This is a genomic window from Microbispora sp. NBRC 16548 (assembly GCF_030268985.1).
GTDB classification, from domain to species: Bacteria; Actinomycetota; Actinomycetes; order Streptosporangiales; family Streptosporangiaceae; genus Microbispora; species Microbispora catharanthi.
The window spans coordinates 397,212-453,869 of the sequence record NZ_BSSF01000002.1 but is presented as its reverse complement, the minus strand read 5'-3'; the positions used below and the strand labels follow the sequence as shown (position 1 = coordinate 453,869).

At 71.6% G+C, this 56,658-nt stretch carries 56 protein-coding genes (2 of these 56 running past the window's edge); 21 read left to right on the top strand and 35 right to left on the bottom strand.

Annotated features, from left to right (window positions below; translation table 11 throughout):
* A protein-coding gene (locus QSK36_RS06535) for a hypothetical protein (protein ID WP_285781666.1) crosses the window boundary here: on the top strand, positions 1-103 show its 3' portion. 317 nt of this gene lie to the left of the window's left edge; 103 of the gene's 420 nt are visible here — the last part of the coding sequence; the start codon falls outside the window, past its left edge; the stop codon is at positions 101-103.
* 4 nt (positions 104-107) lie between these two features.
* Here QSK36_RS06535 and QSK36_RS06530 read toward each other — a convergent pair whose 3' ends face one another.
* The 4 genes from QSK36_RS06530 to QSK36_RS06515 are packed head-to-tail and all read right to left on the bottom strand — an operon-like array spanning position 108 to position 2,839.
* The gene (locus QSK36_RS06530; protein WP_182898772.1) at positions 108-740 is read right to left on the bottom strand and encodes an HAD family hydrolase; all 633 of its coding nucleotides are present in this window, start codon (positions 738-740) and stop codon (positions 108-110) included.
* A 50-nt stretch (positions 741-790) separates the two neighbouring features.
* Positions 791-1,297 (bottom strand): DUF6912 family protein, encoded by a 507-nt coding sequence (locus QSK36_RS06525; RefSeq protein ID WP_183534756.1) that lies wholly within the window; start codon positions 1,295-1,297, stop codon positions 791-793.
* 29 nt (positions 1,298-1,326) lie between these two features.
* Positions 1,327-2,001, bottom strand: coding sequence for an HAD family hydrolase (locus QSK36_RS06520; protein ID WP_285781665.1), 675 nt, complete (start codon positions 1,999-2,001; stop codon positions 1,327-1,329).
* A 40-nt stretch (positions 2,002-2,041) separates the two neighbouring features.
* Positions 2,042-2,839, bottom strand: a complete 798-nt coding sequence (locus tag QSK36_RS06515) for a YbaB/EbfC family nucleoid-associated protein (protein WP_285781664.1) — start codon at positions 2,837-2,839, stop codon at positions 2,042-2,044.
* A gap of 83 nt (positions 2,840-2,922) precedes the next feature.
* On the opposite strand from QSK36_RS06515, the gene QSK36_RS06510 reads away from it, so the two are divergent.
* Genes QSK36_RS06510 through QSK36_RS06500 form a run of 3 tightly spaced genes read left to right on the top strand, consistent with a single transcriptional unit; the run spans position 2,923 to position 4,454 of the window.
* Entirely contained in the window at positions 2,923-3,255 is a 333-nt protein-coding gene (locus tag QSK36_RS06510; RefSeq protein WP_285781663.1) for a hypothetical protein, read from the top strand.
* Positions 3,255-4,178, top strand: coding sequence for a hypothetical protein (locus tag QSK36_RS06505; RefSeq protein ID WP_285781662.1), 924 nt, complete (start codon positions 3,255-3,257; stop codon positions 4,176-4,178). Before QSK36_RS06510 ends, QSK36_RS06505 begins: the two co-directional genes overlap by 1 nt.
* 9 nt (positions 4,179-4,187) lie before the next feature.
* Positions 4,188-4,454, top strand: coding sequence for a hypothetical protein (locus tag QSK36_RS06500; protein WP_183534748.1), 267 nt, complete (start codon positions 4,188-4,190; stop codon positions 4,452-4,454).
* On the opposite strand, the gene QSK36_RS06495 is transcribed toward QSK36_RS06500, so the two are convergent.
* From QSK36_RS06495 to QSK36_RS06465, 7 genes are all read right to left on the bottom strand, one after another.
* Positions 4,447-5,748 carry a glycoside hydrolase family 3 protein gene (locus QSK36_RS06495; RefSeq protein WP_285781661.1) on the bottom strand — a complete coding sequence of 434 codons (1,302 nt, stop codon included), beginning with the start codon at positions 5,746-5,748 and terminating at the stop codon, positions 4,447-4,449. The two genes, QSK36_RS06500 and QSK36_RS06495, sit on opposite strands and share 8 nt — an antisense overlap.
* A 57-nt stretch (positions 5,749-5,805) precedes the next feature.
* Positions 5,806-7,482: a phosphoenolpyruvate--protein phosphotransferase gene (gene ptsP / locus QSK36_RS06490; RefSeq protein WP_285781851.1), complete on the bottom strand. Its 1,677-nt coding sequence runs from the start codon at positions 7,480-7,482 to the stop codon at positions 5,806-5,808.
* Between the two features lie 89 nt (positions 7,483-7,571).
* Positions 7,572-7,829 carry an HPr family phosphocarrier protein gene (locus QSK36_RS06485; RefSeq protein ID WP_285781660.1) on the bottom strand — a complete coding sequence of 86 codons (258 nt, stop codon included), beginning with the start codon at positions 7,827-7,829 and terminating at the stop codon, positions 7,572-7,574.
* Between the two features lie 24 nt (positions 7,830-7,853).
* The gene (locus tag QSK36_RS06480; protein WP_183534746.1) at positions 7,854-8,489 is read right to left on the bottom strand and encodes an HAD family hydrolase; all 636 of its coding nucleotides are present in this window, start codon (positions 8,487-8,489) and stop codon (positions 7,854-7,856) included.
* Positions 8,490-8,499: 10 nt separating this feature from the next.
* Positions 8,500-8,946 (bottom strand): PTS sugar transporter subunit IIA, encoded by a 447-nt coding sequence (locus tag QSK36_RS06475; RefSeq protein ID WP_183534745.1) that lies wholly within the window; start codon positions 8,944-8,946, stop codon positions 8,500-8,502.
* An 81-nt stretch (positions 8,947-9,027) separates the two neighbouring features.
* Complete coding sequence (locus QSK36_RS06470; RefSeq protein ID WP_030509331.1) at positions 9,028-9,264, bottom strand: PTS sugar transporter subunit IIB; 237 nt, start codon at positions 9,262-9,264, stop codon at positions 9,028-9,030.
* A gap of 32 nt (positions 9,265-9,296) precedes the next feature.
* Complete coding sequence (locus QSK36_RS06465; RefSeq protein ID WP_285781659.1) at positions 9,297-10,331, bottom strand: SIS domain-containing protein; 1,035 nt, start codon at positions 10,329-10,331, stop codon at positions 9,297-9,299.
* Positions 10,332-10,484: 153 nt separating this feature from the next.
* On the opposite strand from QSK36_RS06465, the gene QSK36_RS06460 reads away from it, so the two are divergent.
* The 3 genes from QSK36_RS06460 to QSK36_RS06450 all read left to right on the top strand — a co-directional run bounded on the left by QSK36_RS06460 (position 10,485) and on the right by QSK36_RS06450 (position 13,307).
* Positions 10,485-11,225 carry a GntR family transcriptional regulator gene (locus QSK36_RS06460; RefSeq protein WP_142562894.1) on the top strand — a complete coding sequence of 247 codons (741 nt, stop codon included), beginning with the start codon at positions 10,485-10,487 and terminating at the stop codon, positions 11,223-11,225.
* A 28-nt stretch (positions 11,226-11,253) separates the two neighbouring features.
* Positions 11,254-12,588 carry a PTS transporter subunit EIIC gene (locus tag QSK36_RS06455; protein WP_285781658.1) on the top strand — a complete coding sequence of 445 codons (1,335 nt, stop codon included), beginning with the start codon at positions 11,254-11,256 and terminating at the stop codon, positions 12,586-12,588.
* A 266-nt stretch (positions 12,589-12,854) separates the two neighbouring features.
* Entirely contained in the window at positions 12,855-13,307 is a 453-nt protein-coding gene (locus QSK36_RS06450; protein WP_183534741.1) for an Rv3235 family protein, read from the top strand.
* Between the two features lie 65 nt (positions 13,308-13,372).
* Here the strand turns inward: QSK36_RS06450 and secA are convergent, their stop codons facing one another.
* Positions 13,373-16,174, bottom strand: coding sequence for a preprotein translocase subunit SecA (secA, locus tag QSK36_RS06445; protein WP_183534739.1), 2,802 nt, complete (start codon positions 16,172-16,174; stop codon positions 13,373-13,375).
* Positions 16,175-16,392: 218 nt separating this feature from the next.
* Between secA and QSK36_RS06440 the strand changes: the two genes are divergently transcribed.
* Together QSK36_RS06440 and QSK36_RS06435 are read left to right on the top strand one after the other, a co-directional pair.
* Positions 16,393-16,665: an HGxxPAAW family protein gene (locus QSK36_RS06440; protein ID WP_139573342.1), complete on the top strand. Its 273-nt coding sequence runs from the start codon at positions 16,393-16,395 to the stop codon at positions 16,663-16,665.
* 68 nt (positions 16,666-16,733) lie between these two features.
* The gene (locus QSK36_RS06435; RefSeq protein ID WP_285781657.1) at positions 16,734-17,954 is read left to right on the top strand and encodes a winged helix-turn-helix domain-containing protein; all 1,221 of its coding nucleotides are present in this window, start codon (positions 16,734-16,736) and stop codon (positions 17,952-17,954) included.
* On the opposite strand, the gene QSK36_RS06430 is transcribed toward QSK36_RS06435, so the two are convergent.
* From QSK36_RS06430 to mtrA, 6 genes are all read right to left on the bottom strand, one after another.
* A complete protein-coding gene (locus tag QSK36_RS06430; protein ID WP_229689545.1) occupies positions 17,947-18,651 on the bottom strand; it encodes a response regulator in 705 nt (234 codons plus the stop codon). The two genes, QSK36_RS06435 and QSK36_RS06430, sit on opposite strands and share 8 nt — an antisense overlap.
* Positions 18,652-18,812: 161 nt before the next feature.
* A complete protein-coding gene (gene hpf / locus QSK36_RS06425) occupies positions 18,813-19,478 on the bottom strand; it encodes a ribosome hibernation-promoting factor, HPF/YfiA family (protein WP_285781656.1) in 666 nt (221 codons plus the stop codon).
* Positions 19,479-20,004: 526 nt separating this feature from the next.
* Positions 20,005-20,727 (bottom strand): ComF family protein, encoded by a 723-nt coding sequence (locus tag QSK36_RS06420; RefSeq protein WP_183534735.1) that lies wholly within the window; start codon positions 20,725-20,727, stop codon positions 20,005-20,007.
* A 74-nt stretch (positions 20,728-20,801) separates the two neighbouring features.
* Positions 20,802-22,568 carry an LpqB family beta-propeller domain-containing protein gene (locus tag QSK36_RS06415; RefSeq protein WP_183534733.1) on the bottom strand — a complete coding sequence of 589 codons (1,767 nt, stop codon included), beginning with the start codon at positions 22,566-22,568 and terminating at the stop codon, positions 20,802-20,804.
* Entirely contained in the window at positions 22,558-24,297 is a 1,740-nt protein-coding gene (gene mtrB / locus QSK36_RS06410) for an MtrAB system histidine kinase MtrB (RefSeq protein WP_139573346.1), read from the bottom strand. Before mtrB ends, QSK36_RS06415 begins: the two co-directional genes overlap by 11 nt.
* 16 nt (positions 24,298-24,313) lie before the next feature.
* Complete coding sequence (gene mtrA / locus QSK36_RS06405) at positions 24,314-24,991, bottom strand: MtrAB system response regulator MtrA (RefSeq protein WP_030509347.1); 678 nt, start codon at positions 24,989-24,991, stop codon at positions 24,314-24,316.
* A gap of 282 nt (positions 24,992-25,273) precedes the next feature.
* Between mtrA and QSK36_RS06400 the strand changes: the two genes are divergently transcribed.
* The 5 genes from QSK36_RS06400 to QSK36_RS06380 are packed head-to-tail and all read left to right on the top strand — an operon-like array spanning position 25,274 to position 30,713.
* Complete coding sequence (locus QSK36_RS06400; RefSeq protein WP_285781655.1) at positions 25,274-26,623, top strand: DUF7847 domain-containing protein; 1,350 nt, start codon at positions 25,274-25,276, stop codon at positions 26,621-26,623.
* Positions 26,620-27,258 carry a DUF4129 domain-containing protein gene (locus QSK36_RS06395; protein ID WP_285781654.1) on the top strand — a complete coding sequence of 213 codons (639 nt, stop codon included), beginning with the start codon at positions 26,620-26,622 and terminating at the stop codon, positions 27,256-27,258. Before QSK36_RS06400 ends, QSK36_RS06395 begins: the two co-directional genes overlap by 4 nt.
* A complete protein-coding gene (locus QSK36_RS06390) occupies positions 27,255-28,403 on the top strand; it encodes a DUF4350 domain-containing protein (RefSeq protein WP_285781653.1) in 1,149 nt (382 codons plus the stop codon). The genes QSK36_RS06395 and QSK36_RS06390 overlap by 4 nt, the downstream gene beginning before the upstream one ends.
* Positions 28,400-29,365, top strand: a complete 966-nt coding sequence (locus tag QSK36_RS06385; RefSeq protein WP_285781652.1) for an AAA family ATPase — start codon at positions 28,400-28,402, stop codon at positions 29,363-29,365. The genes QSK36_RS06390 and QSK36_RS06385 overlap by 4 nt, the downstream gene beginning before the upstream one ends.
* Before the next feature lie 7 nt (positions 29,366-29,372).
* The gene (locus QSK36_RS06380; protein ID WP_285781651.1) at positions 29,373-30,713 is read left to right on the top strand and encodes a DUF58 domain-containing protein; all 1,341 of its coding nucleotides are present in this window, start codon (positions 29,373-29,375) and stop codon (positions 30,711-30,713) included.
* Here QSK36_RS06380 and QSK36_RS06375 read toward each other — a convergent pair whose 3' ends face one another.
* Entirely contained in the window at positions 30,714-31,706 is a 993-nt protein-coding gene (locus QSK36_RS06375; protein ID WP_183534724.1) for a stage II sporulation protein M, read from the bottom strand.
* A 189-nt stretch (positions 31,707-31,895) separates the two neighbouring features.
* Between QSK36_RS06375 and QSK36_RS06370 the strand changes: the two genes are divergently transcribed.
* The gene (locus QSK36_RS06370; RefSeq protein ID WP_285781650.1) at positions 31,896-32,807 is read left to right on the top strand and encodes an RDD family protein; all 912 of its coding nucleotides are present in this window, start codon (positions 31,896-31,898) and stop codon (positions 32,805-32,807) included.
* Positions 32,808-32,942: 135 nt separating this feature from the next.
* Here QSK36_RS06370 and QSK36_RS06365 read toward each other — a convergent pair whose 3' ends face one another.
* Entirely contained in the window at positions 32,943-34,343 is a 1,401-nt protein-coding gene (locus QSK36_RS06365) for an LVIVD repeat-containing protein (RefSeq protein ID WP_285781649.1), read from the bottom strand.
* A gap of 170 nt (positions 34,344-34,513) precedes the next feature.
* On the opposite strand from QSK36_RS06365, the gene QSK36_RS06360 reads away from it, so the two are divergent.
* Both QSK36_RS06360 and QSK36_RS06355 read left to right on the top strand, forming a co-directional pair.
* Positions 34,514-35,164 (top strand): DUF305 domain-containing protein, encoded by a 651-nt coding sequence (locus tag QSK36_RS06360; protein WP_285781648.1) that lies wholly within the window; start codon positions 34,514-34,516, stop codon positions 35,162-35,164.
* Positions 35,165-35,262: 98 nt separating this feature from the next.
* Positions 35,263-35,679, top strand: coding sequence for a nuclear transport factor 2 family protein (locus tag QSK36_RS06355; protein ID WP_285781647.1), 417 nt, complete (start codon positions 35,263-35,265; stop codon positions 35,677-35,679).
* A 32-nt stretch (positions 35,680-35,711) separates the two neighbouring features.
* On the opposite strand, the gene QSK36_RS06350 is transcribed toward QSK36_RS06355, so the two are convergent.
* A complete protein-coding gene (locus tag QSK36_RS06350; protein ID WP_285781646.1) occupies positions 35,712-36,368 on the bottom strand; it encodes a response regulator transcription factor in 657 nt (218 codons plus the stop codon).
* A complete protein-coding gene (locus QSK36_RS06345; protein ID WP_285781645.1) occupies positions 36,365-37,528 on the bottom strand; it encodes a sensor histidine kinase in 1,164 nt (387 codons plus the stop codon). Before QSK36_RS06345 ends, QSK36_RS06350 begins: the two co-directional genes overlap by 4 nt.
* A gap of 85 nt (positions 37,529-37,613) precedes the next feature.
* Between QSK36_RS06345 and QSK36_RS06340 the strand changes: the two genes are divergently transcribed.
* A complete protein-coding gene (locus tag QSK36_RS06340; RefSeq protein WP_285781644.1) occupies positions 37,614-39,092 on the top strand; it encodes a DUF1349 domain-containing protein in 1,479 nt (492 codons plus the stop codon).
* 14 nt (positions 39,093-39,106) lie between these two features.
* On the opposite strand, the gene QSK36_RS06335 is transcribed toward QSK36_RS06340, so the two are convergent.
* Together QSK36_RS06335 and ahcY are read right to left on the bottom strand one after the other, a co-directional pair.
* Positions 39,107-40,336: an adenosylhomocysteinase gene (locus QSK36_RS06335; RefSeq protein WP_285781850.1), complete on the bottom strand. Its 1,230-nt coding sequence runs from the start codon at positions 40,334-40,336 to the stop codon at positions 39,107-39,109.
* 91 nt (positions 40,337-40,427) lie between these two features.
* Entirely contained in the window at positions 40,428-41,855 is a 1,428-nt protein-coding gene (gene ahcY, locus QSK36_RS06330; RefSeq protein WP_183534713.1) for an adenosylhomocysteinase, read from the bottom strand.
* A 168-nt stretch (positions 41,856-42,023) separates the two neighbouring features.
* Here ahcY and QSK36_RS06325 point away from each other — a divergent pair, with 168 nt between their 5' ends.
* Complete coding sequence (locus tag QSK36_RS06325; RefSeq protein ID WP_142569503.1) at positions 42,024-42,356, top strand: MerR family transcriptional regulator; 333 nt, start codon at positions 42,024-42,026, stop codon at positions 42,354-42,356.
* A 61-nt stretch (positions 42,357-42,417) separates the two neighbouring features.
* Here the strand turns inward: QSK36_RS06325 and QSK36_RS06320 are convergent, their stop codons facing one another.
* From QSK36_RS06320 to QSK36_RS06290, 7 genes are all read right to left on the bottom strand, one after another.
* A complete protein-coding gene (locus QSK36_RS06320) occupies positions 42,418-43,797 on the bottom strand; it encodes a DUF6114 domain-containing protein (RefSeq protein WP_285781643.1) in 1,380 nt (459 codons plus the stop codon).
* Between the two features lie 11 nt (positions 43,798-43,808).
* Complete coding sequence (locus tag QSK36_RS06315) at positions 43,809-44,402, bottom strand: DUF6230 family protein (protein ID WP_183534711.1); 594 nt, start codon at positions 44,400-44,402, stop codon at positions 43,809-43,811.
* A gap of 131 nt (positions 44,403-44,533) precedes the next feature.
* Positions 44,534-45,475 (bottom strand): cation diffusion facilitator family transporter, encoded by a 942-nt coding sequence (locus tag QSK36_RS06310; protein WP_183534710.1) that lies wholly within the window; start codon positions 45,473-45,475, stop codon positions 44,534-44,536.
* 34 nt (positions 45,476-45,509) lie between these two features.
* Complete coding sequence (locus QSK36_RS06305; protein ID WP_285781642.1) at positions 45,510-46,664, bottom strand: SIS domain-containing protein; 1,155 nt, start codon at positions 46,662-46,664, stop codon at positions 45,510-45,512.
* A complete protein-coding gene (locus QSK36_RS06300) occupies positions 46,661-46,834 on the bottom strand; it encodes a Trm112 family protein (protein ID WP_076432865.1) in 174 nt (57 codons plus the stop codon). The genes QSK36_RS06305 and QSK36_RS06300 overlap by 4 nt, the downstream gene beginning before the upstream one ends.
* A gap of 4 nt (positions 46,835-46,838) precedes the next feature.
* Positions 46,839-48,209: a phosphomannomutase/phosphoglucomutase gene (locus QSK36_RS06295; RefSeq protein ID WP_285781641.1), complete on the bottom strand. Its 1,371-nt coding sequence runs from the start codon at positions 48,207-48,209 to the stop codon at positions 46,839-46,841.
* Between the two features lie 118 nt (positions 48,210-48,327).
* Complete coding sequence (locus QSK36_RS06290; RefSeq protein ID WP_139573364.1) at positions 48,328-48,693, bottom strand: DUF3499 domain-containing protein; 366 nt, start codon at positions 48,691-48,693, stop codon at positions 48,328-48,330.
* Positions 48,694-48,859: 166 nt separating this feature from the next.
* Here QSK36_RS06290 and QSK36_RS06285 point away from each other — a divergent pair, with 166 nt between their 5' ends.
* On the top strand, positions 48,860-49,327 hold the full coding sequence (locus QSK36_RS06285; protein ID WP_139573365.1) for a metallopeptidase family protein: 468 nt from the start codon (positions 48,860-48,862) through the stop codon (positions 49,325-49,327).
* Positions 49,328-49,331: 4 nt separating this feature from the next.
* Here QSK36_RS06285 and QSK36_RS06280 read toward each other — a convergent pair whose 3' ends face one another.
* From QSK36_RS06280 to QSK36_RS06265, 4 genes are all read right to left on the bottom strand, one after another.
* On the bottom strand, positions 49,332-50,801 hold the full coding sequence (locus tag QSK36_RS06280) for a DUF5719 family protein (RefSeq protein WP_285781640.1): 1,470 nt from the start codon (positions 50,799-50,801) through the stop codon (positions 49,332-49,334).
* Positions 50,798-53,662: a glycosyltransferase family 2 protein gene (locus tag QSK36_RS06275; protein WP_285781639.1), complete on the bottom strand. Its 2,865-nt coding sequence runs from the start codon at positions 53,660-53,662 to the stop codon at positions 50,798-50,800. The genes QSK36_RS06280 and QSK36_RS06275 overlap by 4 nt, the downstream gene beginning before the upstream one ends.
* A 154-nt stretch (positions 53,663-53,816) precedes the next feature.
* Positions 53,817-54,074, bottom strand: a complete 258-nt coding sequence (locus tag QSK36_RS06270; RefSeq protein ID WP_079313297.1) for a WhiB family transcriptional regulator — start codon at positions 54,072-54,074, stop codon at positions 53,817-53,819.
* A 192-nt stretch (positions 54,075-54,266) separates the two neighbouring features.
* Positions 54,267-56,234 carry a DUF4383 domain-containing protein gene (locus tag QSK36_RS06265; protein WP_285781638.1) on the bottom strand — a complete coding sequence of 656 codons (1,968 nt, stop codon included), beginning with the start codon at positions 56,232-56,234 and terminating at the stop codon, positions 54,267-54,269.
* Between the two features lie 172 nt (positions 56,235-56,406).
* On the opposite strand from QSK36_RS06265, the gene cofD reads away from it, so the two are divergent.
* Positions 56,407-56,658, top strand: the 5' portion of a protein-coding gene (cofD, locus tag QSK36_RS06260; RefSeq protein ID WP_183534701.1) for a 2-phospho-L-lactate transferase. Its footprint extends 687 nt past the window's final position; 252 of the gene's 939 nt are visible here — the first part of the coding sequence; the start codon lies at positions 56,407-56,409; its stop codon lies off the right edge, out of view.

Genomic DNA, 56,658 nt, shown 5'->3' with positions numbered 1-56,658 from the left:
GTCGTTCGTCGCCGGAGGCGTGGCGGTCAAGCGGCTCTACCGGCCGCCACGCAGGGCCAAGCCCCGGTGGCTGCTGGAGGAGGAGGAACGCCAGGCCCGCTGACGCGTCAGACGAGGTCGAGGGCGTCGGCCAGCGAGTCCACCACCGGGACCCCGACGCCCTCCAGCTCCGACCGCCTGGTCATGCCGCCGGTGTAGAGGATGGCGCGGGCGCCGACGTGCTGGGCCGCGTGGGCGTCGTCCACGCTGTCGCCGATGACGACGACCTTCGCCGAGTCGAGCCCGAGCGCGCGCATGTGCTCCACCATGTGCTCGGCCTTGTGGCCGCCGGTCGCCGAGCGTGAGCCGTCGATGCGGGTGAAGTGGCCGTCGATGCCGAACTCGCCGGTCTTACGGACCAGCCGTTCGTGGCCCCACATGGACAGCAGCGACTGCGTGCGGCCCGACCCCTCCCAGGCGCGCAGGCTCGACAGCGCCCCCTCGGCGAGGCTGCACGCCTCCATCAGCCGGTGGTAGTGCTCGTGGAAGCCCGCGTCGAGCAGTTCCCACTCGCCCTCCCCGAGCGGCCGGCCGAGCATCCGCTCGTACGCCACCCAGATGGGGCGGGTGTACACCTCGCGGAAGCCCTCCGCGTCGTACGGCCCCAGGCCGTACGGCTGGAAGAGCTCGTTGGTCGCGCCGACGACGGCGTCGATGTCGTGGAAGAGCGTCCCGTTCCAGTCCCAAACAATGTGTGTCATCTCGCCTCCAGCTTAGACGCCGGGCGTGACAACTCCATGAACTACGCGGGTCAGGTGAGCAGATCCTGGATCTCCTGGGTGGCGTACCACAGCAGTTCGTGGTCCTCCGCGCCGTCCACGACGAACCGCGCGTCGTCGTCCCCGACGTCGGCCGCGGGCAGCGCCGCGATGGCCGCCTCCACGTCCGGCGCGGCGTCGGCGTCGTCCACGTGGACCGAGGCGACCAGCCGCATCGGGATCGGCTCCAGGACCCGCACGCGGGCGCGCTCCTCCAGGTCGGCGCCGGCCTTCACGGTCTCGTCGGGCACCTCGGCCGCGATCACCACCCGACGTGCGGCCACCTCGACGCCGTCCTCGCGGTCGGCGGCCAGCATGCGCAGGGAGGTCCGGGCGGCCTCGGTCAGCGCGACGTACTCCAGCTCCTCGGTGTCGCCCGAGGCGTACCACTCGATCAACGCGGGGGTGACCGCGAAGCCGGTCAGCGGGGCCGGGCCCAGCTCCCCTGCGGCGACGACGCGCGCCAGCGCGGGAATGGTGGACGGCAGATAGACGCGCATGCGTTCCTCGACTCGGTCTCTGATTGAAGCTACAGGCGGGCACCGGTGCCGGGCTCGCGGAAAGGCAGGCCGAACAGGCGCTCCATCTCGGCGATGGTCTCCGAGGGATCGCTGTGGTGGACCCCGACCAGGCCGATCGCGCGGGCCGCCACGATGTTCGCCTCGATGTCGTCGACGAACACGCACTGTCCCGGCTCGAGTCCCAGCAGGCCGAGCGCATGCCGGAAGATCCGCTCCTCGGGCTTGCGCATGCCGACCTCTCCGGAGATGACGACCGCGTCGAAGAGGACCTCCCAGCCCTCACGCGAGTAGTGGTCGCCCCAGGAGTTGGACACCAGGCAGGTGCCGAGCCCGGCCGTCCGGGCCTGGCGGAGCATCTCGTTCATCTCCTCGACCGGCCGGAACCCGGCGAACATCCGGGTCAGCAGGCCGTCGGCCTCCGGCGGGCCGCCGTCGAGGGTCACCAGCCGGGCCGCCAGGGCGCGCTCGAACTCCAGGACCGGAATCTCGCCCCGTTCGAGCGCGTGGATCGGGTTCTCGCCGTCCGGCTCGACGCCGGCCCGGTACGCCTGCGTGACCAGCGCGCGCATGACCTCCCGGTAGTGCCGGGGGTCGATCCGGTCCGCCTCGATCCACTCCGCGACGGACTCGGCCAGGCTCGTGGTCAGAACCCCGCCCCAGTCGATCAGCACACCCTTGAGCACCGCGCCTCCCACCCCACGTGCCTACAAATATAGGGAGTGGTCAGTCGGGCCGCTCGAACGGCTTGAGCACGCCGCCGAACCACTCGTCGACGGCGTCCGGGCCGAACGACTCGCCGGGCGCCAGCTCCCGCAGCGCGTCACTCACCATCTGACGGCTCTGCCGTTCCGCGTCCTGCTGCGCCCGGCCCAGGGCCAGCAGGAGTTCCTCGGCCAGCGTCCGGCTGGGCAGGCGCATGGCACGAGGCTCGATGACGACCTCCCGCACCTGGCCGTACACCGTCGTGACGACCTCGATCCGGCCGTCCGCCGCCCGGCCGTGGCCGGTGACGGCCTCGATCTCGCGCTGCCCCTCCTCCAGCCATGCCTCGATCTGTGCGGCCCGCTCCGCGTCCTGCTCCAGGTCGTCGGCCCGGTCCGCGGAGTGCGGGCCGAAGGCGTCCGCTCCCGCGTCCAGCTCCTGGGCGAGCTGGTCGAACCGATAACGCACGAACGTCTCGTCGAGCGGGGCGGCCAGCCCGGTCACCCTGCTCTGGGCGGCGGCGACGAGCTCGTCGGTCCTCTCCTTCGCGGCGTCCTGGGCGGCCCTGATCGCCCGCGTCACCTCCGCGCTCAGGACGGCCGCGTCGAGCCGCATGACCCGCGGATCCAATGTGATGGCGGTGACCTGTCCCCGGCCGTCGGCCCTGGCCCGCACCAGGCCGTCGCCGCCCTCCCCTTCGCCGGTGACCTGCCGGATCTCGGCCTGGACGTCCGCGAGGCCGCGCATGACGTCCTCGGCCTGGCGAATCATCTGCTCCAGCAGCTCCAGGTCGCTGCCACCCGGAAACGACAGGGACAAGTATTCCTCCACAAAAAGGACAAAAGGCTTTTACTGTGCAATTCACCCGTCCGTAATTCGCGGGTCATGCTAACGTGCCGCGCATGCACGGGGAACTCGGCATCGAACACAGCGAAGTGGACAGGGCCTCCTCTCGCCTGACGGAGCACGGCGATGAATTCGTGACCGCCCTCCAGTATCTGCGCGAGCGGGCGGGCGCCTCCTCGTGGGGCGACGACGGCCTGTTCGGCGCCTTCGTGGCCGCGTACAACCGCTCCGCTCTGACGGCCGTCGAGGCGTACGCGCAGCTCGGAGGGACGGTGGGCGGCACGGGAGAGGCGCTCGCGGTCGCGCGCCGGCGGGTGTCGGACGCCGAGGGCGACGCGGGGCGCCAGATCGCGGGGGCGCACGACGCACAGGGCTTGACATGGGCTTGATGCCGCCGGACTGGGCACAGCCGATCGCGAGCCTGGTCAACTTCCCGAAGATCGACGAGGCCGACATCCGCACGGAGATCCGCCCGTGGCAGGTCGTGCAGGCCGGCGCCGCCTCCGGGGGGAGCGGCGCGGAGGGCGAGGTCAGGCGGCTGCCGGGCGTGTACCAGGGCGTGTCCGCCGACGCGATGCGCACCAACTGGACCAAGACCGGCACCACAGAACACCTCCGTACGGCCGTCGGGGCCGCCGCGTACGCGCCGGCGGTGCTCGAAGGCACCGCCACCGCGGTGACCGCCACGAAGGTCGCCATCATCACGCAGGCCATGGCGGGCGCGACCAAGTTGGCCTCGACGCTCGTCGCGGGCGGCCCGTTCGCCGCGGCCTCGGCCACGGCGGGGCTCCTCGCCACCCGGTACGCCATGCGGAAGATCCTCAGGGAGGCCGAGGAGGGCGGCGCCCGGGTTCTGGCTCCGGCCGTCACGCGGCACATCACCGAACCGCTCGAACGCATCCTGAAGAACACCCGCGGCCCCTTCGGAGGCGGCCCGGCCCTGGCGGGAGCGGGCGGCCCCCATGTTCCCCTGAGGGGCGCGCCCCTGCGGACGGCAGGTGAGACGGGGCCCCGCGGCGGCGTCAAGCTCGACATGGCCAGGAGCCGCAAGCCCTATTCGCGACAGACCGGCCCACAGCTGTCCTCCGCGGAGCAGCAGGCGCTGGACGCGAAGAAGGCCGGTCAGCCGTACGACAGGAAGGCCGCCAAAGCGGCCGAGCAGAAGGTGAAGACCGGCGAGAAGCTCGACGGCGACCGCAACGCCCAGAAGCGCGGCACCCAGTCCAACCAATCCGGCCAGGGCAACGCGAACCAGCAGCAGGGCCAGCAGAATCAGAACACCCAGGGCAAGAAGAAAAGGCGTTTCCTGTAGGGACGTGTCATGACCAAACCGATCACCAATCACATGCATCACTTCACCCAGAACAATCCCGAAGGGATTGGCCAGGACAGCGTGCCTGCGCTGCTCCGCCGGGTCGCGACCACGATCGAGGAACTGGGCCAGGTCGAGGTGTACGACCTGATCATGCACAACGAGATCACCGACGACGGGACCGACTGGCCGTCGATCACGGTGTACTTCGACTACAGCCAGGCCGACGAGCCAGAGGAGGACGAGCCCGAAGGAGACGCGCCCGCCGTCACCTGACGACGGCGAAGACGCGCTCCGCGACCTTGCGGTGCGCGGCGGACTTCAGTGCGCCGGGGTCGGTGCGGATCGGGCCGAAGACGCCGCGCTTCTCCTTGAGCCGCAGAATCCGCAGCACCGACTCGTCGATCCTGCGTTCGGAGATCCGGCCCGACTTCACCGCGTCGAGGACGGCGTCGTACGCCTTGGGCAGGTTCGGCGGCATGAGGAGCACGTCGGCCCCGGCGAGCACGGCCCGCACGGCGACCTCGGCGTCGCCGTACTTCTTCCGCACCCCGGCCATGTCGAGCGCGTCGGTGCTGATCACGCCGTCGAAGCCGAGTTCCTCGCGGAGCAGGCCGGTGAGGATGCGGTGGGACAGCGTCGCGGGGTCGCCCGAGGGGTCGAGCTTCGGCATCACCACGTGCGCGGACATGATCGCGTCCACTTCGTGCGCGATCGCCGCGCGGAACGGCGGCGCGTCCAGCTTCCGCCACTGCGTCTTCGAGTGCGTGATGACCGGCAGGCCCGTGTGGCTGTCGACCGAGGTGTCCCCGTGGCCGGGGAAGTGCTTGGCGACGGAGGCCACGCCCGCCGCGTGGAAGCCGTCGACAGCCGCCCCGACCATCGCGGCCACCTTTCCCGGGTCGGAGCCGTACGCGCGGGGGCCGATCACGGGATTGCGGGGGTTGATGTTGACGTCGGCCACCGGCGCGAAGTCGAGCGAGATGCCCAGGTCGCGCAGTTCCTCACCGGTCGCCCTGGCGACGTCGCGCGCGTTCGCCGTCTTGCCGGTCTCGCCGATCTCCGACGCGCCGGGGAACGTGGTGACGAGAGACTTGAGCCGGGAGACGAGGCCGTTCTCCTGGTCCACGCCGATCATGAGCGGTGCCTCGCCGGACCTGGCCGCCGCCTCGCGCAGGCCGGTGGTGAGCGCGGCCACCTGGCTCGCGCCGGAGACGTTGCCCGCCCAGTCGAACAGGATCACTCCGCCGGGGTGGAACTTCTCCACCACCTGCGCCGGCGTCCCCACGCCGTACCGCGCCTCGTTCTCCTTGCTCGCCGCCCCGGCCTTCTGGCCCCACACCACGATGGTGAAGAGCTGGGCCACCTTGTCCCGCAGGCTCATCGCCGCGAGCGTCCGCTCGGCCAGGCTTCCCGAGGGGCGGGCCGACGGCGAGGGGGGCGGTGGGGACACGGACACCGGCGCTGACGTGCGCGGCGAGGGCGCCGGGCTCGCCGCGCCGACGCCGGACGAGCATCCGGTCGCGAGGAGGGCGGCGAGCATGACGACACCGTGTCTGATTCGTGGCACGTTCTTTACGGTAGCCGCGCCCGGCCGTGACCGGGCCAGGAACCCGGTCACGGACGGTCAGAGCGCGAGTGCCTCCAGGCCCGGCAGTTCGGCGCGTGCGGCGGCCTTGGCGGCCTGCGCCGAGGTGGCCGAGCGCGCCGCGGCGGCGGCGTCGCGGCACTGCGCGAGCGTGTGCCGCGACAGGGCGGCGCGCACCCAGGGCAGCGCGGGGGCGCCCATGGACAGCGACGTGACGCCCATGCCGACGAGCACGCAGGCGAGCACCGGATCGGCCGCGGCCTCGCCGCAGACCCCGCAGCCTTTGCCCGCCGCTGCGGCGGCCGAGGCCGCCATCGCGATCAGGTCGAGCACGGCCGGATGCCACGGATCCTGCAGTCCTGCCACGGCGCTGACCTGGCGGTCGGCCGCGAGCGCGTACTGCGTGAGGTCGTTGGTCCCGATCGAGAAGAAGTCGACGGCCCGGATGAGGTCCACCGCCCGGAGCGCCGCCGACGGCACCTCGATCATGATGCCCGTGCCGTCGAGCCCCGCCGTACGGCAGGCGTCGGCGAACCACTCGGCCTCCTCGACGGTGGCCACCATCGGCGCCATGACCTGGACCTTGGCCGAGACGCCCGCGGCGGCCCGCGCCAGCGCGCCGAGCTGAGCGGTCATGATCTCCGGATACCTGCGGAACATGCGCAGGCCGCGTTCCCCGAGCGCCGGGTTCGGCTCCTCCTCCGGCGGCGGCAGGAACGCCAGCGGCTTGTCGGCGCCGGAGTCGAGCGTGCGCACCACCACGCGCCCCTCCGGGAACGCCTCGAACACCGCCCGGTAGGCCTCCTCCTGCTCGCTCCCCGACGGCGCGGTCTCACGGTCGAGGAAGAGGAACTCGGTGCGGTAGAGGCCGACGCCCTCGGCGCCGTTGGCCAGCGCGCTCTCCAGGTCGCGGGGGCCGCCGATGTTGGCGAGCAGGGGAACGGGGTGCCCGTCGGCGGTCGCGCCGGGACCTGTGGCCGCCGACAGCACCGCCCGCCGCGCCTCCTCGGCGGCGCGCGCCTCGGCCACGCGGGCCGGGTCCGGCGCGAGCAGCACCTGTCCGGACGCGCCGTCGACCAGCACGGGGGTGCCGGGGGCGATCGCCGTCGCGCCGGCGCAGCCGACGACGGCGGGCACGCCCATCGAGCGGGCGAGGATCGCCGTGTGGCTGGTCGGCCCGCCCTGCTCGGTAACGAACGCGGCGACCACGTCCTTCGACAGCAGCGCCGTGTCGGCCGGGGCGAGGTCCTTGGCGACCAGCACGAACGGCTCGGCGGCGCTGGCCGGCACGCCGGGCATGGGCAGGCCGGTCAGCACGGCGATCACCCGGTCGCGGATGTCGTCGAGGTCCGCCACGCGCTCGGCCAGGTAGCCGCCGGCCGCCGCGAGCAGGTCCCGATACTTGCCGAAGGCGTCGAAGACGGCGCGCGGGGCGGCAACGCCTCGCTCGATGAGCTCGCCGACCTCCACGGCCAGGCTCGGGTCGCGGGCCATCAACGCCTGCGCACCGAGCACCTCCTGGGCCTCGCCGCCCGCCCTGGCGCCCCGCGCCTCCAGGTCGGCGGCCACCTCCTCGACCGCCCGCTCGGCGCGGGCCCGCTCGGCGGCGGCGTCGCCGTCGTGGTGCGCCTCCTTGTCGGGCTCGGGGATCTCACCCGCGAGCACATGGGCCGGGCCGTATCCGGCGCCGGGGCTGACCCCCGTACCGGCAAGCACAGTGCCGGCCAGCGACGTGCCGGCCAGCGACCGCGCGCCGTTCTCGTTCCCCGCCGTCGTCCCCGTCTTCCGCTGTCCGTCCACTGGCGTCAGGAGGCCGAAGCGATCTGGGCGAGCTCGTCGAGCAGCTCTTCTGCGCCGTCGCCCTCCGCGCTGATGACGATCGACTCGCCCTGCCGGACGTCGAGCGCCAGAACCGACAGGATGCTCTTCGCGCTCACCGGCGAACCACCCGCCTTCGCGATGGTGACGTCGTAGGACGCCTTCGCCGCGGTCTGCACGAACGTCGCCGCCGGGCGGGCGTGCAGCCCGACCTCGGACGCGACGCTGACTGTGCGTTCGGCCACGTTTCCTCCTCCTGCGGCGGTGGTCTAGACCGCCGGTAGTTCCGTCAAAGGCCAGTCAATACCCGACATATCGGGTATTACCAGATCCGCGTGTGACAGTTCATCCGGATGATGGGTGGTGGCCACCGCAACGCACGTCATACCCGCGGCCCGAGCCGCCGCTATCCCGGCGAGCGAGTCCTCGAACACCACACACGTGGCCGGGTCCACCGCGAGCAGGTCGGCCGCCATGAGGTAGCCGGACGGATCCGGCTTCCCCACGGTCACGTCCTCGGCCGAGACGATGGTCCGTACCACCTCCACAACGCCGATCTCGGTGAGCCGCTCCACCGCCCACCACCGCTGGGCCGAGGTGACCAGGGCCAGCGGAGCTCCCTGCTCCGCGACCCGGGACACCAGCTCCGCCGCGCCCGGGACCGGCACGATGTCGGGCAGGTCCGGATGGTCGTAGTAGGAGCGGATCTCCTCCATCACGACCTCCGGATCCAGGCCAGGCAGCACCTCGGGGACGACGTCCACCCCGCGGCGGCCCATGACGCGCCGCAACAGCGTCTCGTCGTACGTGATGCCGCGGTCGTCCAGGAACATCCGCCACAGGGCGCGGCTGCGGACCTCGGTGTTGACCAGGGTGCCGTCGAGGTCGAAGAGCGCGGCCTCCATCACCTGAGCATCACGACCACTCGAAGAGCGGGTCACCCGCGCTCACGCGGCCCTCGGCGAGCTCGCCGACCGAGCCCGCCACGGCGTCGAGCGCCACCACCGGGCAGACCGGCGAGCGCCCGCCGGCCTCGACCGCCGCGGGGTCCCAGGCCACGACGGGCTGCCCGGCGCCGACGCGATCCCCCTCCGCCGCGAGCAGGCGGAAGCCCTCGCCCTTGAGTTGCACGGTGTCGATGCCGAGATGCACCAGCACGCCCCTGCCGTCGTCCCCCACCACGACATACGCGTGCGGGTGCAGCTTCACGATCGTGCCGCTGATCGGGGCCAGGGCCTCGACGGGCTGCCGGAGGGGGTCGATCGCGGTTCCCGGGCCGACCATCGCCTGCGAGAACACCGGGTCCGGCACGGCGGCCAGGCCGATGGCCGCCCCCGCGACCGGGGCGAGAACAGTCGTCAATGAAGAGCCCTTCCCTGAGATCCGGGCAGGCGTCGCCACAGGTCCGCCCGAGACCGGCGGACCCGCGACGATCTCCCGGGTTCAGCCGATGATGTCCTCGATGTCGCTGGCGATGGTGTCGGCCTCGGGGCCCACCACGACCTGGACGACGTTGCCCGCCGCCATCACTCCGTGGGCGCCGGCCGCCTTGAGCGCGGCCTGGTCCACCTTAGAGGCGTCATGCACCTCGGTGCGCAGCCGCGTGATGCACGGCTCCACTTCGATGATGTTGTCGGCGCCACCGAGCCCGGCGATGATCGCCTCGGCGTCTGCAGCCATGGGGGTCCTCCTGTTGTTCGGCCGGTCTGGCGTCAGTCGGTCTGCGTGACCTTCTTCAGACCGCGGGGGGAATCGGGGTCGATACCGAGCCTGCGCGCGAGCGCCTCGGTGAGCAACTGCCCGGGGACGATGAGTCCCAGCGGAGCCACCCACTCGGGCAGGTCCGGACCGTTCAGGGCGGCGGTCGAGGCGGCGGCGAGCCGCTCGCCGCCCCCGACGCCGAAGGCGGCGGCGCCCGCGCTGGTGACCCGCTCGGCCAGCGCGACCGTGCCCGCCAGTGTCGGGCCCTGCCCCGCCGCCACCAGGATCGCCGGGGTCTCGGCGTCCACAACCGCGATCGGGCCGTGCAGCAGGTCGGCGTACGACAGGCCCATGGCGTGCAGGTAGCACGCCTCCTTGAGCTTGAGCGCCAGCTCGAGCGCGGTCGAGAACGCCAGGCCGCGGCCGGACACGACGACGCCGGGCTTGTCGGCCAGGCCCTCGACCACGGCGTCCAGGTCGCCGGGGTCGGAGATCAGCTTCTCCACCGCGTCCGGCACCCGGCGCAGATCGTCGGGGTCCACGTCGGCGCCGAGGCCGATCGCGAGCACGGCCAGCGCGGCGAGCTGGGTCGTGTAGGTCTTCGTGGCCGGGACGGCCTTCTCCTCGCCGGCGAGCGTGCACAGCGCGAGGTCGGCGGCCTGGGCCAGCGGCGACTCCTCGCCGCCGTTGGTGATCGCGACGGTCTTCGCGCCGCAGTCCTTCGCCCACTGGAGGGTCTCGACGATCTCCTCCGTACGGCCGGACTGGGACAGGCCAACGGCCAGCACCCCGTCGAGGTCGAGCCTGCGGCGGTAGGTGGTGGCGACGGAGGGGGCGCCCATCGCGGCCATCCGGCCCGCCCGCGCCTCGATCAGATAGCGGCCGTAGACCGCCGCGTTGTCCGAGGTCCCGCGGGCGACGAACAGCAGGTGGCGGGTGTCCCGCGCGACCGCCTCGACGTCGCCGGTCCTCGGCAGGAGGGCGTCCAGCGTCGCCCGAATCGCCGCGGGCTGCTCGGCGATCTCACCGCGCATCCTGGTCGTCATCGATGATCATCCTCTGCTTGGCGAGATTTGTCCGTTATCGATCCGTCGCCGGCCCATACATTGACACACATTTCCCGGCTGTGGTCTAGTCCGGACTAGACCAGTAAGAACCTTAACTTATTCGGACGATCCAGAGCGAGAGGGGAGGGATCAGTGGCCCAGATCGATCCGGACAGCCCGGTGCCCAAGTACTTCCAGCTGCGGGAGATCCTGCTCGACCTCATCGAGAGCAACGAGCTGCCGATCGGCGCGGCGATCCCCTCCGAACGCGACCTGAGCCAGCGCTTCGACCTGTCTCGTATGACGGTACGGCAGGCCGTCGACCACCTGGTGTCCGAGGGCCGGTTGCACCGGGTCCCGGGCAAGGGAACGTTCGTGGCCCGCCCGAAGATCGAGCTGGCACTCCAACTCACCTCCTTCACCGACGACATGCGGGCGCGCGGCATGGAGCCGGGCTCCCGCGACCTGGACCGGCGGGTGGTCCGGGCCAGTGCCCACCTCGCACGGCAGCTCGGCATCCAGCCGGGAGACGCCGTCCACTTCATCGAGCGGCTGCGCACGGCGGACGGGGAACCGCTGAGCATCGAGCGCGCTCACATCCCGGTCGCGCTCGCACCCGATCTCGATGCCTACGACCTGACCGGACGATCCCTGTACGCCCTGCTCGAGTCGCGCTACGGGCTCGTGATGGACGCCGGGGAGCTGACCATCGACGGCGGCCTCGCCGATCCGAGCGACGCCGACCTGCTCAAACTGCCCCGGGGCGGGGCCGTGCTGCTGCTGCAGCGCCGGTCCTTCGCCGGCGGGGTGTGCGCCGAACTCGGCGTCTCCACCTATCGCGCCGACCGCTACCAGCTCCGGACGCTCCTCGGAGCCCCGGCCAGACGCCTCTAGTAGTCCCCCCATCCTGGAGGAACACCCGATGAGTTCCACCTCCGCCGACGCGGGCCTGCCCGCGGCACCTTCCGGCCAGAACGCGGTGCTGACCGCACTGTCCCGCATCGGCCGCTCCCTGATGCTCCCGATCGCGGCACTGCCCGCCGCGGCCCTCCTTCTCCGGTTCGGCCAGGACGACCTCCTCGGCCGCACGGACAACGCTGCCCTCGACAAGATCGCACAGGTCATCGGCGGCGCGGGCGGCGCCCTGTTCGACGCGCTGCCGCTGCTGTTCGCGGTGGGCGTCGCCGTCGGCTTCGCCCGCAAGGCCGACGGCTCGACCGCTCTCGCGGCCGTGGTCGGCTACCTCGTCTGGGACCGGGTCACCCACCTGATGTTCTTCGACGCCTCCGCGGACGCGGCGGTGCACAAGAAGGTGGCACAGTCCATCGTGGGGGCGGACGGCAAGCCGGCGGAGGCGCTCAACCTCGCGGCGGCCAATCCGACCGGAGTGCTCGGCGGCATCCTCATGGGTCTCGTCGCGGCCATCCTTTGGCAGCGGTACTACCGGACGAAACTGCCGGCCTACCTGGCCTTCTTCGGTGGCCGCCGCTTCGTCCCGATCCTCACCGCGCTGGCCGGGCTCGTGCTCGGCGTCGTCTTCGGCCTGATCTGGCCGCCGATCGGGCAGGGCCTGACCAGCTTCGGCGACTGGCTCGCCAGCAACTCCACGCTCGGCGCGGGCATCTACGGGATCGTGAACCGGGGCCTCATCCCCTTCGGCCTGCACCACTTCGTCAACTCGATCGTCTGGTTCACCGTGCCGGAGTGCACCGTCGGCGCGACCCACGCGGCGGGCGACCTGAACTGCTACTTCGCCGGGCAGGACGGCGCCGGCGCGTTCATGGCGGGCTTCTTCCCGGTCATGATGTTCGGCCTGCCGGCCGCCGCGATCGCCATGTGGCGGGCCGCGCCGCCGCACCGCCGCGCCACCGTCGGCGGCATCATGATCTCCTCTGCCCTGATCTCGTTCGTCACCGGCATCACCGAGCCGATCGAGTTCGCGTTCATCTTCGTGGCCCCGATCCTGTTCGCGGCGCACGCGCTGCTCACCGGCGTCTCGATGGCCCTGGTCGCGGCCCTGGACGGGCGCCTCGGCTTCGGGTTCTCCGCCGGCGCGATCGACGCGGGTCTGAACGCGACGAAGGACAACACGCACAACTTCTGGCTGATCATGTTGATCGGCGTCGTCTACTTCTTCCTCTACTACGTGGTCTTCAGCTTCCTCATCAAGAAGCTGAACATCATGACGCCCGGTCGCGAACCCGAGCCCGACGTGGACTCCGGGGAGAGCGCCGACACGGCGCGTGCCCGCGCCTGACGCGTCAGGTCCCCCTCTCAGGGAGCAGGGGCGCCCGGTGATCCCGGGCGCCCCTGTTGTGTTTCCCGCCATTGCGGATGCCGCTAATCGCCGATCAACCCGTGCTCAAATCCGAGGCGGCCCCGCCAACCCGGAGGAATCTTCCCGGACGAACGGCGGCACAAAGGCTCGTGACTCGGCAAAGTTGGCGTTTCCCCGTATCAGGGCGGAGGACCGCAACCTCTATTAGGCGTCAGCTTCACGGCGCATGAGAGCGGAGTCCCCCGATGCCCAAGCCCGTCCCCCTGCCACGGCTCGCGTCCGTCCCCCCGGCCGATCCTCCCTACGACGAGCGTGACGGCGGCGGCCACGTCACGCGTCCCGGCACGTACGGCGCGCTCGCCCTGGCTCCCATCCCGCGCCGTACGGGCACGCCCATGGACGAGCGCCGCCTGCGGGGGCTCGGCCAAGCGCTCGCGGAGATCCTGGCGGGCCGCAGGCCACCGGAGACCGTCCAGGACCGGCTGACCGAGCGGGCCTACCGCGAGCTGGTCCGGGCCGGGAAGATGATCGACGCCGAACGGCCGCCCCTGACGGGCCTCCCCCACGTGCAACGGCCCCGCGACGGGGTGATCGAGATGTGCCTGCTCGTCCACTGCGGGCCGCGCAGCCGCGTGCTCGCCGTACGACTGGAGCGGCAGGGCGTGCAGTGGCTGGTCACCGACTTCGAGACCGCGTGACCAGGCCCCGCATTACGCGAAGGACCCCGCCGGGCATGGCCCGGCGGGGTCCTTCTCAGGTCACGTCACGCCTGCTGGTTGCGCGGGTCGCCGTGGCAGCGCTTGTACTTCTTGCCCGAGCCGCAGGGGCAGGGCGCGTTGCGCTCGGTGTCGCCGTACGCGGCGCGCTGCTCGGGGGTCGACCGCACCCGGTTGACCTCCACGTCGCCGCTCTCGCCCGGCGCGGTGTAGACCATCTCGGTCGGCCGCGACGGCTGCCGCAGCGCCCGGGCGATGATCGAGCCGGTCTCGGAGAGCGCCGTGTCCTCCTCGGCGTTCTCCTCGACGATCGGGTTGGCCTGCACCTCGACCTCGAGGTTGAACAGGTAGCCGACGGACTCCTCCTTGATGCCGTCGAGCATCGCGGAGAACATCTCGTAGCCCTCGCGCTGGTACTCGATCAGCGGGTCCTTCTGGGCATAGGCGCGCATGCCGATGCCCTCCTGGAGGTAGTCCATCTCGTAGAGGTGCTCGCGCCACTTGCGGTCGAGCACCGAGAGGATGACCCGGCGCTCCAGCTCGCGCGTCGCCTCGGAGCCGAGCTGCTCCTCGCGGCGGTCGTAGGCCGCGAGCGCGTCCTCCTTGACCTTCTCGGCGATGAGGTCCGCCGTCAGCTCCTCCCGGTCGCCGCCGGCCTGCTCGATGAGCTCGTCGACGGTGAAGGAGATCGGGTAGAGCTGGCCGAACGCCTTCCACAGCTTCTCGAGGTCCCACTCCTCGGCGAAGCCCTCGGCGGTGGCGCCCTTGACGTAGTCGTCGATGACGTCGGTGACGAAGCCGCGCACCTGCTCGTGCAGGTCGGCGCCCTCCAGCACCCGCCGCCGCTCGGCGTAGATCACCGTGCGCTGGCGGTTCATCACCTCGTCGTACTTCAGGACGTTCTTGCGGATCTCGAAGTTCTGCTGCTCGACCTGGTGCTGCGCGGAGGCGATGGCCTTGGAGACCATGCCCGACTCGATCGGCACGTCGTCCGGGATGTTGAGCCGCGTCATGATCATCTCGACCCTGGCCGAGTTGAACAGCCGCATGAGGTCGTCCTCGAGCGAGAGGTAGAAGCGCGACTCGCCGGGGTCGCCCTGACGGCCGGAACGACCGCGGAGCTGGTTGTCGATGCGCCGCGACTCGTGCCGCTCGGTGCCCAGCACGTAGAGCCCGCCGAGCTCGGTGACCTCCTCGTGCTCGGCCTTGACGGCCTCCTTGGCCTTCTCCAGCGCCTCGGGCCAGGCCTTCTCGTACTCCTCCGGAGTCTCGGACGGCGACAGGCCGCGCTGCTGAAGCTCCAGGTCGGCGCGGAACTCGGGGTTGCCGCCGAGCATGATGTCGGTGCCTCGACCGGCCATGTTGGTCGCCACCGTGACCGCGCCCTTACGGCCCGCCTCGGCGACGATCGTGGCCTCACGAGCGTGGTTCTTGGCGTTCAGCACCTCGTGCTGCACGCCCTGGCGCTTGAGCATCCGCGACAGCTTCTCGGACTTCTCGACGCTGGTGGTGCCGACGAGGACCGGCTGGCCCTTCTCGTAGCGCTCCTTGATATCCTCGACGCACGCCTGGAACTTGGCGTCCTCGGTCTTGTAGACGACGTCGGCCTGGTCCTTGCGGACCATCGGCCGGTTGGTCGGGATCGGGACGACGCCCAGCTTGTACGTCTGGTGGAACTCGTTCGCCTCGGTGGCGGCCGTACCGGTCATGCCGGCGAGCTTCTCGTAGAGGCGGAAGTAGTTCTGCAGGGTGATCGTGGCGAGAGTCTGGTTCTCGTCCTTGATCTTCACGCCTTCCTTGGCCTCGATGGCCTGGTGCATGCCCTCGTTGTAACGACGGCCGTGCAGGACGCGCCCGGTGAACTCGTCGACGATCAGGACCTCGCCCTCGACGACGATGTAGTCCTTGTCCTTCTTGAACAGTTCCTTGGCCTTGAGGGCGTTGTTGAGGAACTGCACGAGGTGGGTGTGCTCGGGCTTGTAGAGATTGTCGATGCCGAGCCAGTCCTCGACCTTCTCCACGCCCGCCTCGAGGATGCCGACGGTGCGCTTCTTCTCGTCGACGACGTAGTCGCCGGTGCTCTCCTCGCCGTCCTTGCCCTCGGTGCCGCGCCGCAGCCTCGGCACGATCTTGGCGAACTCCTGGTACCACTTGCCCGACTGCTCGCCCGGGCCGGAGATGATGAGCGGGGTCCTGGCCTCGTCGATCAGGATCGAGTCGACCTCGTCCACGATGGCGAAGTTGTGGCCGCGCTGGACGCACTCCTCGATCGACCACGCCATGTTGTCGCGGAGGTAGTCGAAGCCGAACTCGTTGTTCGTGCCGTACGTGATGTCGGCGTTGTACTGCTTGCGGCGCTCCTCCGGCTGCATGTTGGCCAGGATGACCCCGACCTCCAGGCCGAGGAAGCGGTGGACGCGGCCCATGGTCTCGGCGTCGCGCTTGGCCAGGTAGTCGTTGACCGTGACGACGTGGACGCCCTTGCCCGAGATCGCGTTGAGGTAGGCGGGAAGCGTACAGGTGAGCGTCTTGCCCTCACCGGTGCGCATCTCGGAGATGTTGCCCATGTGCAGGTTGGCGCCACCCATGAGCTGCACGTCGAAGTGACGCTGCCCGAGGACCCTGCGGGCGGCCTCACGGACGGTCGCGAACGCCTCCGGCAGCAGGTCGTCGAGGGACTCGCCCTCGGTGTGACGCTGCCTGTACTCGGCGGTCAGCGCGCGGAGCTCGGCGTCGGACAGGCTCTTGAAGTCCTCTTCGATGGAGTTGACCTGCTCGGCGATGCGCTTGAGCTTCCGCAGAGTCTTGCCTTCGCCGGCGCGAAGGATCTTGTCGAGAATGGCTGGCACTTTTAGTAAAGCTCCTCGCAGGTCTACCCCGGTTGATGGCCGAGGTGTGAGGACGAGACATACTTCCCCGCTAGCCATCGTAGGCGGTTCCCGTACCAGACACACCCACCTGCAATCGACGGAGCGCCGCGGCACAATCGCATAACTCATAGGGGAAAACCGCCCCCAAGGTTCCCCCGATGTTCCGACCACCTCCGCCATCAGGTAGAAAACGGGGTATGGCACAGAGCGGACACCAGGGCAGCCACGCGGGAAGCGCCAAATCTTGGCTTGCCGTCATCATCATCCTCATCGGCTTCACGGTCGGGGGTGTGGCGCTGACCCTCGGCCCGAACTGGCTCTTCGTCTGGATCGGCGTGGGCATCTGCGCGGTCGGCGGGCTGCTCGCGCTCGCGTTCGACATCTTCTCGGACGTGATCGTGGACGCACCCCGGGAGATGTCGGTCCAGGAGCACCACTCGCCGTTCGAGCACCGGTCCATCACCTCCTGAGGCCTTCCAGGCCCGCACCCGAACCGCCGTAAGCGTTTTGTCGGTCACGGCGTCTAGCATCTCTGGCTGTGACCGACCTGACCGCCGACGAGGCCCGCAGGATCATCCTCCGGGCCCAGGGTTTCCTCGGCGCCACCGCCCGCGGCGGCGGCGTCCCCGCCATGCTGCGGCGCGTCGGCGCCGTCCAGCTCGACACCATCTCCGTCCTCGCCCGCTCCCACGAGCTCGTCGCGTACGCGCGCCTCGGGCCGGTCGGCCGCTCCGTAGTCGAGCGGGCCTACTGGGACGCCCCCGCCCGTGCCTTCGAATACTGGTGCCACGCCGCCTGCGTCCTGCCCATCGAGCAGTGGCCGCTTTACGCCTTCCGCCGCCGCGCGTACCGGGAGCGGCGCTACCGCTGGCACGAGGTGCCGCCCGTGGTCGACAAGGTCCTGGAGCAGGTGCGCTCGGACGGCCCGCTCACCACGGCCGACATCGGCGGGGCCAAGAATGGAGGCCCGTGGTGGGACTGGTCGGACACCAAGATCGCCATCGAGTTCCTGCTCGACATCGGTGAGGTCGTCTGCACCCGCCGCGTCGGCTGGCGGCGCGTCTACGAGCTCGCCGAGCGCGCGGTCCCGGCGGACCTGCTCGCCCAGGACCTGTCCGACGACGAGTGCGTGACCCGGCTGACCACGATCGCCGGGCGGTCGCTCGGCGTGGCGACCAGGGCCGACCTGGTCGACTTCACCCGCGTCAAGGGCGGGCACGCCGCCATGCTCGACGAGGCGCTGCTGAGTGGCGCAGCCGGCCTCGTCCCCGTACGCGTGTCGGGCTGGCCCGCGCGGCGCGGTGCGGACCCGGACGGTCCGAACGCCTGGGCGGACCCCGACGCGCTGGAGAGCGAGCCGCGCGGGCGGCATCGCACCACACCGCTGTCGCCGTTCGACTCGCTCATCTGGGAGCGGGCGCGGGCCGAGCGCGTGTTCGGCCTCAACCACCGCCTGGAGGCGTACGTCCCGAAGGACAAGCGGGTGCACGGCTACTTCGCGATGCCGGTGCTCGCGGGCGGGCGGATCATCGGCAGGGTCGACCCGGCCCGCGAGGGCGCCACGCTGGTCGCCCGGCAGGTCGGTTTCGAGCCGGGCAACGGCCGGGCCAGGGCCGTGGAGGCGATGAGCGACGCCCTGTGGGAGGCCGCGAGCTGGGTCGGCTGCACCGACGTGCGGGTGGAGCGGGTCGGCGCACCGGACCTGGAGGCCCCGCTACGCGCCGCGGTGGCCCGCGGCCCTCGCGCGCCGATCAGGTGATCTCCAGCAGCCGCTCGCGCACGGCGTAGACCACGGCCTCCATGCGCGAGTGGAGCTGGAGCTTCTCCAGGATGTTGCGGACGTGGTTCTTCACCGTGTTCTCGGAGATGAACAGGTCCTTGGCGATCTCGCGGTTGTTCATGCCCTTCGCGACGAGGCGCAGGACCTCCATCTCCCGCTCGGTCAGGCGGGGGACCGGGAGCTGGGGGGGCCGCTCGGCCTCCTTGCGGCTCATGTTCGCGAACTCGCTGATCAGCTTGGCCGCCATGGCGGGGTTGATGAGCGACTGGCCCTCGTGGACGCCGCGCACGGCGTCGGGCACCTCGTCGATCTGGACGTCCTTGAGCAGATAACCGGTCGCACCCGCCTTGATCGCCTCGAAGAGGTCCTCCTCCTCGTCGCTGACCGTGAGCATGATGATCCGGGTGCTCGGCACCGACTCCTTGATCTTGCGAGTCGCCCCGATGCCGTCCAGCTTCGGCATGCGGACGTCCATCAGGACCACGTCCGGCATCAGCCGGTCCGCGAGCTCGACGGCCTCCCGGCCGTCGCTCGCCTCGCCTACCACCTCGATGTCCGCCTCCGCGGCCAGCGCGAGCTCCAGGCTGCGGCGGATCAGCGCGTGATCGTCGACGATCAGCACACGGATCGGCTCGCTTCGACCGGCTGCTCGGGCCGCCTCGTCGGGTCGGGTCACGGAACCTCCTTGCGGGGGCCAAGGACGCTGGATCGCCATCATTACACGGGTTCCAGGGTGGTTAGGGATCTTCGTCGCGCCGGCCCGCCCCTCTCCTCCCGGTTCCTACCGGATCGTGCGGCGCCCCGGCCCGGGGTGTCCGGACCGGGGCGCCGGGAGAGCTAGCTCTCCACGAGCCTGAGGACTCCGTAGTCGTAGCCGCGGCGCCGGTAGACGACGCTCGGCTGGCCCCCTTCCTTGTCGCGGAAGAGGTAGAAGTCGTGACCCACGAGCTCCATTTCCAGGAGCGCCTGGTCGATCGTCATGGGGTCGGCCTTGTGGAACTTCTCGCGTACGATCAGCGGTCCTTCGCCGTCCATCTCGATGGGCACGATGGGCTCGGAACTCTCGGTCCGCCCTCCGGCGGTCTCCGCCGGGATCTCGGCGACCGGCTCCGGCTCTTCCCGGATGGTCGTGACCACCCCCTGCGCGTTTTCCATGACCGCGGTGAGCTCTGCCATCGAGGGAGGGCAGCTCTTCCCGTGATGGATCTTGCGGCGATCGGCGAGCCGCCTCAGCCGCTCCTCCAGCTTGCCGATGGCGATGTCCAGCGCCGAGAACCGGTCGTCCGCGCAGGCCTCCGCGCGGATGGCGGGGCCCCGCGAGTGGATTGTCAGCTCCACCCGTTCACGTTGCCCGCTCTGCCGGTGGTTGGGTTCCTTTGAGACCTCTACGTCGACCTGGATGAGCTTGTTGTTGAGCTTTTGGATCCTGGCCAGCTTGGACGTCACTTGATCGCGGAACCGGTCACCCACAGTGGTGTGCCGTCCCTTGACGATGATTTCCACGCAAAGCCCCCCTTCGCACATCGACGGTGGTGCACGAGCTCCTGGACACCCGTCCGGCCGACCTGGTCTTCGTCCCCACATCCGCCTGCTGAGGGGTTCGCAGCTCACTCGCCACTACTGCCCTTCTCCTCTTGCGGGGGACATCTGGACCCCCGGGAGGGCAGGACTTACCTCTAAGCCGCACCGTGATCGGTCGACCAAGAGTCGCCTTACGTGGACCGTTTCGCCTGCGGCTGGCATCGGCTAGCCAGGCCGGACCCCGCGAGGGAGTCGGCCCGGCGCAACCACGGACCCGGACGGGTGCCATGTCTGAACGCTAGTCGCTACCGCCTCGAATGTCAGCCAGGAGATCGGCTAAACGATCACTTTGCGCGATCCCGGTTGCCGTCTCGCCGTCGGAAAATTCGTGGTCATATTCTGGGAATCCCCGCAACCGCGGCATCCACACCTGCATTGAGCAGGCAAGTCGCCGCGAAGTGGGCAGGCAGTCGCTCCCCGGCGGCAAGCCCCGCGCTTACCCAAGTCTTTACTGTCCGTGATAATCACCAATCGGACGTCTCCGGCGTGTCGCGGCGATGGTCACCGCCGCGGACGGCTCCGCGCCCGCCGCGCGCAACGCCCTGGCCGCCTCCGCCAGCGTCGTCCCCGTCGTGACGACGTCGTCCACCAGGACCACGGCGACGGCCCCCAGACCGCGGCCAGAGGGCCGTGGCCGCGCCGCCGGGCCCGGCACGACCTCGAACGCCCCGGACAGGTTGACGGCCCGCTCCGCCGATCCCAGCCCCGCCTGGTCGGCCACGCGCCGGCACAGCCGCAGCAGGGGCGCGACGGCGGCGGGCCGGCCTCGCCGGCACAGCTCGCGGGCCGCCGCCGCGGCGACGGCCCGGACGGGGTCGTGCCCTCGGCGGCGGGAGGCGGCCCGGGCGCTCGGAACCGGCACCAGCCACACCTCGCGGCGGACTCCCCCGCCCGCCGCCCACGCGGCCACACAGGCGCTCACGGCGGCCGCCAGGACCGGCACCAGGGCCGTCCGGCCGCGTTCCTTGCAGGCGAGGATCATGCGGCGGGCCGCGCCGTCGTATGCGGTGGCCGACCAGCAGTCCGGCAGCCCCGGAGGCGGCGGGTCCGGCGACCGGGGAGCAGGCTCCCGCAGCAACTCGGCCGTACAGGACGGGCAGGCCGGAGCGCCCGGCGCGCCGCATCCGGCGCAGCGGGGCGGGAGGATCAGATCGAGCAGGGCGGGCGGCACGCCCTCAGCATGCCGTCCGCCACCGACAGTTCACCGTCGGTCACACCGCGTCGCTTCCGGTCGCTCCGGCCGGCTCAGCCGAGGGGATAGACGGGGTTGGTGGAGCCGTTGTCGGCGCGCGGGGTCCAGGCGTGCTTGTCCACGCTGTAGGTGAGCACCTGGCCCTCGTCGGCCGCCGCGAGGACGTGGTCGGGGACGGCGGCGATCGACTTGATCTTCGAGTCGAGCTTGATGGGGCCGTCGTTGGGGACGACGCCCTCCATCACCGACCAGGTGGCGAGCTCCTGGCCGCTGCTGCCTTCGGACAGCACGAGCAGATCGGCGGCGTCCTGCCAGGCGATGTCCTTGATCTTGCGCGCGTCGCGCGGCTCGATGAGCGTCCGTACGGACTCGATCCGCGTCTGCTGGCCGTTGCGGACGATCGTGCCGATCTTCACGGAGGTGCCGAGGCCGTCGTCGGTGATCGCGGCGATCCGGGCCCCGTCGCGGGAGACCCGCAGCTCCAGGATCCGCCCGTACGACAGCTCGTCGTCGATGTCCACACGGCGGGCCCGGCCGTTCTCTGCCGTCCAGACCCGGCTCTCGTGCGGGTTCACCCTCTCGGCCGACCAGACGGCCCCGTAGCGGTCCCAGGAGGGCGGGCTCATGTCCCCGCCCGCGGTCCACCGCTGCCACTGGCTGCCGGGGGTCATCGGGGCGACGTAGACGCCGTCGCCGTTGACCAGGGCGGCCACGAGGGGCGGGAAGTCGTCGGTGTTGGAGACGGCCGGCTGGGAGAACTTCCCGGCCTGCTCGCCGGCCGCGCCCGGCACCGGCGCGCCGTCGCCCTTCTCCTTGAACTGCAGCAGCCTGCCGCCCTGCATGTAGTACGCCTGCAGGGAGCCGGTCAGCACGTTCGGGTCGTAGCGGGCGTAGTCGGCGGGCCGGAACCGCATCCCGGACTCGCCGTTCACGCGGATCTCGACGGTCCGGCCGGTGACCAGTTCGCCGAGCGTCCACACGAGCTGGGCCTTCAGCGCGTCGAGGCGGTCGGTGGGCACCGACTCCAGCTCCGAGGAGAAGTCGAGCACGACCGTGTCGCCCTCGACGCTGATCCGGTTGAGCTCGGTGCCCGGCGGGAACGCGCTGCTCACCGCGTTCTTGATGGACGAGGTCGGCCCGGCGAGCAGGCGGCGGACCAGTGTCTCGGGCACGCCCCTGCCGGGTTCGATCGGCACCCACACCCGGTCGGCCACGAGGCCGGTCTCCCGGGTGGCGGGCGGGTAGTACAGGTCCACCTTCCGGTACGCACGCCACAGGTCGTCGTACGACAGCAGGCGGGCGTCAGGCGGCACGTCGATCCGCCACTCGCCGTTGTGCTTGACCAGCGTGAACGGCTCGACGAGGTTGCCTGCGGCCGGGGTGGACCTGCCCTCCGCGTCGATCGTGGCGACCGCCGTGCCCTTCAGCGTCACCGTCGTACGCGTGGCCTCCTGGAGGTCCTGCGCGCGATCCGACTCGATCTTGCCCTCGTAGATGCGGGTCTGCCGCCACGGGTTCCAGCGCTCGGCCGCGCCCGGGGTGAGGTACTCCCGGGCGATGGCGAGCTCGGGGTCGTCGAAGGCCGCCATGGCGGCCTGGAAGCCCTTCACGATGTCCTCGGGCTGGGCGCCCTTCTTGGGCGGGGTCGCGATGAGCCGCACGTACGGCTGGCTGAGCGTGTCCTTGCCGTGGTCCTCCTGTGCGGGGCGGGGGCTGCCGCTCGTGGGCACGGTGGCGCACCCGGCCCCGCCGGACACCAGGACGAGCGCCGCACCCGCGGCGGCGGTGAGACGGCGGGCGCCGAACCGCTCACTCCGCATCGAAGGCACCCGCGTCCACGTTCTCCCGCACCCTTGGCGCCGTCTCGGCCGGCGCCGGGGTCAGGACCGGTGTGGCATGGCCGCGCCACGTGCGCCGCATCTCGACCTCCGGCGGCACGAGCGGCAGCGGCGATCCGCGCAGCGGGGCCCCCGCCATGCGCGGCAGCGACAGGCGGAACTGGCTGCCCTCCCCCGGCGCGCCCCACGCCTGGAGCCAGCCGCCGTGCAGCATGGCGTCCTCCCGCGAGATCGCCAGGCCGAGCCCGGTGCCGCCGATGGTCCGGGCGCGCGAGGGGTCGGCGCGCCAGAAGCGGTCGAACACCATCGTCTCCTCGCCCGGCTTGAGGCCGACCCCGTGGTCGCGTACGGCCACGGCCACCGCGTCGCGGTCGGCGCCGAGCGTGACGACGATGTCCTTGCCCTCGCCGTGCTCGATGGCGTTGAAGAGCAGGTTGCGCAGGATGCGCTCGACCCTGCGGCTGTCCACCTCGGCCATGCACGGCTCGTTGGGCAGGCGCAGCTCGAAGCGGGTGGCCTGCCGCTCGGCGAGCGTCTCGGAGTCGCCCACCGCGCGCAGGACCACGTCGCGCATGTCGACGGGCTCCAGATCGAGGGTGGCCGCCCCCGCGTCGTAGCGGCTGATCTCCAGCAGATCGGCGAGCATCGACTCGAAGCGTTCGAGCTGGTTCTGCATGAGCTCGGCGGCCCGCGCGGAGGCGGCGTCGAAGTCCTCGCGGCCCTCGTACAGCAGGTCGGCGGCCATGCGGACGGTCGTCAGCGGCGTGCGCAGCTCGTGCGAGACGTCGGAGACGAACTGCCGCTGCACCTGGGAGAGCTCCTCCAGCTGGTGGATTTTCACGGCGAGGTTGGACGCCATCTCGTTGAACGAGGTCGCCAGCCGGGCGAGGTCGTCCTCCCCGCGCACCTTGAGCCGCTCCTCCAGCCGGCCGGCGGCGAGCCGTTCCGCCGCCTGGCGCGCGAGCCGTACGGGCGTGACCACCTGCCGGGTGACCAGCGAGGCGACGCCGGCGAGCAGCAGCACGAGCGCGGCTCCCGCGCCGAAGACCATCTGCTGGACCGTGAGCAGCGTCTTCTCCTCGTCGCCGAGCGGGAAGACGTGGTAGATCTCGTAGGTGCCGTTCACCCGGGCACCGACCACCAGGCCGGTCTCGGGCTGCTTGGCGCCGATGTACCTGATCGTCGCGATCTCCTTGTAGAGCGTCTGCTCCTCGGTGCTCTGGACCTTCGCCCGCAGGGATTCGGGGATGCTCGTCCAGTCGACCTGCCCGGACGCCCGGCCCTCGCCGACCGAGCCCTCGTTGAAGACGACGACGTCGTAGCGGCCGCCGGAGCGGTCGGTCAGCGCCTTGGCCGCCGCGTCGACGGGGTTCATCGTCTGCCCCGGAGCCGTGGCGTCCTGGGCGATGTCGGTCACGTCCGTGGGCTGCGTGAGGTAGCCGCTCGCGGTCGCGACGTTCGCCCGCGACTCCTCGACCGCGGCCACCTCGCTGGAGGTCAGCACCGAGGCGCTGATCGACTGCATCAGGAAGACGCCGAGGACGACCACGACGGCCATCGACAGCACCAGCGTGCTGGTGACGACGCGAAGCTGGAGCGAGCGCCGCCAGGCGTGCCGCAGCCGGCCCGCGAGGCGGCGCGCGCGTCTGCGGACCCCACGGGCGATCTGGCCCGGGGTCCGGCGACGGGGTTTCCTCGCGGGGACCGGCATGTCGGTGACGTGCGGCTTACGCCGGGCCGGCCTTGTAGCCCACGCCCCGGACCGTGACGACGATCTCCGGGTGCTCGGGGTCCTTCTCGATCTTCGCGCGCAGGCGCTGGACGTGCACGTTCACCAGGCGGGTGTCGGCGGCGTGCCGGTAGCCCCAGACCTGCTCGAGCAGCACCTCGCGGGTGAAGACCTGGCGGGGCTTGCGGGCCAGCGCGACCAGCAGGTCGAACTCCAGCGGCGTGAGGTTGATGGTCTCCTCGCCGCGCTTGACCGAGTGACCGGCCACGTCGATGGTGATGTCGCCGATCTGCAGGATCTCGGGCGTGGGCTCGTCGGTGCGGCGCAGGCGGGCGCGCACGCGGGCGACGAGCTCCTTGGGCTTGAACGGCTTGACGATGTAGTCGTCCGCGCCGGACTCCAGGCCGAGCACCACGTCGATGGTGTCGCTCTTGGCCGTGAGCATCACGATCGGGACCCCGGACTCGGCGCGGATGCGGCGGCAGACGTCGATGCCGTCGGCGCCGGGGAGCATCAGGTCGAGCAGGACGAGGTCCGGCCGGGTGTCCCTGAAGGCGTCGAGCGCCTTGTCGCCATCGGACACGAACGACGGCTCAAAGCCCTCCCCGCGCAAGACGATGCCGAGCATCTCGGCGAGAGCGGCGTCGTCGTCGACGACCAGCACGCGTCCTTTCATGGCCCCTCATTCGTACGCGTTTGGGAGATTTGGGCGTTTGTCACAGTTTCCCCCGCAGGCTACCGTGGCCACCGCTTTGGTGTTACACGACCACGACAGAGGTTGGAGTTTAGGCGCAGCAGACGAAGCGCGCGATTATCTGACCAGATGCGGTCACACCGGCGGGAATCCCGTGGTGCGGTCACGTTCCAAGTGTGCGCCCGCACCCCCGGTTTCGGCCATCCCCCCGAGCCCTCCTCTACGACCGCGCGGCGCGCGCGTACATCATGCCAGGATTGGGACATGACAGACGGCCCCGGCTCCACCCCCGACATGCCCTCCGGCTGGGCGGCCGAGCAACCTCCCCCATACGGCGGGGCCGCCGGGGCAGCCGGATCCTCCTGGGCCTCCCCTGGCGCCGGCGCGCCGCAGGGCGCGAACCCGTCCGCTCCCCACCCGTCCGCCCCGCATCAGTCCGCTCCGTATCCGTCGGCTCCGTACCCGTCTGCTCCGTACGCGCCTTATGCGGGGGGGCAGTACGCGTACCGGGCGCCGGACGCGCCGCGGCCGGGCATCATCCCGCTGCGCCCGTTGACGCTCGGCGACATCCTCGACGGCACGATCAAGCTGATCCGCTCGAACCCCAAGGCCACGCTCGGCCTGTCGGCGATCGTGGCGGCGGTGACCGGAATCCCGGCCGCGATCGGGCAGGCCATCTCCTTCAGCTCGCTCGGCGATCTCCTGGCCGACCCGTACGCCGCCGACACGGCGAACGTGCCGGTCGCCGGCGTGGCCGCGCAGTACATCGGCGCGATCATCAGCTACGTCATGACGTTCGTCGGCACCACCATCCTCACGGGCGTCCTCACCCGGGTGCTCGGCCGCGCGGTGTTCGGCGGGCGCATCACGGTGGGCGAGGCGTGGCGGCTGGCGCGGTCACGGGTGCCCGCGCTGTTCGGGCTGGTGCTGCTGCAGGCGCTCATCCTCCTGCTGCCGCTGCTGGCGCTCCTCGCGGTGCTCGTGAGCCTCGCGGCGGCCAACGCGTTCGACGGCACGGGGAGCACCGGCGCGGGGGTCGCGGTCCTCGTCGTCCTGCTGTTCTTCGTGGCCTACATCCCTTATCTGCTGTTCTTCTACACGCGCCTGTCGCTGTCGGCCCCCGCCATCGTGCTGGAGGGCCGCGGGGTCACCGACGCCATGACCCGGTCGTGGCGGCTGGTGAAGGGCGACAGCTGGCGGGTGCTCGGCATCCTGCTGCTCACCGCCATACTCGCGGCCATCATCAGCGGTGTGCTGGCGATCCCGTTCACGTTCGGCGGCTCGCTCCTCGGGATGCTGAGCGGCGGCACCGCCGCCGGGACCACGATCGCGGCGCTCCTCCTGGCGGTCGGCCAGGTCCTCGCCTCCATGATCGCCTACCCCTTCCAGGCGGGCGTGGCCGGGCTGCTGTACGCCGACCGGCGGATGCGGGCCGAGGCGTTCGACCTCGTGCTGCAGACGGCGGCGGCGCAGAACCAGTCGCAGGGCTGGGTCCACGGCGGGGTCGACGACCTGTGGCACCCGAGCTACGCCGCCGGGACGGGGCCGGCCTCCGGGCCGCACCACGGGGCTCCGCCGTACGGGCCGCACGGCCCGTACGGACCGCAGGCGTGACGACCGTGCGGGCGGCGGCGCTGCTCGCCTCGCCGGTCGACGTCGGCCGCGACCAGGCCGCCCGGGAGGCCGCACGCGAGCTGTCCGGGGCGGGCTACCAGCACGAGCCGCTGTTCGACCGGCTGCAGCGGGAGATCTCCCAGTTCCTCGGCGACCTCATGAGCGGCGGCGGGACGGGCGGTGGCGGCGTGACCTCGCTCGTCGTGATCGCCGTCGTCCTCGCCGTCCTGGCCGTGCTGCTCTTATGGGCCCTGCGCCGCTTCTCCGGCGGCCGGCGTACGGAGAGCGGCGCGGTGTTCGGGCGGCGTGAGCGGACGGCCGCCGAGCATCGCGCCGAGGCCGAGCGCCTGGCGGCCGAGGGCGGCTGGGCCGGGGCCATCCAGGAGCGGCTGCGCGCGATCGCCCGCGAACTGGAGGAACGCGCGATCGTCACCCCGATGCCGGGCCGTACCGCCGTGGAACTCGCCGAGGCCGCCGGGCAGGCGCTGCCGCCCCACGCGGCGGACCTGCGCGCGGCGGCGCGTCTGTTCGACGACGTGACCTACGGCGGGGCGGGCGGCACCCGGGAGGGCTACCTGACGCTCACCGCCCTGGACGAGCGCCTGCGGTCGGCCCGTACGGGCGTGGCCGCATGACCGCCACGATGTCGGGGCGCGCGCGGCAGACCGCCTGGGTCACGTTGCTGGTGGTGCTCGTGCTGGTCACGGCGGTGCTGCCCCTGCTGCTGACGGGGGGACAGTCCGGCGGCCGCACCCTCGATCCCGCCGACACCTCGCTGAACGGCAGCGGCGCACTCGCCCGGCTGCTGGAGGCGCACGGGGTGGAGGTGGTCCGGGTGGAGACCCCCGGCGCGGCGGTGGCCGCCGCAGGGCCGCAGACCCTGCTGCTGGTCACCGAGGCGAGCTTCCTGAACCGCGACGCCGCCCGCCGCATCGCCGAGGCCCCCGGCGACCGGCTCGTGGCGGGGTCCGTGCCACACCTCGACGTGCTCGCCTCCGGCGTACGCAGGCAGGGCCCTGTGCGCGCCCGGTCACGGGCCCCGGAGTGCGCGCTGCGGGAGGCGGCGCGGGCCGGCGACGCCTACACCGGCGGCATGTCCTTCGCCGGGCCGCCGGGGGCCACGGGCTGCTACCCGGCCGGCGACGGGCATGCCCTGGTCCGCTACACCGCGGACGGGCACACGGTGACCGTGCTGGGCGACGCGTCGTTCATGACCAACCTGCGCCTCGCGGAGGACGGCAACGCGGCGCTCGCGCTGAACCTGGCCGGGGCGCGGCCGAAACTCGTCTGGCTCGCCGAGCCCGACGACCCCGACGAGGCGGGCGACCCCGGCGCCGGGGCGGAGGGGCAGGCCCGCTCGCTCGGCGACCTCATGCCCGGCGGCGTGAGGTGGGCGGTCCTCCAGCTCGCCGTCGCGGTGGCCCTGGCCGCCCTGTGGCGCGGACGCAGGCTCGGGCCCGTCGTGGTCGAGCGCCTGCCCGTGGTCGTTCGGGCCGCGGAGACCGTGGAGGGGCGCGGACGCCTGTACCGGTCCCGCCGGGCCAGGGACCGGGCCGCCCTCGCGTTGCGGGCCGCGGCGGCCGACCGGCTCGCCCCCCGCCTCGGGCTGCCGCGCACCGCGACCGCGGAGGAGGTCGCCGTCGCCGCCGCCGCGCGCACCGGCCGCGACCCGGAGCCGGTGCTGGCGCTGCTGTGCGGCCCGCCGCCCGGGGACGACACCGCGCTGGTGACCCTGGCAGCCCACCTGGACACACTCGAAAGGCAGGTACGAGACTCGTGACCACACCTGAATCGGACGCGGACGCCGCCCGCGAGGCGCTCGCGGCGCTGCGGGCGGAGGTGGCCAAGGCGGTCGTGGGCCAGGACCCGGTCGTCACCGGCCTGGTCATCGCGCTGCTGTGCCGGGGTCACGTGCTGCTCGAAGGCGTGCCCGGCGTGGCCAAGACCCTGCTCGTACGCACCCTGTCGGCCACGCTCGCGCTGGACTTCAAGCGGGTGCAGTTCACCCCCGACCTGATGCCGGGCGACGTCACGGGGTCGCTGGTCTACGACGCCAGGACGGCGGAGTTCGAGTTCCGCGAGGGGCCGGTCTTCACCAACCTGCTGCTCGCCGACGAGATCAACCGCACGCCGCCGAAGACCCAGGCCGCCCTGCTTGAGGCCATGGAGGAACGGCAGGTCAGCGTCGAGGGCACGGCCCGCGCGCTGCCGGACCCCTTCATCGTCGTGGCGACGCAGAACCCCGTCGAGTACGAGGGCACCTACCAGCTCCCCGAGGCGCAGCTCGACCGGTTCCTGCTCAAGCTGACCGTGCCGCTGCCGCCGCGCGAGCAGGAGATCGCCGTCCTCGAACGGCACGCGCTCGGCTTCGACCCGCGCGACCTGACGGAGATCAAGTCCGTGGCGTCCGCGGCCGACCTCGCGGCGGGACGCCGGGCGGTCGCGCGGGTCCACGCGAGCGCCGAGGTGCTCGGCTACATCGTGGACGTCGCACGGGCCACCCGGCAGTCGCCCTCGCTCCAGCTCGGCGTCTCGCCCCGAGGGGCCACCGCGCTGCTGGCCGCCGCGCGGGCGTGGGCGTGGCTGTCGGGACGGTCGTACGTGACGCCGGACGACGTGAAGGCCCTGGCCCGGCCCGCCCTGCGCCACCGCGTGGGGCTGCGCCCGGAGGCCGAGCTGGAGGGCGCCACCCCGGACGGCATCCTGGAGGGCATCCTGGCCGCCGTCCCCGTTCCCCGGTGAGGGCGGCGTGGCGCTGACCGGACGCGCGGGACTGCTCGCCGCCCTCGCCGCGATCGTCGTGCTCCTCGCCCCCGAGCCCGGCCTGGTCGTGCTGGCCGCCGCGCTCGTGCTCGCCACGCTCGTGGCGGCCGACCTGCTGCTCGCGGGCGCCGTGCGCGGGCTGCGCTTCCAGCGCGACGGCGAACGGCGGGTGCGGCTCGGGCAGTCGGCGGCGATCGGCCTCGTCGTGGACAACCCGGGCCCGCGGCGGGTCCGGGGCGTGCTGCGCGACGCCTGGCAGCCCTCGGCCGGGGCCGCTCCGCGCCGGGTGACGCTCGACGTGCCGGCCCGCGAGCGGCGGCGGCTGGTCACGACGCTGACGCCCACCCGCAGGGGCGACCGGGAGGCCGTCGCCGTGACGGTCCGCTCGGTCGGGCCGTTGGGCCTGGCGGCGCGGCAGCGGACGTTCCGCGTGCCGTGGACCGTCAGGGTGCTGCCGCCGTTCCTCAGCCGCAGGCATCTGCCGGCGCGGCTTGCCCGGCTGCGCGAGCTCGACGGACGGCATCCGGCGCTGGTGCGCGGCCAGGGCACCGAGTTCGACTCGCTGCGTGAGTACGTCGTGGGCGACGACGTCCGCTCGATCGACTGGCGGGCGAGCGCCCGGCGCAGCGACGTCGTCGTGCGCACCTGGCGGCCCGAGCGCGACCGCCGGGTGCTGATCGTGCTCGACACGGGCCGCACCTCGGCGGGCCGGGTCGGCGTGGCCCCGGTCGGTATGGCACAGGTCGGCGGTGACCGGTCCTCCGGCTGGCCTCGTCTGGACTGGTCGATGGACGCCGCGCTGCTGCTGGCCGCGCTCGCCGCGCGGGCCGGCGACCGCGTCGACTTCCTCGCCTACGACCGGGCCGTACGGGCCCAGGTGTCCGGCGCGTCGCGCACGGAACTGCTGTCGTCGCTGGTGGACGCGATGGCGCCGATCGAGGCGGAGCTGGTCGAGGCCGACGCCGCCGGGATGGTGGCGGCCGTGCTGTCCAGGGCCAGGCGGCGCTGCCTGGTGGTGCTGCTGACCGACCTGAACGCCACGGCCATGGAGGAGGGGCTGCTGCCCGTGCTGCCCAGCCTGTCGTCCCGGCACATGGTCGTGGTGGCCTCGGTCGCCGATCCACGCGTGGCCGGCATGGCGGCCGGGCGCGGCACCGCCGAGGCCGTCTACGACGCCGCGGCGGCCGAGCGGCTGCGCGGCGAGCGTCGTGAGATCACCGCGGTGCTGCGCCGCCACGGCGTGGAGGTCGTGGACGCCCTGCCCGAGGACGTCGCCCCGGCGCTCGCGGACGCGTATCTGGCTCTGAAGGCCACCGGCCGGCTCTGATCAGGCTGTCGGGGCGAGGTCGGGAGCGTGCTCGATGTCCCCCGTCTCGTTCGCGCGTTCCGCCCGGCGGCCGAAGACGATCACGTACGCGAGGAAGAGCGCCTCCGCGAGCGCACCGATCGAGATGCGCGCCCAGGTCGGCAGGCCCGACGGGGTGACTCCCGCCTCGATGAGCCCGGAGACGAGCAGCACCACGACCAGGCCGAGCGCGACGCTCATCACGGCCCTGCCCTGCTCGGCCAGCGCCTCGGCGCGCCGCCGCGGGCCGGGGTCGATGACCGTCCAGCCCAGCCGCAACCCCGCGGCCGCCGCCAGGAAGACCGCGGTCAGCTCCAGCATGCCGTGCGGCAGGATCAGGCCCCAGAACACGTCCGCCTTGCCGTGCGAGTGCATCAGGCCGCCCATGAGCCCCACGTTGGCCGCGTTCTGGAACAGGATCCAGGGGATGGGCAGGCCGAGCAGGATCGCCGAGACCACGACCTGCATGGACAGCCAGGCGTTGTTCAGCCACACGTGGCCGGCGAACGACGCCGCCGGGTTCTCCGAGTAGTAGTCGGCGAAATCGTGCTCGACGATCTGCCGGATCTCCTCGGGTGTGCCGATGAGGCTCTGCACGGCGGGATCGCGCGCCACCCACACGCCCACGACGTACGCGATCGCGAGCGAGGCCACCGTGACGCCGATCCACCACCGGCGCGCCCGGTAGGCCACCACGGGGAACGACACCGTGAAGAACCGGGCGACCTCCCTCCAGGCCGGGCTGTGGGCGCCCGTGACGGCCGAGCGCGCCCTCGCCACCAGCGCCGACAGGCGCCCGACGAGAAGGGCGTCGGACGACCCCGACCGCACGATGGACAGGTGGGTCGCCGCCCGCTGGTAGAGCTCGACCAGCTCGTCGACCTCCGCGCCGCGCAGCCTGCGCTGCCGCCGCACGAGGTCGTCCAACCGGTCCCAGGACGGCTTGCTCGCGGCGACGAACGCATCGATGTCCACGGATCGGACCTTATCGGCGGGAGCCGCGAGGTGCGCGGCCGTGTCTGGACTGAGGAGCGCGCGGGAGCGCAGCGACCAAGCGGCGACGAGGGAAGTGCTCATCGCGCGCCTTCGGCACGACCACGGGCCTGTGGGCGCCTGAGCCGCCGTGCCGAAGGCGCGGCAATCAAACACAGTAAGGTGCGCAGTGTGTCCGAAGTCGTGACCGGCGAGGCGGTCGTCGTAGAGGTTCGCGTCGCCCAGCTTCCCAGCCGCGCCCTGGCCTTCCTCATCGACTGGGCCGTCCAGTGGGCCGTGATCATCCTGGCCGTCGTGCTGGTCGCGCAGGCATCCCTGGTGACCGACGAGTCGCTGGCCACCGGCCTGCTCATCCTGTTCGTCGTGCTGGTCACGGTGGGCTATCCGGTCGCGTTCGAGACGATCACCAGGGGCCGATCGCTGGGCAAGCTCGCCCTCGGCCTGCGCGTGGTGAGCGACGACGGCGGGCCGGAGCGCTTCCGGCAGGCGCTGTTCCGCGGGCTCGCCGGGTTCCTGGAGTTCTGGACGTTCGTCGGCGCTCCCGCGCTCATCACGTCACTGCTGAACCAGCGTGGCAAGCGCCTCGGGGACGTCTTCGCGGGGACGACCGTCATCGGGGAGCGTTCGCCGCACCAGGCCCCGCCGCCGGAGATGCCTCCGTCGCTCGCGTCGTGGGCCGCGACGCTGGAGCTGTCCGGGCTGTCCGACGACCTGGCCAACACCGCCCGGCAGTACCTGTCCCGGTGGCACGAGCTCAGCCCGCGGACGCGGGACGAGATGGGGCTGCGCGTGGCCGGGCAGATCAGCGCACAGGTGGCGCCGCCGCCCCCGCCCGGCGTTCCGCCGTACGCCTATCTCGCCGCCGTGCTGGCCGAACGCAGGCGCCGTGAGGAGATGCGGCTCGCCCGGGCTCGGTCCACGCCCCCGCCGTACGGCCCCCAGGGGCACGGCCCGCAGAGGCAGAGCCCGCAGGGGTACGGCCCGCAGGGGTACGGCGTGCCGACGCCGGCCCCGCCACGGGAGGCGGGACCGCCGCGCGGAGAGGCTCCGACGACATCGGGAGGATTTGTTCCACCCATTTAGGTGTAGACCGCGATTTGCGGGGCACCTGTGGTCATTGCAGGTCATGGGGCATACCTGCAGTGGGGTTGAGGCGGGCATCGCCGGTGCGTTGAGGGAGAGGCCGCACCGGAGATGCCCGCCTCCGTGTCTGTGTGGCTAATGCCTGCCGTGCTCGCGGTACGAGCCCTGGCTCTGCACGTTGAGGATGTCCGTCTTCACGCTCTTGGCCTGGTTCGTACGCGGGTCGTCGATCCTCAGGACGTCGAGTCCCTTGTTGAAGTCGCTGCCGTAGATGTAGCCGTTGTAGTAGTAGGCCGACCAGAAGCCGCCGCTCAGCGGCTGCGACCACGGGCCGCGCTCGAAGTAGCCGATCTCCTGCGGGTGCGCGGAGTCGGTGAAGTCCCAGATGGAGACGCCGCCCTGGTACCACGCCTGCACCATGATGTCGCGGCCCTTAACCGGGATCAGCGAGCCGTTGTGCGCGACGCAGTTCTCGGTGTCGGCCTGGTAGCGGCCGATCTTGAAGTAGCTCCTGAAGGTGAGCTTGTTGCCGGGAGCGATGTCGTAGATGGCATCGGCGCCGCGGTTCGGGCCGATCGCCTCGTTGCAGGTCGCCGCGCCGCCGCCGCCGAGTTCGTCGGTGAAGACCACCTTGGTGCCGTCGTTGTTGAACGTCGCCGAGTGCCAGAAGGCGAAGTTCTCGTCGTCGCGGACGACGTCGAGGACCTTCGGATGCTCGGGATCGCGGATGTCCATCAGGATGCCGTCGCCCATGCAGGCGCCCGCCGCCAGGCCCTTCTCCGGGTAGGCGGTGATGTCGTGGCAGCCGGTCGTCGCGGACGTGCCGTAGGGGTAGGGCTGCTTGTCACCCGGGTTGCCGCCGTCCGGGAACAGCACGGGCGCCGCCACGACGGACGCGGCGGTGGGGTTCTCGAGCGGGACCTTGATGATGGAGATCAGGTCGTGCGGCGGCTGACAGTCGGGGAAGGCCGCCGACGGGCTGTAGGAGGAGACGTAGATGTAGACGTTCTCGCCCCTCTTGTCCGGCACGAGGGTGTGGGTGTGGGACCCGCAGTTCGTCTCCACCGACTTGATGTACTTCGGGTTCGACTTGTCGCTGACGTCGAAGATGCGGACGCCTTCCCAGGACTCCTTGACCGACGCCGGCTGGGCCGTGCTGGCGCACGAGTCGTTGTTGCGGGAGGAGTCGACGGACCCGAACAGCAGGTCGCCGTATACGGACATGTCCATCTGGGAGCCGGGGCAGACCACCGAGCTCACCACCGCGGGCCGCTTCGGATTCCTGATGTCGAAGATCGTGAACCCGCCGTAGTTGCCGACGTAGGCGTAGTCGCCCTGGAAGGCCATGTCGGTGTTGATGGTGCCGGCCAGGGCGGCCGGGGTCGGGACGTTCGCGACGTGCGTGACGTTCGCGCTCATCGCGATCTCGTCCGGGGCCAGCACGTCGGCGGCCTGTGCGGGACATGCGGACAGGGCCAGGACGACCGCCGCTCCTGCCACGGCCAGCGCACGACCGCTGCGGCGTAAGGTGAACAACTCGCTGTCCTCCATATAAGAGGGAGATAAATGATCAGATCGTCACCTTTGACAGGGATGTCCCGCCAGTCGTCAATCTGTCAAGAAAACTGGCACATGTCGCCCTTTGACCTATTGCCCATGTCGGGTTAGCGTCGTGATCTCCATACGCTCCGTGACAGGGAGGCAGGGTGCGAATCGCATGGCAGGGCGGGGCGCGACTGGGGCTCGTCCTCATGGCCGGTGCCGCGTTCTTCCTGAGCGCCTGCGCGGAGGACGTACGCGGAAGTGCCCCCGTCTCGACCGCCCCCGTGATCGCGCCCGGCCGGCCCGGCGAGGAGGCCAGGACCCTGAGCCCCGCCGAGGCCGCCACCGCGGTCCCCTCTCCCACGATCGACGCGGCCGACGTGCGGTACGTCCAGGACATGATCGTCCATCACCGGCAGGCGCTGGACATGGCGGCCCTGGCGGCCTCACGGGCCTCCTCCGCCAAGCTGAAGGCGCTCGCGGCCCGCATCCATGACGTGCAGGAGCCGGAGATCCGCGTCATGACGTCCTGGCTCGACCGGGAACGCCTCCCGCGGCCCGACCACCACGCGGACCACCACGACATGCCGGGCATGGCCACCGAGGAGCAGATGAACGCGCTCAGGGCGGCGTCCGGCGTCACATTCGACGGTCTGTTCCTCCAGATGATGGTCGCCCACCACGAGGGCGCCATCACGATGGCCACCCGCGCGCTCACCGAGGGCTCGCATCTCAACGTCGAGCAGTGGGCCACCGACGTGATCGCCGAACAGACCGCCGAGATCCGGCGGATGCGCGAGATGCAGGGGACCTGACCTTCCCCGCGCTTCACCTCGCCGGTCGCGTCACGTCACTGGTCGCGTTACCTCACCGGTAATCGACGCATCGCGCCCGAGTCCACAAGAGTTGCGGCATGAGTAGTGACACTTACGACGTCGTGGAAGAGTTGCTGCGCCGGATGACGGAAGGCGATCACGACCGTACGGCGGAGCTGTTCGCCGAGCCCGTCGACTGGCGGCTCTCCTGGCCCGCCGAGGGGCATTCTGCGGTTCCCTGGATCCGCCCTCGTTCCAGCCGGGCCGAGGTGGCCGACCATTTCCGGTCGCTGGAGGCCCATCATGTGCCCGAGCTCAACGGCACATCCGTGACGCGGATCCTGGTCGACGGGACGCACGCCGTCGTGCTCGGAGAGATCGCACAGACGGTCCGGGCCGGAGGCACCGCCTACACCTCGCCCTTCGCGCTGCACCTCACCGTCGAAGACGGGCTCATCACCGGCTATCACATCTACGAGGACAGCCTTACCGTCGCGCGAGCTCTCAGCACCTGAGACGCCACACCGCCCGCCCTGCACAGCAGGGCTCAGGCGAGCCGATACCCCACGCCCGGTGTCGTCGTGACGACCGGCGGCTCGCCGAGCTTGCGGCGCAACCGCCCCATCGTCACGGTCACCGTGTTGGTGAACGGGTCCGCGTTCTCGTCCCAGACCTGCTCCAGCAGAGCCTCCGTGCTGAGGAAGCCGGGACTCGCCCGCATCAGCGCCTGCAGCAGGGCGAACTCCTTCACGGAAAGGTTCAGCTGCCGGCCGTCGCGCACCGCGGTCCGGCGCACCGGGTCCAGCTCGATCCCGGCGGCGTGCAAGGTCCGCGGCCGCGCGTTCGGCCTGCGGCGGGCCAGCGCCTGGATGCGCAGGATCAGCTCCGGGAAGTGGAACGGCTTGACGAGGTAGTCGTCCGCGCCGAGGGTCAGACCGCTGACGCGGTCGTCGGGTGTCCCGGCCGCGGTCAGCATCAGCACCATCGGGCGGTCCCGCCGCTCCGTGATCATCCGGCACAGCGCGTCGCCGTGCAGGCCGGGCAGGTCGCGGTCCAGGACCACCACGTCGTACGCCGTGAGGTCCAGTTTGGCGGCGGCGGACAACCCGTCGTGGCTGATATCGACGGCCATCCCCTGGTCGCGCAGGCCCTCGGCGACGACCTCGGCGAGCGACCGCTCGTCCTCGACGACCAGGATCCTCACGGCCGCACCTCGGCCGGGACCGGGACGTACGGCAGCGCGATCGACACTCGCAGGCCGCCCTCCGGCCGGGCGAGCAGTTCGAGCCGCCCGCCGTGAGCCGCCGCGATCGCCGCCACGATGGACAGCCCGAGGCCGGAGCCGTTCTCGGATCCGGTTCGATCGGCGCCGAGCCGCTCGAAGGGCCGCGCGAGCCGGTCCACGTCCCGCTGGTCGAGTACGCGTCCGCCGGTCTGCACGACGAGCCGGACCTCGGTGCCCTCCCGGAAGGTCTCCACCTGCATCCAGCCGTCCTCCTCGTTGTGCACCACGGCGTTGTCGATCACGTTCTCCGCCATCCGGGCAAGCAGGGCGGTATCGCCCCGGGTGAGCATGCCGGGCCGCAGATCCTCGGTCACGCTCAGCCGTCTCGCCGCGATCCCGGCGCCGCGGTCGCTCACCGCCTGCGCGACCAGCCGGGCCACGTCGACCTCGGCGGCGCCGGCGAGCGTGCCGTGCTGCGCGCGGGCCAGCATGAGGAAGCCGTCGAGCAGCTGATCCACGCGGTCCAGCTGCGTACGCAGCCGGTCGCCCAGGGCGAGCGTCTGCGGCGCCGCACCGGGCTTGGCCACCGCGACGTCCACCGACGCCCGCATGGTCGCCAACGGGGTCCGCAGCTCGTGTGAGGCGTTGGCGACGAACCGGCGCTGGGCGGCGAAGGACGCCTCCAGCCGCTCCAACAGGCCGTCGATGGTGTCGGCCAGGTCCTTCACCTCGTCCGCCGGGCCGCTGACGCCCAGCCGCTGGTCGAGGTTGTCGGCGGAGATGCGCCGGGTCGCCGCCGTGATCACCCGCAGCGGGCGCAGCACCCGGCGGGCGAGCGCCCGGCCGGCCAGCACGGAGACGACCGCCATCACCGTCAGCGCGAGCAGGGAGCCGATCAGCAGCTGCCGGGAGTGCTGCGCGTTCACCTCGGCCAGTTGCTCCTGCAGATGGCGAACCTGCTGGTGTATCCCGTCCGTGCCGCCGTCTGCGGGTGGTCGCAGGCCCACGGGGGCGCTGGACCTTCCCCCGCCGGCGAGCAGGAAGGTGAGAGCCAGCAGCCCGATCCCGGACATGAGGAACACTCCGGCGTACAAGATCGTGAATCGGAGTCCCACGGTCCCGCTGCGCAGCCTTATCACGCCTCCAGGATGCCCGGCCGGACCTAACAACAGGGTGACAGGAGCGGTTCTGATGGTGTTAGGCCCGCCCCCGTAGAACGACGGCATGCTCACCGGAGAACTTCTTCACCGGGAATGGACGGCCTTCCGCCGCCCCGCCCGGCTGATCGCCCTGGCCGCGGCGGCCCTCGTCGTGATCGCCGCCGGCCTGCTCTACGCCTTCGGCAGTCAGACGTCCTGCGACGGGCCCTGCCCGAGGGACGGAATCGCCGCGGACGGGTCGATGGTCGGCGACCAGTTCTGGTTCCTGCACCACGACCTCGGCCCGCGGGGCTCCATCACCGTACGGATGACCTCGATGACCGGCACGATCACCTACCCTCCGCCCAACCACGACAAGATCGTCCCGGGCCTCGTGCCGTGGGCGAAGGCCGGGATCATCGTCAAGGACGGCGTCCGGCAGGGCTCCTCCTATGCGGCGCTCATGATGACCGGCGGCCACGGCGTGCGGATGCAGTACGACTACCGCAACGACATCGCCGGGAGCGCGGGCGGCCTCTCGCCGCGATACCCGCGCTGGCTGCGCCTGACGCGGTCCGGCGACACCGTCACCGGCGCCGAGTCGGCCGACGGCCGGCTTTGGCGCACCGTCGGGACGGTGAAACTGGCCGGTCTCCCGGAGACGGCGCAGGTCGGGTTGTTCGCCGCGTCCCCCGGCGACCTCACACTGCGGAAGGTCGGATTCGGCGGAGCGGTCGAGGAGGTCCGCTTCACCCAGGCCACCGGCGTCTTCGATCACGTCACCCTGGCGGGCGCGTCCGCCGGCGCGTGGCGCAGCCAGGCCGTCGGCGAGATGAACCACACCGACTGGGAGAAGTACCACAACGCATCCGGCGTGGTCGAGAAGGACGGCGTCATCACCGTGAGCGGGACCGGTGACATCGGCCCGAGCGGGAGCGAGGGCCAGGGCACCGTCGAGAGGTTGCTGCCCGGCCTGGTGATCGCACTGATCATCGTCGTCGTCCTGGCCGCCCGATTCGGCGCCCGGGCCGGCACATCGGCCTCTCGCCGCGTTCTGGCCGCTCGGGCTGTGGTGGTCGGCGCCGCGACCTTCGTGACCGGGCTCGCCGCCGTCGGGGTGGTCCTGCCGGCCGGTGTCGCGATCCTGAGCGGCAACGGCGTCCCCGTGCAGCCGGTCTCCCCGCTGACCGGCGTCCGGGTCGTCGTCGGGATCGCGGCGGTGCTCGCGCTCTGCGGTGTCCTGTCGTACGGGCTGGGCGTCCTGCTGCGGCGTGGCTGGGCGGCCGTCGTCCTCGCGCTGTCGCTCGTCGCCGTGCCCTACGCGGTGACCGCGTTCCCGTTCCTGCCCGACGTCGTGTCGCGATGGCTGCTGCGGCTCACCCCGGCAGCGGGCTTCGCCGTCAAGCAGACGGCAGTGGAGTATCCGCAGGTGATCGCCCACTACGCGCCGTCCGCCGGATACTTCCCGCTCCCCGGCTGGGCCGGTTTCGCCGTGTTGTGCGCGTACACGCTGGCGGTGGTGTGGCCGGCCGTGAAGCGCAGGCCGGTCGACCGGCCGATGTGACGGCCGCGGTGGCCTCAGGACCCGAGGCGCCAGGAGTGGAGATACTCCTCCTGCTCGTCGGTGAGCGCGTCGATCGAGATCCCGGCGGCGGCGAGCTTCAGGCGGGCCACCTCGGCGTCGATGTCGGCCGGGACGTCGTACACGCCGGGAGCCAGCCGGACCGACTCCCGGACCAGCCATGCGACGGCGAGGGCCTGGGCGGAGAACGACATGTCCATCACCGCGGCCGGGTGCCCCTCCGCGGCGGTCAGGTTCACCAGGCGCCCCTCGGCGAGCAGCAGCAGCCTGCGACCGTTCTCCAGGACGTACTCGTCGGTGTTGGGCCGGATCCCGAAGCGCACCTCGCGCGCCATCTCCTCCAGTGCCCGTACGTCGATCTCGACGTCGAAGTGGCCCGCGTTCGCGAGGATCGCGCCGTCCTTCATCGCGGCCATGTGCTCGGCGCGGATGACGTCGCGGTTGCCGGTGACGGTCACGAACACGTCGCCGGTCTCGGCGGCCAGGCTCATCGGCCGTACGTCGTAGCCCTGCAGGGCGGCGTCGAGGGCCTTGACCGGGTCGATCTCGGTGACGATGACCCGCGCGCCGAGGCCCTTGGCCCGCTCCGCGACGCCCCGGCCGCAGAAGCCGAAGCCCGCCACGACCACGGTGCGGCCCGCCAGCAGGACGTTGGTGGCCCGCATGATGCCGTCGAGCGTCGACTGGCCGGTGCCGTAACGGTTGTCGAACATCCGCTTGGTCCGGGTGTCGTTCACCGCGACCATCGGGAAGCGCAGCGCGTTCTCCGAGGCCATCTGGCGCAGCCGGATGATCCCGGTCGTGGTCTCCTCGCAGCCGCCGATGACGCCGTCGAGGAGTTCGACCCGCTCGGTGTGCAGGGTGTTGACGAGGTCGCATCCGTCGTCGAGCACGACGTTCGGCGCGATGTCGAGCGCCTGGTGGATGTGCCGGTAGTAGGTCGCCTTGTCCACCCCGGCGCGGGCGTGCACGGCGATGCCGTACGTTCTCAGCGCCTCGGCGACGTCGTCCTGCGTGGACAGGGGGTTGGACGCGGCCAGGGCGATCTGGGCGCCGCCCTCCCGCAGCGCGCCGAGGAGCACCGCCGTCTCGGCGGTCACGTGCATGCAGGCGGCGACGCGCAGGCCGTCGAGCGGCCGGTCGGCGCCGAAACCGGCGCCGATCGCCTGGAGGACGGGCATCGACCGGGCCGCCCACTCGATGCGCCGCTCTCCGGCCTCCGCCATGTCCGCCGCGATGTCCGGCTGAATCACGCCGTCTGCCTCCTGACGGGGGGCGCGGGCCGGGCCCACGCCCCCGTCGTCGTGCGAGTGACCGTCAGTAGCGGTAGTGGTCCGGCTTGTACGGGCCCTCGACGTCGACGCCGATGTACTCCGCCTGCTTCTTGCTCAGGGTGGTCAGCTTCACGCCGAGCGCGTCGAGGTGGAGGCGGGCGACCTTCTCGTCGAGGTGCTTGGGCAGCACGTACACGCCGACCGGGTAGTCGTCGGTCTTCGTGAACAGCTCGAGCTGGGCGATGACCTGGTTGGTGAACGAGTTCGACATGACGAACGAGGGGTGGCCGGTGGCGCAGCCGAGGTTCATCAGGCGGCCCTCGGCGAGCACGATGATCGAGTGCCCGTCGGGGAACACCCACTCGTCGACCTGCGGCTTGATGTTGATCTTCTTGATGCCCGGGATGCGGCCCAGGCCGGCCATGTCGATCTCGTTGTCGAAGTGGCCGATGTTGGACACGATCGCCTGGTGCTTCATCTGCGACATGTGCTCGGCGCTGATGATGCCGTAGTTGCCGGTGCAGGTGACGAAGATGTCCGCGATGCCGACGACCTCCTCCAGGGTGGTGACCTGGAAGCCGTCCATGGCGGCCTGGAGCGCGCAGATCGGGTCGATCTCGGTGACGATGACGCGGGCGCCCTGACCGCGGAGCGCGTCGGCGCAGCCCTTGCCCACGTCGCCGTAGCCGCAGACCACGGCGACCTTGCCGCCGATCAGCACGTCGGTGGCGCGGTTGAGGCCGTCGATCACCGAGTGGCGGCAGCCGTACTTGTTGTCGAACTTCGACTTGGTCACCGAGTCGTTGACGTTGATCGCCGGGAAGAGAAGCGTGCCGGACTTGTGCATCTCGTAGAGGCGGTGCACGCCGGTCGTGGTCTCCTCGGTGACGCCCTTGATGTCCTCGGCCACGCGGGTCCACCACTTGTCCTCGGAGACCGTGCGGCGGAGCGTGTCGAGGATGACCGCCCACTCCTCGGGGTCGTCCTCACCGGCGACCGGCACGGCGCCGGCCTTCTCGAACTCCACACCCTTGTGCACGAGCAGCGTGGCGTCGCCGCCGTCGTCCAGGATCATGTTGGGGCCGGAGCCGTCGGGCCAGCGGAGGGCCTGCTCGGTGCACCACCAGTACTCCTCGAGCGTCTCGCCCTTCCAGGCGAAGACCGGGACACCGGAGGGGTTGTCCACCGTGCCGTTCGGGCCGACGACGACCGCGGCGGCGGCGTGGTCCTGAGTGGAGAAGATGTTGCAGCTCACCCAGCGGACGTCGGCGCCGAGCGCGACCAGCGTCTCGATCAGCACGGCGGTCTGGATCGTCATGTGCAGCGAGCCCATGATCTTCGCGCCGCGCAGCGGCTGCGCCGCGGCGTACTCCTTGCGGGTCGCCATGAGGCCCGGCATCTCGTGCTCCGCGAGGCGGATCTCTTTGCGGCCGAATTCCGCAAGCGTAAGGTCGGCGACCTTGAAGTCCATGAGTGTCTCCTCCGTTGTCTGTCGGTGCGAGTTTAGGCGTCGCCGACGCAGGAACGCATACGCAGGCCCGCGAACCTGACACAAGAATGTGAGATTCCCTCGCCGACGGGTGCCGGAGGGCCGCTGGACTGTCTAGCGTGGACCCCAGGAACGGGGACCGGAGGCACGATGCGCATCACCGAGGCGGCCAGGCGGCTCGGCATGTCCCCCCGGATGTTGCGCTACCGGGAGGCTCTCGGCCTGCTGCCGCCCGTGCGGGACAAGGGCGCCCACCGGCGCTTCGGGCCCGACGAACTGGAGGCGGTGCGCCAGGCGACGGAGCTGGAGCGGCGGTTCGACGTCTCGCCGGCCGAACTGGCCTTCGCGCTCCGGGCGCTGTCCGAGCCCGCGGTGGCCCAGGCCGTACGCGACCTCGGCGTGCGCATCGGGCGGATCCAGGCGCCGCGCCGGGCGCTCGACTTCGAGAAGGAGAAGGCCCTGCGGCTGCTGCGGCACCGGTGAGCCAGGCGCTCGGAGGTCAGGCGCTCGGAGGTCAGGCGCTCGGCGATCAGGCGCTCGGGGATCAGGCGCCGACCACGAGGTGCAGGTCGTCCGCCCGCAGGGAGTCGGCCGTGACGTACGGCTGCTCGCTGACGATGTCGGTCATCGTCAGCGGGACGTTCAGGGACGGCACCAGTTTGAGTGCCCTGACCAGCAGGTTCGGGTGATCGGCCGTGAACTCCTGCGGCACGCCGAGGAGCTTGGCGGTCATCTTCGTCGTGCAGATCACCACATTGCCCTCGAAGGTGAACGTGCTGCCGGTCAGCGTCGTCGGGCCCATGGTCTGCTGGGGCTGCTCCAGCACGGCCTTGTCCATGGTGAAGCGGAGCATCTTGACGGTTCCGGTCGCGGTGGGCATCTCGACCACGCCGGTGAACTTCATCCCGGTCATGGTCAGCGAGGGCGCGCGGACGGCGGCCGTCTCGGTCGCGACCGTCACCGCTCCATGCGCGGAGGAGCCCCCCGGCTCGTCCCGGCCGTCCTCCCCCGGCGACGGCGAGGGACTCTTCCTGCCGGTGAGCGACCCCACGGCGTCCTTCAGGTTCGTGGGCAGGGTCGTCGGCAGGGCCGTGGGGACCGCGCTGGGCAGGACGCCGTGGAGGACGTCGGACAGGCCGCTGGGAACGGCGCTCGGGACGACACCGGGCAGGAGGGAACCGCCCTGCCCGGCCGGTCCGGGGTCCTCCCGCGCCATGCCCGTCCCGGCCGCCAGGATGACGGGCAGCACGGCGATGGCCAGCGCCTTGGCCGCGGGACCCGGACCCGTGTCGCCCCGCCCGCCGCCGTCCGGACGTACGCCACCGTCGTCAGGGCCGTCATCGGGGCTCTCGTCGGGGCGCTCGTCGGAGTCGCCGGGGCCGTCCTCGCGGTTGCCGGAGGAAGGATCGGCCTCGCGGCGGACGCGGGCGACCAGGATGCGCGGGCCCTCGCCCGCGGGTTCCACGGGCTGCTGCGGCCGGGTGACCTCATGAAGTTCGTCCCCGCTGACCACCCGGCGCTCGGTGAAGGTGATTCCCCCTTCCGCCGGCGCGCGCGGTGCGGCGGGCTCGATCGGCGCGGCACCGGCCTCGGTGGTCTCCGCGGGCGCCCAGGCCACCGCGAGCGCGCCTCCGACCAGGCCGAGCAGCATGCCGATCAGGAAGCCGCCCAGGTTGGCGTAGACGAACGACGCGATCGAGACCAGTACGGCGACCACGCCGAGGAAGGCCCGCTGGCCGGGCTGGAGCCAGATCATCAGGCCCAGGATGATCAGCACCAGTGCGATCAGGTAGGTGGCGCCGACCGTGCCCGACTGGATGACGAGCGGCAGGGCCTGGGTCGCGAACGGGATGCTCAGCAACTCGAGGCCGGCCGCGAGCACCAGCAGCCCGCCCCAGAACGGCCGTGACCGCCGCCATTTCACCGGCCGCTCCATCAGAAGCACTCGTGCTCGCCGGGCTCCACGGCCAGCTTCAGCCCGGGCAGCTTGAACGTGGCCGCATTGACCGCCCAGGAGACCTGCCGGAAGTCCTTGATGGTGACCCCTGAGGCCTGCTGGCCGAACATCCCCGTCGCGCCCTGACCGTCAGGCACCTGGTCGAGGGAGCTCGCGTCGCGGCCCGCCTCCAGCTTCGTAAAGACCGCGTTGCCCTCGATCTGGGTGGCGTCGACGATCATGTTCTCGGCGGTCACCGGGTCCTTTCCGGTGCCGGCGGTGATCCGGATGGTCACGGCACCGACGGGCGACTTCACCAGCACCGTCTGGCACATGTTGGTCAGGGTGGCCCTGCGGATGCCGGAGACGGCGACCGGGATCTTCTGGCCCTTCTTGTTCTCGACCGTGCTGCCATACTGCACGAAGCCCTGGCCCTGCAGCGTGTCCGCGGAGACCTTGAACGTGTCACCCGAGACCACGAACGACGCGCCGATCGCCCCCTCGGCGGTCGCGCCGACCAGCACGGAGGCGACCGCGAGCGCGGGCACGAAGACGAGGGCGAATCGTTTCCACCGCACGCGTCCCTGAATCATGAGTCACCTCCGGGGGTAAACCAGCCGTAATGTAAGGGTAAAGTTACCGACCGGTACCGCCCGCACTGAAGTGACTGTGCATCACATTTCAATTACGGTGCGCAAGGAAATACGGCTCCCCGTAACGGGGGTTATGCGCCGGCGTGCTGCTCCGAGGCCGCGTCCGCCCGATAGAGGTCCGGCTCCAGGTAGATCACCCTGGCCATCGGAACCGCCTCGCGGATGCGCCGTTCGGCCTCGTCGATGCCTCGCGCCACCTCACCGGCGGTGTCGTCGTGCTCCACCGCGATCTTGGCGGCGACCAGCAGCTCCTCCGGGCCGAGGTGCAGGGTGCGCAGGTGGATGACCCGGCTGACCTCGGGGGCGGCTTCCAAGGCGGCGCAGATCTTGTCCTCCACCTCGGGCGTCGCGCTCTCGCCGATCAGCAGCGACTTGGTCTCGGTGGCCAGGATGATCGCGATCACCGCGAGCAGCAGGCCGATGACGAGGCTGCCCACGCCGTCCCACGCGCCGTTGCCGGTGACCACGGCCATCGTCACGCCGAACAACGCGAAGACCAGGCCGAGCAGCGCGCCGAAGTCCTCCAGCAGCACCACCGGAAGTTCGGGGGCCTTCGCCCTGCGGATGAACGCCACCCAGGAGTGGTCGCCCTTGAGCGCGCGCGACTCCTTGATGGCCGTACGGAACGAGAAGCCCTCGGCGACGATCGCGAAGATCAGCACCGCGAAGGCCCAGACCGGCGACTCCACGGGCTGCGGGTCGGCGATCTTGTGCCAGCCCTCGTACAGGGAGAACAGGGCACCGATCGTGAACAGCACCACGGCCACCACGAACGCGTAGAAGTAGCGCTCCCGGCCGTAGCCGAAGGGGTGCTTGCGGGTCCTCCCCTTGGCGGCGCGCTTGCCGCCGAGCATCAGCAGCGCCTGGTTGCCGGAGTCGGCCACGGAGTGGACCGACTCGGCGAGCATCGAGGACGACCCGGTGAACAGGAACGCCACGAACTTCGCCACAGCGATCGCGAGATTGGCGCCGAGCGCCGCGAGGATCGCCTTGGTACCGCCACCCGCACTCACGTTGAACTCCTCATTTCAATCGGCCGAGGCGATCCTATTGGGAAATCCTGGCCTGGAGTTCCGTGGCCGCCGCGGCCGACGCCGGGTCCGTCCCGTACCCGAGAGCGAGGTAGACACTCGCGTAGTCGCACAGGCCGACCAGGGCGGCGAGCCGGTCCAGCGGGTGCACGCCCTCGGCCAGGATCTCGGACACCGGAACCCCCCGGTCCTCGGCCAGCCGTACGGCGGCCGTGCGGGACCTGGTCACCTGCGGGTGCTCCTCCACGTCGCGCAGCAGGAACAGGCGCAGGCGCGTGCCCTCCCCCGGCTCGTCGGCGAACGGGTCGGCGAAGATGTCCCGCCCGGCGAGAGGACCGTCGAACGTCACGATCTGGTTGTGGGCGGCCTCGGGCAGCTCCCCCCAGACGGCCGGGTAGCCGGCGTCCTCGCTCAGCCGGTCGGCCAAGCGGTGGGCCGCCACCGCGGCCAGCGGCGAGGTGCCCCAGATGACCGGAAGCGTCCCGGCCAGGTCCATCGCCAGCGTCTTGCCGGGGTTGATGAACGACTCGCTCGACGGGCGGCACCGGTGGGCCAGGTCCTCCAGCCGCTTGGCCATCGACTCGAACTCGCTCTCCCCGGCCGGGAGCAGCCCGAGCGCGGCCGCCGCCAGGATCGGCGGCACCATGAGCGACCACAGCGTGGCCCTCGGCTGCCCGGCCACCCCGGTCGCCCCGCCCACCGGCACGTACGGCCCGCCCGCGCGCTCGACCAGGGCCGACAGCGGCGTGTCGGGTGCGCCCACGCCCACGAGCGCGCACCCGCGCCGTACGGCCTCGGCGGTCACGGCGACGGTCTCCTCGGTCCTGCCGGAGCGGGAGACGGCGATGACGAGATCGGCGGCGCCGACCCAGCCGGGCAGCCGGTGGCCGCGCACCGTCACCACCGGGACCGGGGCGCCATACCGGCACAGCGCCTCGAGCACGTCGCCCACGAGGGCGGAGGCGCCCACGCCCGCCACGACGATCGCGCGGGGGCGGCCGTCCCGGCCGACCCGGGCCACGCCGTTCTCCACCGCCGATCGGTAGGCCGCCCGCACCTGGGCGGCCGACGACGCGACGGAGCGGAGCACGCCGGAGGGGTCGCCCTCCACCAGGTATGCCTGGTCATCGAGCCGGTCGGGCTCGAACCGGGCCCCTCCGGCACTGCTCATGCCTTGCGGGCCTCGTCGACGAGGAGCACCGGGATGTCGTCACGCACCGGATAGACCAGCCCGCACGACTCCGAGGTGCAGGCCAGCTCGTCCGCGTCGGGCACCGCGCGGAGCGGGGACTTGCACGCCGGGCAGGCCAGGATGTCCAGCAGCCAGTCGTCGATCTTCAACTCGTCAGCTCCTTACAACGGCGAGCACTTCGTCTCGAACTGCGGCGACCTTCTCCTCGTCGGCGGCCTCCGCGTTGAGCCGGAGCAGCGGCTCGGTGTTGGACGGACGCAGGTTGAACCACCAGTCCGGACCGCTGACGGTGAGTCCGTCCAGCTCGTCGAAGGTAACACCCTCCCGGCCCGAGAAGGTCTCGCGTACCCGGGCCAGGGCGGCGGCCTGGTCCTCGACCCTGCTGTTGATCTCCCCGGACGCGGCGTAGCGCGAGTACTGGGACAGCACCTCCGACAGCGGCCGGTCCTGCTCGCCCAGCGCGGCGAGCACGTGCAGGGCGGCCAGCATGCCCGAGTCGGCGAACCAGAAGTCGCGGAAGTAGTAGTGGGCCGAGTGCTCGCCGCCGAAGACGGCGCCGGTGCGGGCCATCTCCGCCTTGATGAACGAGTGGCCGACGCGGGTGCGGACGGGCTTGCCGCCGTGCTCGCCGACGATCTCCGGCACGCCCTTGGAGGTGATCAGGTTGTGGATGATCGTGGCGCCGGGGTTCTTGGCCAGTTCGCGCACCGCGACCAGTGCCGTGATCGTGGACGGCGGGACCGACTCGCCCCGCTCGTCGATGACCCAGCACCGGTCGGCGTCGCCGTCGAAGGCGATGCCGATGTCCGCGCCCTGCGAGACGACCGCCTTCTGCAGGTCGCGCAGGTTCTCCGGCTCGATCGGGTTGGCCTCGTGGTTGGGGAAGCTGCCGTCGAGCTCGAAGTAGAGCGGGGTCAGCTCGATCGGCAGGCCCTTGAAGACCTCAGGGACCGTGTAGCCGCCCATGCCGTTCCCGGCGTCCACGACCACCTTCAGCGGCCGGATGCCCGACAGGTCGACCAGCGTCTTCAAGTGGGCGGCGTAGCCTTCCAGCAGGTTCCGCTCGGTCACCGTGCCCTTGCCGGGCTCGCCGCCCAATTCCGAGCCGCCCAGTCCGGTGTCGAGCAGTTCGGCCGCACGGTCGCGGATCTGCAGCAGGCCGGTGTCGGTGCCCACCGGCACGGCGCCCGCCCGGCACATCTTCATGCCGTTGTACTTGGCCGGGTTGTGGCTCGCGGTGAACATGACGCCCGGCAGGTTGAGACTGCCGCTGGCGTAGTAGAGCATGTCGGTCGAGCCGAGCCCGGCGTTGATCACGTCGGCGCCCCGGGAGGTCGCGCCCCGCGCGAACGCCGCGGCCAGCGGGCCGGAGGAGGTGCGCATGTCGTGCGCCATCACCACCGAGGACGCGCCGGTCAGCTCGACGAAGGCCGCCCCGACGGCCTGTGCGATCTCCTCGTCGAGCTCGTCCGGCACCACGCCGCGCACGTCGTACGCCTTGAAGATCCTGCTGAGGTCGGCCACTGCACGCCCCTAAAAGTCGTTAAGTCTTCGCACCTGAGCCTATAGCGCCTGATTGCCCACGCAATGAGCCCTCCAACGCGCCGCGTGCGATCTCATCGCGGGGTGTTGTCGCGGGGTGTTATCGCTCCCTGTTCGGCTGGGCGGACTTGAGCACCCGGAGGTGACCCCGGCGGCCCACCTCGACCGCCTGGCCGACGGGCTCGCCGGCGGCGGGAGCGGGGCGGGCGGCCTCGCGGACCGCGTTCGCCAGGGCCTCCAGATCGTCCCCGCTCGGGGAGACGGACTCGGACGGAAGGCGCACGACCTCCCATCCCCTGGGGGCGGTGAGCCGTTCCGCGTGCTCCGCGCACAGGTCGTAGCAGTGAGGCTCGACGTACGTCGCCAGAGGGCCGAGTACGGCGGTCGAGTCGGCGTAGACATACGTGAGTGTGAAGACGGCAGGCTGCCTGCAGGCGGTACGGGAACAGCTGCGGACGGGGCTCACGGAGGGACCGTATCCGGTCCGCGTTCACATTGCCACCACCCCGCCGCTCTTATTGAACGTGTCGCCACAATTCCGCGATCTCTGAAGTCGACATGACGTTGGTGGGCAAAGCGGACACGACCCACGGGAGCCACCGCACCGGTGGGCCGGGCTTTAAGCTGACTGCGTGAGCGATCGGAGCGGTGACAGGCCGGATCGAGGGCGGCGGGTGCGCCGGCGTGACCGGCACGGCCGCGGCATGCGCGGCCCCCTCGCGCCCTCGCACGTCCCCATCGCCAAGTCCCGCGGCGAGCGGTTCGACGACCTGGTGATCGACGCGGTCGACCGGCTGAAGCCGCGGTGGGGCACCCAGCTCGCGTCGGTCGAGTTCGCGGTCGAGGAGGTGCCGCCGGCCGCGGAGCTGGTGGACGGTCCCGCCCGGCTGTCCTCCGACCCGATCCCGCTGGGACGGGCGGAGTCGGCCTCGGGGGACGAGCCCGCCACCGTCGTGCTGTACCGCCGCCCGCTGGAGGCCCGGGCCCGCGACCGCGACCAGCTCGGCACGCTGGTCCTCGACGTGGTCGTCGAGCAGGTGGCCAGCCTGCTGGGCCTCACGCCGGAGACGATCGACCCCGGCTACGACGACCGCCACTGAGGCTTCAGGGCAGCACGGCGCCCGGCGCGTCGACGGTCGGGGGCACCAGCGCCCAGGTCCTGGCCATGGCCAGCGGCTGCGCGGTGAGCAGCTGGCCGTCCTTGGCCGCCTCGTCGAGGACGCGCCCGCCGTACACGGGCCCCGAGCCCGGCATCGGCCGTACGACGACGCTGAAGCCGCCCTTGCTTCCCTTCGGCGGCGCGAGCCTGAGCTCCTTGGTGCGGGCGGCGGGCAGCTTCACCTCGACCGGGGCCGGCGCCTCACCCTTCGTGGGCACCAGCCGGACCTCCACGGTGGCCGCCGAGGAGGGCGCCGACAGCACCAGCCAGGAGGTCTGCTTGCCTTCCGCCCGGCCGTCCGCGACGACGCTGCCGAGGTCGACGGAGGCGGCGCCGGCCGTGAAGGCGACGTCCTGCCGCGCCCCCGTTCCGGTGATCTTGAGGCCCGCCACGATCGGGACGTCGGACTCCAGCACCAGCGCGGCCGGCTGCCCGCCGATCCCGGTGGACAGGTCGAGCGAGGCCGCCGATCCGGCCGGCACCTCGATCGTCTCCTTGTTCTTCAGCGCGTAGGAGCCGTCCTCCAGCACTGCTCTGATCCGCACGACCGTGTCCCGCTCCCCCGGCGTGGCGACGTACAGCTCCCGCTGGCCGGCGGTGCCGGGGATGCCGGGGACGACGACCCGGGTGGCGGGGGCTGCGGCGACGGGCAGCCAGTCGACGCCCCTGCCCTCACCCAGCACGGCCTTGACCGCGGCGGCCACCCGGCCGCTGCGCGTGCTCACCTGCAGGGCCATGATCAGCGGGGAGGGCGCGAGGTCGCGCAGCCTGATCACGCGGTGCTGGCCGGGCTTGACGACGACGCCGTTGCCGCGCTCGCTCAGCACCGGGCCTTCCCCGGAGTAGACCATGAACGAGACGACGGCCGGGGCCGCGTCGGGGTTGGCGAGGTAGAGGGTCATCTCCGCCGCGGCCGGCCCCGGCCCGACGAACCAGCTCTCCGCGCCCGGCTCGACGCACCGCACCCCGGCGAGCCCCCGCTGGGCGCCCGACGTCTCCCTGGCGGTCTGGGCGCTCTCCAGCCCGGCGGCCATCGAACCGGTGGCGTCGACCACGAGCGGGCCGCCCCCGGCGGCGATCTCGCGCTGCCACAGCAGGCCCGGCCGGTCGATCACGTCGTCCTTGCCGCCGGCCTTCTCCTCCGGAGTTTTGATCGCCGACAGGGTGGCGCTGCCCGGCCCCTGGTTCTGCTGTTCCTGGCTCTGCTGTTCCTGGGCGGGGGTCACCACGCTCACCCGGCTGCCGGACGGCGCGGGGCACACGGCGGTCACCGACTCCACCGGCGCCCTGACGGCCTGCGGACGCACCTGCGCGGCCGGCGCGGGCCGGCTGACGAAGGCCACGCCGTACAACGCGCCCAGCGCGACCAGCACCAGGGCGAGCAGGCCGAAGCGGTTCTCGATCAGTCTCCTCACGCGGGCACCCGATCTTTCCTGCCCTTGCCATCCTTCGCCCGGCGGCGGCCCCGCGGCCCCTCCTCGACGGGCGCGTCGGCGTAGTCGACGTCCGGCTCCTTCGTACGGGCCCCGGGCGAGGCCAGGATCAGCACGAGCACGAGCAGCGCGCCCTGGGCCCACAGCCAGCCCCGGTGCAGCGCGCCCGCGGTCGCCGGCGGCGGGGGCACCGTCACCTGGCCGGCCACGCGCCACAGGCCGCCCGTCTCCGAGAGGCTCACCCTGACCAGGGCGGGCTGCGAGTCGAGCGCCCGTTGCAGGGCGGGGTCGACGGCGCCCGGCACCGTCACGAAGCGAACCCCAAACGACGCGAGCGTCTGGACGTACGTGCTGCCCCGGCCCGAGGCGAGCCCGGCGACCGCGGTCGTGAAACGGTCGGTCGCCTCCCGGGGCGGTTCGAGGTCGGACTCGCCGATCAGCGGGCCCCGGCCGCGCATCAGCGTGTAGCCGACCCTGCCGTCCCTGGGACGCAGCAGGAGCGTGCCCTCGCCGGGCGCCGACTGGAGCGCGGCGAGCACCGGCACCGGGTCGCTCAGGTCGCTTCGCAGCGGGTCCTGCGCGCCTCTGGTCACCCACAGCGCGGCGGCGGCGAGCGGGGTCGCGAAGGCGACCACGACGATCAGCATCACGCCCAGGCGGCGCAGCCCGCCCCCGGCGCGGAACTCGGCGATCCGGTGCGCCTGGTGCCCCGCCGCCACCAGCAGGCCCGTCGCCGCGAACGCCAGCGGCACCCCCGGCCACGCGTCGTCGACCCGGCTGACCACGATCGCCACCAGGAGTCCGAAGAGCATGACGCCCCAGCCGATGGCGACGATCATCTGGTGACGCCGCAGCAGCAGCGCGGCCAGTGCGACCGCGATCAGGCCCGCCGTCGCCCACACGGGCGGCACCCCCGGCCCGCCGGGGCTCAGCATGAGCAGGGAGTCGGCGCCGAGGCGGGGGGCGGTGAGGCGGCCGTCGTGCAGGCCGGACTCGAGCAGGATCCGTCCCGGCTCCCTGGCGATCTGCATCAGCCACGGGAACAGCAGGACGACCGGGGTGCCGAGGCCGATCACGAGCGACCGCCTGACGCCCCTGCGAATGCCTCCGAACGACACCGCGGCGAGCCCGCCGAGGATCGCCACCAGCACGTACACGAGCGGGACGAAGGCCGTGCCCACGGTCAGGAGCAGGCCGAAGCCCCAGGCCGCCCGCCGCGACCCGGCGATCACCCGCGTGGCGAGCGCCGCGTAGACGGGCAGCAGCACGATCACGATCGCGGTGCCGAGCCGCCCGCCCGCCACCACGCCCGTCGTGACCGGCAGCAGGGCGTAGGTGGCGGCCAGCCACACCCGCGCGGGCGTGTACGAGATCATCCGCTTGGTCGCCGCGTACGCCGAGATTCCGGCAAGCGGCACGCAGCCGAGCAGCACCACGGCCACGGCCAGCCACGTCTTGCCCAGCGCGACCGCCGACAGCCCGGCCAGCACGGCGACGTACGGCGGGGCCCAGGTCTGCGATCCGAGCCCGGCGGCGTGGTGGTCTTCGATGTAGAGCCGCCACAGGTCGGACGCGCCCCCGGTGACCGGCACCAGAGCCCCGCCGCCCAGGTGTCCGTCGGAGGACAGGAGCCCGGGCAGCAGCGTCCTTTCGGCAGCCAGCGTGATCACCGCCAGGATCAGGCAGAGCACCACGCCCGGGCTGCTGAACACGCGCTGGACGCCGCCCGAGTCGGTCAGCAGTTCGTCGCCGTCGTCCTCCTGGGCGCTGTCCGCGGCCGCGTGGTGGCGGCCCGCCGAATCCACCGGGCCGGCTCCGGCGAGGAAGCCCTGCACCATGTCGGCCAGCCGCCGAAACGCGGCGCCCGGCGGGGAGAGCTTGCGCCGGATCGCGGGCCAGCCCTGCTTCCTGCCCTTCTTCCTGGCCTTACGGGCCCGCCGCAGGCGCAGCGGATGGCCGAGGACCGAGCCGAGCGCGGCCAGTTCGTCGAGGGCGTTGGCCGGCTGCTTGGCCAGCAGGAGCAGCAGGGCCCGCAGCGCGGACCCGAAGACGTTGCGCAGCACCGACCGCACGAGCGCGCCGAACGGCAGGTTCGCCATCAGGACGAACAGGCCGTTGCGCCGGTCGAGCCTGCGCGGGTGCTCCTCGCTGGTGGCGATCCTGCGGCGCCGCCGCGCCGACGCCTCGGCGTGCCAGGCCACCGCGTCGCTCACGTTCAGCACGCGGTGCCCGGCCGTACGGGCCCGCCAGCACAGGTCGAGGTCGTCGCGGAACAGCGGCAGCGCGGTGTCGAGGCCGGACAGCTCATCCCATACGTCCCTGCGGATGAGCATGCCGGCCGTGGAGACCGACAGGACGTCGGCGATCCCATCGTGCTGGCCCTGGTCGTACTCCCTCGGCTCCAGGCCGGTGTCGCGCCGTCCCGACCTGCTGACGGTCACGCCCATCTCGAGCAGCACCCGCCGGTCGAGCCAGTCGCGCAGTTTGGGGCCGAGGATGGCGGCCTTGGGATCCTGCTCGGCGGCCCACAGCAGGGCCTGCAGCGCGTGCGCGTCGGGCACGCAGTCGTCGTGGAGCAGCCAGACCCATTCCTGGCCGGGCGCGGGCGGCAGCCGCCGCAGCACCTCGTGGACGGCCTCGCCGAACCCGGTGGACCGGGGCAGGGTCAGCACGTTGCCCGAGCCGAAAGCCTCGGTCAGCAGCGTCCCGCTGCCGTCACGGCTGCCGTTGTCGACGCCGACGACACGGTCGAGAGGCCGGGTCTGGCGCAGCACCGCCGCCAGCGTCTCCTTGAGCCAGCGGGCGCCGTCGTGGGCGACGACGATCGCGGTCACCGAGTGCACGTCGAGTCCTAGGGGGGTCGTACGGCTGAGCGCCGACCACGATACGGCAACCCGGACTCACCCGATCACATCCAGGCGAAACAGGATGTCAGCAGCAACCCAGACATGAGTGCGGGGCCGCGCGCACGAACGCACGGCCCCGTCGGCGTCGTCGTCAGACGGCCTGGCGCTTGATCTTGCGCCTTTCCCGCTCGGACAGGCCGCCCCAGATGCCGAAACGCTCATCATGCTGAAGCGCGTATTCAAGGCACTCGGCGCGCACCTCACACGAACGGCACACCTTCTTTGCTTCCCTGGTGGAACCGCCCTTTTCAGGAAAGAACGCCTCAGGATCGGTCTGCGCACACAAAGCGCGCTCCTGCCACCCAAGATCTTCACCATCGAGCGCCTGTGCCATGACCAGATCGGTCATTGCACACCTCCCTGTCGCTCGCCCGCCCACATGGAGCCCCCCATAAAAACGCCTGCCCTATACCCACCCTTGGGAAGGCGTAACAACATGTCTGTAATTACACGCGCGTGGCGTGTGTGGCGTCAAGCGGCATAACGATACCCGGGGAAAGACCTGCTCGCCCCGGTTCGTACGCCCCGATCTACGGTCCTATCAGCGTTCGGAACCATACCAAGGGAGGTTGGGGTCGGTTCCGCGGCCTGCCTGATCGGGGGCGGAACCTTCCTCATACTTTGCCTGCGACCGATCCGGCGTGTAGATGGCCGTCGGGTCGAGCGGCTCCTCCCTGCGCAGGGGGTCGCTGAGCGGGTCTCCCGTGTAGCCGGAGGGGTCGAAGCGGAGCGTCTGGTCGGCGGGGCCGGGCGCCGGGGGCTGGAACGGCGCGGGCTCGGACTGGGGGTGGCCGAGCGGGTTGTCGTAGTACTCCGGCATGTCCTGCGGACCGGTGGGGTGGTCGGGCAGGGCGCCCTTCTGGTAGCTCTGCGCCTGCTGGTAGGCCTGCGCGAGCTGCTGCTCCCTCGGGTCGGCCGGGCCTTCGTACGCGGGGGGAGCGTCGAAGGCCGGGCCGCCGGCCGTGGGCTCGGCGGCCTGGCGTGCGTACGCCTGGCCCGAGTAGCCGGAGAACGGCGAACCCTGTCCGTACGGCTGGTCCTGCTCGTACGGCCTGGCCTCGGGGGCCGGGCTGTAGGAGGAGGGCTGGCCGTAACCGCGGGGGTCGGGGGCGGCGGGGGCATCGGGCGCGGTGGGGGGAGCGCTCGGGAACTGCCCGTAGCCACCGGAGTCCGTCTGCTGGCCCGCGTAGCCGTACTGGTCGAACACCGGGCCCTGCGGCGGCGGGGAGTAGTCGGGCCGCTGGGGCGCCGCCACCTCGGGCTGAGCGCCGTAGCCGTAGTCGGGGTAGTGCGCGCCGGTCTGGACGTCCTGCAGCGACGGCCGGGGCTGCTGCTGCGCCTGTCCGTGGCCGGGGCCCAGAGCGGAAGCCGGAGAGGAAGCGGGGGCGGGAGCCGGGGCGCCCGGCTGTCCGAACGGCGGGGGCTGCGGGGCGGTCGGGGCGGGACTGTAGGAGGGCTGCGGCTCGTATTCCTGGCTATAGACGTCCTGGGGCCGCTCCTGGCCGAAGGCTCCCTGGCCCCGATCCTGGGCGTACTGGTCCTGCGCGTACTGGTCCTGGCCGTACTGCCGCTCCTGGGCGTACTGCTGGTGCTCGGCGTAGCGGTGCTCGGCGGGCGGCAGCTGGGGCTGGGCCGGCGCCGGCGCGCTCTGCCCGTACGCGGACCCCTGCGGCTGGCCCTGGGGCTGACCCTGGTGGGGGGCGTCGTACTGGCCGGGGTGCGGGACGTTCTGCGGCGGGGTCTGGGGGACGTTCTGCCCGGGCAGGGGGTTGTTCTGCGGGTCGCCCGGGGCGGGGTGGCCGAACTGCTGCTGACCGGGAACCTGCTGACCTGGTACCTGCTGACCTGGTACCTGCTGAGCTGGCACCTGCTGGCCTGGCACCGGGCCGGGGTTGGGGCTGTGGGCCGGCGCGCCCGCACCTGCCGATCCGGGAACCTCGCCGTACCCCTGCGGCGCGTGAGGACCCTGCGGGCCGTGAGGGCCTTGCGGGCCCTGCGGCAGCGCCGGAGCGTACGACTGGGGCGGGTAGGCGTCCTCGCGCCTGCCGAAGTAGTCGCCCGCCGGTTCCCTGGCGGGCTGGAGCGCCGATGCCGTGCTCAGCGCGAACAGCGTGCCGAAGACGGCGAGCGCGACCATCGGCAGTCCGGTGATCAGGTATTCGAACCGGTCGCGGAACGTGGCCAGGTCGCCCACGAGCACGCCCAGCACACCGATCACGCCGAAGACGATGCCGAGACCGAGCGATCCGGCCGCGCCGAGCGCCACCAGGCGAGCCCGGGGGGTGGGCGCGCCGGCCTTGGCGACGAGCAGCACGGCGCCGAACGCGAGCGCGGTCGAGACCGGGGACACGAGGGAGTACAGGCTCGCCGCCGCGCGAACGCCGAACGTGCTGCTCAGCGAGGAGCCGATCAGCATGCGCGCGATGCTGACGAGGACGCTGGTGATCACCACCGCGAGCATCGTCCACGCGGCCGGCTCGCGGAGCCGGCCGGTATCGACCTTGAGCACGACTACCCCCATCGGTCCAAACGGCACTCGGGGGAAGTTTTGCACATGTCTGACTTAAGCGTCGGCAGACCCAAGAACCTCACAAGCCAAACACACCCTACATATCGGCGTTCATCCCGTTCCTGGGGTGGGTGTCGGCGATCCCTCGGGCGGCCGGTGGAAGACTGGCGGCATGCGCATCGTGTCCCTCGCCGGAGGAATCGGCGGCGCCCGGTTCCTCCGAGGTCTCAAGGCGGCGGCCCCCGATTCCGAGATCACCGTGATCGGCAACACCGGCGACGACATCACCCTCTTCGGCCTGCGCGTGTGCCCAGACCTCGACACGGTCATGTACACGCTGGGCGGCGGCATCAACGAGGAACAGGGCTGGGGGCGGGCCGCTGAAACGTTCACGGTGAAGGAGGAGCTCGCCGCGTACGGCATG

What these genes read in the sequence shown, in the direction of transcription:
- ahcY (WP_183534713.1), bottom strand. Translation starts at nt 41,855, where the DNA reads ATGGACTTCAAGGTCGCCGACCTTACGCTTGCGGAATTCGGCCGCAAA.
- QSK36_RS06455 (WP_285781658.1), top strand. Translation starts at nt 11,254, where the DNA reads ATGAGTTCCACCTCCGCCGACGCGGGCCTGCCCGCGGCACCTTCCGGC.
- QSK36_RS06340 (WP_285781644.1), top strand. Translation starts at nt 37,614, where the DNA reads ATGCTCACCGGAGAACTTCTTCACCGGGAATGGACGGCCTTCCGCCGC.
- QSK36_RS06450 (WP_183534741.1), top strand. Translation starts at nt 12,855, where the DNA reads ATGCCCAAGCCCGTCCCCCTGCCACGGCTCGCGTCCGTCCCCCCGGCC.
- QSK36_RS06305 (WP_285781642.1), bottom strand. Translation starts at nt 46,664, where the DNA reads ATGAGCAGTGCCGGAGGGGCCCGGTTCGAGCCCGACCGGCTCGATGAC.
- QSK36_RS06530 (WP_182898772.1), bottom strand. Translation starts at nt 740, where the DNA reads ATGACACACATTGTTTGGGACTGGAACGGGACGCTCTTCCACGACATC.
- QSK36_RS06315 (WP_183534711.1), bottom strand. Translation starts at nt 44,402, where the DNA reads ATGATTCAGGGACGCGTGCGGTGGAAACGATTCGCCCTCGTCTTCGTG.
- QSK36_RS06335 (WP_285781850.1), bottom strand. Translation starts at nt 40,336, where the DNA reads ATGGCGGAGGCCGGAGAGCGGCGCATCGAGTGGGCGGCCCGGTCGATG.
- mtrA (WP_030509347.1), bottom strand. Translation starts at nt 24,991, where the DNA reads ATGAAAGGACGCGTGCTGGTCGTCGACGACGACGCCGCTCTCGCCGAG.
- QSK36_RS06465 (WP_285781659.1), bottom strand. Translation starts at nt 10,331, where the DNA reads ATGACGACCAGGATGCGCGGTGAGATCGCCGAGCAGCCCGCGGCGATT.
- QSK36_RS06505 (WP_285781662.1), top strand. Translation starts at nt 3,255, where the DNA reads ATGCCGCCGGACTGGGCACAGCCGATCGCGAGCCTGGTCAACTTCCCG.
- QSK36_RS06390 (WP_285781653.1), top strand. Translation starts at nt 27,255, where the DNA reads ATGACCGCCACGATGTCGGGGCGCGCGCGGCAGACCGCCTGGGTCACG.
- QSK36_RS06400 (WP_285781655.1), top strand. Translation starts at nt 25,274, where the DNA reads ATGACAGACGGCCCCGGCTCCACCCCCGACATGCCCTCCGGCTGGGCG.
- QSK36_RS06480 (WP_183534746.1), bottom strand. Translation starts at nt 8,489, where the DNA reads ATGGAGGCCGCGCTCTTCGACCTCGACGGCACCCTGGTCAACACCGAG.
- QSK36_RS06415 (WP_183534733.1), bottom strand. Translation starts at nt 22,568, where the DNA reads ATGCGGAGTGAGCGGTTCGGCGCCCGCCGTCTCACCGCCGCCGCGGGT.
- QSK36_RS06325 (WP_142569503.1), top strand. Translation starts at nt 42,024, where the DNA reads ATGCGCATCACCGAGGCGGCCAGGCGGCTCGGCATGTCCCCCCGGATG.
- QSK36_RS06510 (WP_285781663.1), top strand. Translation starts at nt 2,923, where the DNA reads ATGCACGGGGAACTCGGCATCGAACACAGCGAAGTGGACAGGGCCTCC.
- QSK36_RS06500 (WP_183534748.1), top strand. Translation starts at nt 4,188, where the DNA reads ATGACCAAACCGATCACCAATCACATGCATCACTTCACCCAGAACAAT.
- QSK36_RS06525 (WP_183534756.1), bottom strand. Translation starts at nt 1,297, where the DNA reads ATGCGCGTCTATCTGCCGTCCACCATTCCCGCGCTGGCGCGCGTCGTC.
- QSK36_RS06270 (WP_079313297.1), bottom strand. Translation starts at nt 54,074, where the DNA reads ATGACCGATCTGGTCATGGCACAGGCGCTCGATGGTGAAGATCTTGGG.
- QSK36_RS06355 (WP_285781647.1), top strand. Translation starts at nt 35,263, where the DNA reads ATGAGTAGTGACACTTACGACGTCGTGGAAGAGTTGCTGCGCCGGATG.
- QSK36_RS06440 (WP_139573342.1), top strand. Translation starts at nt 16,393, where the DNA reads ATGGCACAGAGCGGACACCAGGGCAGCCACGCGGGAAGCGCCAAATCT.
- QSK36_RS06470 (WP_030509331.1), bottom strand. Translation starts at nt 9,264, where the DNA reads ATGGCTGCAGACGCCGAGGCGATCATCGCCGGGCTCGGTGGCGCCGAC.
- mtrB (WP_139573346.1), bottom strand. Translation starts at nt 24,297, where the DNA reads ATGCCGGTCCCCGCGAGGAAACCCCGTCGCCGGACCCCGGGCCAGATC.